The organism is Rhodococcus sp. IEGM 1372 (assembly GCF_030056835.1).
Lineage (GTDB): Bacteria > Actinomycetota > Actinomycetes > Mycobacteriales > Mycobacteriaceae > Rhodococcoides.
On the sequence record NZ_JASHKS010000006.1, the window covers coordinates 57672 to 114464 of the forward strand.

Consider the following 56793-nt stretch of genomic DNA (forward strand, 5'->3'; position numbering starts at 1 on the left):
GTGCCGCAGCAGCGGGAATCAGGCCCACGCAGCCCGACCCGCGCGAACCAACCGATCGACGACGGTTCCCTGCACCTCACCCGAGGTGATCGCGACGAGCTTGTGATCGCGCCATTCGCCGTCGACGTCGAGGTACTTGTAGAGCAGTCCTTCTTCGCGGAAACCGACATTGCGCAGCACCGCCTGGCTGGCAAGGTTCTCCGGTCGCACCGTCGCTTCGACGCGATGGAGTCCGACGGGACCGAAGCAGTGATCGAGCCCGAGCGCCAGAGCCGCGGTCGCCACGCCCTTGCCGTTGACTTCCTTGGACACCCAGTACCCGATCCAGGCCGATCGAAGTGCGCCCCGCACGATGTTGCCGGTGGTGATCTGGCCACAGAATTCGCCGTCGACCTCGATGACCAGCGGCAGCATGTGTCCCTTGCGCGCTTCGGATTTGAGCCCCGAGCACAGGCTCGGCCACGAGGAGATGTGATGCCGTGAGTTCCAGCTGCCTTCCCCGCTGGGCTCCCAGGGTTCGAGGTGGGCGCGATCCGCGGTGCGAATCCGACTCCAGGCGGCCGCGTCGCGCATCCGCACCGGCCGCACCGTGACGGTTCCGCCGGCCACTCTCACTGGACCCAATTTCGCCGGCCAACCTGGGTGGCTCGACCACGTTCGCGGCATCCGTCGATCGTATGCGCTCCGCCCAGTGGTGCGCTTAAGTGCCCAGGCGGCACTCGACCGCACCACTGGCGTCAGCCTCGTTGAGCGAGGAACGAGACCTTCACTTCTTCGCCGGTTCGGATTTCGGTGACCTCGGGATCGATGACGACCAGGCAGTTCGCCTCGGCGAGTGTCGCGAGCAGGTGCGAGGACGATCCGGGTGCACCGCCGAGCGCCTGAACCAGGTATTCACCGGTTCCCTCGTCGCGCATGAGCTGGCCGCGGAGAAATCCCTTACGGTCCTCGATCGAGGTGATCGGCGCGACGGTTCGTGCGGTGACGGTCCGACGCATCGGCTGCCGTCGACCCAGAGCGATGCGAATCAGCGGACGCACCATGACCTCGAACACCACGAGCGCGCTGACGGGGTTGGCCGGCAACAGAAAGGTGGGTACCTCGTCGCGTCCGAGTTGACCGAAGCCCTGGACGGATCCGGGGTGCATGGCAACTCGCTCCACTTCCATGTCGCCGAGTTCGCCGAGCGCCTCACGCACACCGTCCGATGCACCGCCGCCCACCGCTCCGGCGATGACCACGATCTCGGATCGAATCAGCTGACCCTCGACCACCTCGCGCAGTCGCTTGGGATCGGTGCTGACGATCCCGACGCGGTTGACGTCGGCTCCGGCGTCGCGCGCCGCGGCGGCCAGAGCGTAGGAGTTGACGTCGTACACCTGACCGGGCCCCGGGGTCCGATCGGTGTCGACCAATTCGCCGCCCACGGAGATGACCGAGAGCCGCGGCCGCGGATGCACCAGCACCTTGTCGCGCCCGACGGCAGCGAGCAGACCGACCTGAGCTGCGCCGATGATCGTGCCTGCGCGAACCGCCACGTCACCGGGCTGCACGTCGTCGCCGATCTTTCGGACGTAGTCGCCCGAGCGCACCGGACGGAACACCTTGACGCGGGCCCGACCGCTATCGGTTCTGTCCAGGGGCAACACCGCGTCGGCCAGTGTCGGCAGCGGCGCGCCTGTGTCGACTCGCACTGCCTGACGCGGTTGCAACCGGATGGGTTGACGCGAACCGGCGGACACCTCGCCGACGACGGGAAGCGTCAGATCGATGCGTTCGTCGTCCTCGTTGCGCAGGTCGGTGCCCGCGGCGGCCACATCGACGCTCCGTACCGCGTAGCCGTCGATCGCTGCCTGGTCGAAACCGGGAAGGGGACGCTCGGTTACCACTTCTTCTGCACACAGCAGGCCCTGTGCTTCCGAGATGGCGACCCGAACAGGCCGTGGAGCCACCGCCGCGGCGGTCACCCGGGTCTGCTGATCTTCGACCGAGCGCATCTGGCCCTTCCTCTATGGCATCGACCCGCGATGCTATTCGTACGTGGTCAGTTCCGGTGCCCAGCTGTCGCTCAAGCGTTCGTTCAGCCATTCGCGCAGGGCTGGGCCGTAGTCGTCACGTTGTAGAGCAAAGTCAACCGCAGCGCGCAGGTATCCCCCGGGATTTCCGAGGTCGTGTCTCGATCCGCGGTGCACCACCACGTGCACGGGATGGCCTTCTTCGATGAGCAACGCGATGGCGTCGGTGAGCTGCAGCTCGCCGCCGGCACCGGGCTTTATCCGTCGCAGAGCGTCGAAGATCGCACGGTCGAGCAGGTAGCGGCCCGCCGCGGCCAGGTTGGACGGGGCGTCCTCCTGCTTGGGCTTTTCGACCATTCCGGTGACCTTGAGGACGTTCGGGTTGACCGCGTCGGGCACGATCTCGACGGAGAAGACGCCGTAGGAGGAGACCTTGTCGTCGGGAACTTCGATGGCGCACAACACCGAGCCACCGCGCTTGGCGCGCACGCGGGCCATGACGTCGAGCACACCGCGGGGCATCACCAGATCGTCGGGAAGCAGAACGGCGACGGAATCCTCGTCGTCGTCGAGGACTTCCTCGGCACAGGCGACGGCATGCCCGAGTCCGAGCGGCTCGTGCTGAATGACCGACTGGACGTCGAGCAGACCGGGGGCGACCCGCACCTTCTCGAGCATCTCGAGCTTGCCGCTGGCCTCGAGCTTGTTCTCGAGGACGAGATCCTCGACGAAGTGGGCGACGACGCCGTCCTTGCCGGGGGACGTGACGATCACGAGTCGCTGCGCGCCGGAATCTGCGGCCTCGCCTGCGACGAGCTCGATACCGGGAGTGTCGACCACCGGAAGCAGTTCCTTCGGAACGGTTTTCGTGGCCGGCAGGAACCGGGTACCCATGCCCGCTGCGGGAACGATGGCCGTGCGGAAATGCACGGGCGTGGCGGCGGTCGTCGCTGTAACGGCTTCTGTCATGGTGCTCACCCTATCCATGGTTTCTGGTGATCTGCTCGCCGTGTGCTGCGTTTTACCCCCGAGTGCATATCGTTGAACGACTGCACACGAAGGGAGGACGAATCGTTGTGACCGTTCCCGAATTCACGGAGAACACGTCCAAGGATCGATGGCGAAAGTATGTTCTCGCCGAACGCCGACTGCTCGACGGTGCGCAACGCGCAATGGAGTCCTCTGCACTCTGTCACGTCCTCGGCGAATTGGCTGCCGAACACCCCGTCGTCGCCGCGTACGTTCCGGTCGGCCGGGAGCCGGGTTCGATCGAGATGCTCGACGCGATGGCCGCGGCCGGGTCGGTCGTTCTGCTTCCGAGTGCGCACGAGCCGGGTCCCTTGCGCTGGGCTCGATACGCCGGGCGTGAGTCGTTGGTGAAAGCCCCGTTCGGTCTGTTGGAACCGTCGGGACCGACGCTCGATCCCGACGCGGTGTCGGAGTGCACTCTGGTTCTCGTTCCGGCGCTGGCCGTGGACCGGAACGGAAACAGGCTGGGCCGAGGCGCAGGCTTCTACGATCGAACTCTCGACCTGTGCAGACCCGACGCGATGCTGGTCGCGGTGGTGCGCGAGAGCGAAGTGGTCGATCGCCTACCCGCCGAACCGCACGACAGACCGGTGACACACGTGCTCACCGCCGGCGGGCTCGTACGCTTGAGTACGGAATAACGCTAGGATTCGATTCGTTGGCACTCCTGACTGTAGAGTGCTAATGCTCTCCCCAGTTTCGACAGTTTCGACGAACAGACAAGACACCGGCGGTGTTCGGCCTCGGCCAGCAGAGCGGCGAATTTCCTCGGTGACCAGCGCGGAGGAAACACGATGCCCACTTACTCATACGCATGCACCGAGTGCGACAACCGCTTCGACATCGTTCAGTCCTTCACCGACGACACACTGACGGTGTGCCCCGCGTGCTCGGGCAAGCTTCGCAAGCTGTTCAACTCCGTCGGCATCGTCTTCAAGGGCAGCGGCTTCTACCGCACCGACAGCCGCGGCGGCTCCAGCACCTCCAGCGAGGGCGCAGGCGAGAAGAAGTCCGATGCGGCAGCCACGAAATCGGACAGCAAGACCGACTCGAAGCCCGCCGAGAAGAAATCTTCGGATTCGTCGTCGTCGAGCAGTTCCTCTTCGTCTTCGACCACGAAAGCTGCTGCCAGCCAGTAGTTTTCCGCTTCATCCACAGGCCGGGCCGTTATCCACAGCCCGGCCTTTTCGGTGCCTGTTCCGGCTCGGGCAGCGATACCGTTTGCGCCATGGCTGCCGGCAAGAATCGACTCGACTCGACGCTGCTCGATCGCATCACCCTGCGTCCGGCATGGGTCGGATCCACGAAATTCAGGCGGATCGCGGCCGGGGTTCTGGTCGCGGTTGCACTGGTGCTGTTCCTCGACGACGCCGCCGGCGACGACCGAGTGCGGGTGATCACGGCCGGACGCGACCTGACACCCGGCACCGTACTGACGCAGGCCGATATCGCCGTCGCTGAGTGGGACGGGGCGAACGTCCCCGAGGGCGCACTCGTCGAATCCGAAGCCGTGGACGGCCAGACCCTCACCGGGCCGGTCCGAGCGGGCGAACTGCTCACCGACGTGCGACTGCTCGGATCTCGGACCGCCACGACGACGCTGGGGACCGAGGCACGCGTCGTACCGGTGCATCTCGCCGACGCTGCGGTGACCGACCTGCTACGTGAAGGTGATCGCGTCGACGTGTTGACGGTCGAGTCTCAGGACGACCCGAATGCGGTGCCCGCGGCACGGGTGCTGGCGTCGGGAGCGATGGTTGTGCTCGTCTCCGCCGACGCCGGTGGCAATCGGCAGCGAGACCGAGTCGTCTTGCTGGCCCTACCGACGAACGACGCGACGACGGTCGCGGCAGCCTCTTTGGTCAGCGCGCTCACGGTCACCCTGCACTAACGTCTCTCGAGACAGAACAAACCGAACGTTGGGAGAAGGGCTCATGCTGAAGGGCTTCAAGGACTTTCTACTCCGCGGCAACGTGGTGGACCTCGCAGTCGCCGTCGTCGTCGGCGCAGCATTCACCGCAATCGTCACCGCATTCACGACGAACGTCATCAACCCCCTTGTCGCTGCCCTCGGTGGCAGCAACGAATACGGGTTCGGGTTTCAGATCACGTCGTCGCCGGAATCGTTCGTCAACGTCGGTGCCGTCATCACCGCGATCATCAACTTCGTCATCATCGCGGCGGTCGTCTACTTCGTGCTGATCCTCCCGGTGAACACGGCGAAGAAGCGCTTCGTGAGCCAGCCGGAGAAGGAACTGAGCGACGTCGACGTGCTGGTGCAGATTCGCGACATCCTCGCGGGAGGAACCGCAGCGGGACAGAAACTGTCGACCGCGGCCGACACCACCGGCGGTAGCGGCGAGGCCATGGACGCAGCCCCGGACCTCGGCAAACATTCCAAGGACTGACGCCGGTCTGCTTCACGAATGAATGCGCCAGTGACGCAATCTGATTGCGTGAATGGCGCATTCATTCGTTGGTGGGGCGGTGATGGGACAGGCCAAGCGGGCCGGCACGCGATCAGTTGGTGAAGGTGGTAAGTGGCAACGCGTCGAGGGTGATCGTCGTGCCGTCGGCCTCGCACGCCGACTTCACGGCTGCGCCATTGTCGACGAACGCCTTGCCGGATGCGCTGTCGGTCTCCGACAGTTCGAGGGTGTCGTCGGGTAGGGCTTCCACGAACGTGGTGGATGCGGACGCAACATCACCGGAAGCCGTTCCGGGCACCGACTTCAACGCGTCGACGGCAGCCTGCTTGTCAGCCGTCCACTTCTCGATGTTGGCTGCCGATCCCGGTCCCGCGGTCACCAGGCCGACAAACGTATTGTGGTCGGCAGCGAAAGTGTTGCATGCATCGGTGTTCTGACCGGTGGCAGCCTCGTCACTGCTACTGCAGCCGGTGACCAATCCGAGAGCTGCAACGGCTCCTGCTGCGAACACTGTGAGCCGGGCTTTGCGATGCATCACTACTTCTGAGCCTTTCCGTAGCGTCGAAATATGCTTGTCTCGAACATAGTTCAGGCCCGCACGGAGTATCCGTGCGGGCCTGAACCGGAGGAACTAGCGAACCAGAATCAACCGAACGAGATCAGTTGAGGCGAGTTGCCGGGCCGTAGGTGGTGATCGAGTCACCCTTGGCGCTGAGCAGGGTGACGTACGGACGGACCGTGACGTTGCCCAGGATGCCCGTTGCGGTGCCGTGGACGCCAGCGAGCTGGATGGAGCCCTGTGCCCCTGCTGCGTCACCCTCGGTCTTGGAGATGTTCGCCTCTTCGTTGAAGGTGGCGATTGCACTCTCGGACTGAACGACGCCGCCGCCGGGAGCGAGATCGATGGTCGCAGTTGCCTGCGGGATCAGCTGGACGCCGACGTCGAGTCCGCTGCCCGAGGTGGCCTCGCTCGCGGTGGGCAAAGAACCGAAGTCAGGAAGCTCGCCATCGGCACCCGGGAGCAAGTCTCCCAGCTCGCCCTCGAAGCCAACAGTGGACTCGTTGCCGCTGCTGATGCCGAGGTTCGCGGAAGGCGAAGCCCACTCGATGGACACGCCACCGTCGAGGCTCAGCGGGTAGCCGATCTGCAGGCCAGCGGTGAGGGTGCCCTCGAAGTCATCGGCTGTCGGTCCCTGAACATCGAAAGTCGCGCGGCCGTCGTAGAACCATTCGCGAGTCAGCGGGTTTCCATCGAGAGGCGCAACGCCGCTGACGAAGGAGTCGGACAGTGTCAACACCACGGTGTTTCCGTCGGCGTCAACGATCGACTTGGAGCTATCGACAGCGGCGGAAGCGGTTCCGGTACCGAGCACCAGGCCGACTACCGAAGCGCTGGCAGCAACTGCAACGCTCATGGACTTGAGTCCCCGGCTGCGCCGCGACTTCTGGATCTCCGTCATTTATTCCTCATCATGTTCAGTCCCAGCGCGGTGTCGCACGGGGAAGCTTGTGGCTTTCACCCTCGAACTAGATCGGACGCAACGATGCGTACGAGCCCGAGCCGGATGGAGCCGTGAAGGCCACATCCTCGATCCTGCAGTCCCGTGGTTGAGGGCGCGGTACCGGTCGGTCCCACGCCCTCGTTGTCGGAAGCTGAGGGGAACATTAGAGGAGATGCCTGATCGTGACAATCCCTACGGTTGCGAGCGGAATGTTGCTGTCGCGTGATGTGTTTCGGCGGCGTGAACAACTTTCACACCCGAATTGGTGGTAACCCGCGTCACACCATCTCTCGATGACGCCAAACCGTTACACACCGGATCGCTGAGTAAAACTGCCCTGATATGGGCCGACGGTGATCTGAGCCTGACCGATACGGGCAAATCGTCGCACTTGCGAGCAATCGAAACCGGCGAAAATCATCCCCGCGCACGGAGTCGACGCCCCACTCGGCCGCTAACGACAGGTAAACGAGTGACTAACAAGTCTGTGATTTCGGGCCATAAAATGTGTCGTGTATCACATCAGAAGTAATGAGGTGGTCGCTGTTGCTTCAACCATTCGTCCGAGGACGGGCCGCCGGATTCGGTACCCGCACCGTCGCTTCGCTCGTCTCCGGTCGTCTCCGGCAGAACTTCACCGAAGATACGAGCGAGCCGGGCCCGTTCTGCTCGGGCCCGGCTCGCGTCGTCTTCGGCCGATCGATCGTCGTTCGGCTTTTCGCTCATCGGTATCGCTATGCGTCCAATCCGGACAGCTCGGCGATGACCTGACTCGCCAGCGGCGTCAGCGTCGCCATTCCGTCGCGAATAGCAGCCCGCGACGAGGCCAGGTTCACCACCAGCGTGCTTCCGGATACACCGACCAGTCCACGGGACAGACCGGCGTCCAGCGAACCGGCCGCGAGTCCCGACGATCGCAATGCCTCGCTGATACCCGGAATCTCGCGGTCGAGCACCTCCGCAGTGACGTCGGGAGTGACATCGCGCGGCGAGACACCCGTGCCACCTATGGAGACCACCAGGTCGACACCGCCGATCACCGCGGTGTTGAGTGCGTTCCGCACATCCACCTCGTCTGCCGTCACTGCGACGACGCCGTCGACGAGGAAACCTGCCTCGGTCAGCAGTTCCGTGACAAGCGGGCCCTTCGAGTCCTTCTCGGTACTGTGCGCTGTTCGGTCGTCCACGATGACGACCAACGCGCGCCCTGCCAGTGGTGCGTCGAGTTCCATACCGCTCACCGTAGTAGTAAGGCCTCCACCCGGCTCACGCTGTGCGTAAATCGTTGCAACCGTTCCGTGCCTGCCTGGTTCTCGTAACATCAGCGACCGCCCGGGAACGACGGAACCTGGAAGGGCAGTTGCTGTTCTTGCTGTTGCGTCTGAGTCTGGGCCGGGGCGGGCTCCGCGGTACCGAGCGTCACCGTCGCCGTCTTCTCGCTGCCGCCCTCGCTGTAGGTGACGGTGACGGAGTCTCCCGGAGCGTGCGAGCGCACCGCGGCGATCAACGCGTCACCGCTCGAGATGACGCGGTCGTCGAGCTTGGTGATCACGGCACCCGTCGGGATGCCTGCCGATGCGGCGGGGCCACCCTCGGTGACCTCGACGACGGTTGCGCCGTTGGCGTCGTCCTGCGACGGCACCTGCACCCCGATCATCGCCTGAGTGGCCTTACCTGTGGTGGTCAACTCGTCAGCGATGCGCTTGGCCTGATCCACCGGGATCGCGAACCCGAGCCCGATGGATCCGCTCTGGGCTCCGGATCCCTGGCTGCCGCCGATCGTGGCGATCGCAGTGTTGATGCCGATCAGCTGTCCGTCGGTGTTGACGAGCGCGCCGCCGGAGTTACCCGGGTTGATCGCGGCGTCGGTCTGGATGGCGTCGATCACCGAGTTCTGGTTGCCGGACTCCCCCGAGGTGGACACCGGCCGATTCAGCGAGGACACGATGCCCGTGGTGACCGTTCCCGCGAGGCCGAGCGGAGAGCCGATCGCGACGACCTGCTGACCCACTTCGAGGTTCGACGACGAACCCAGCTCGATCGGCGTCAGGTTCGACTTGCCCTCGGCCTTGATGACGGCCATGTCCGAGACTGAGTCGGCACCGACGATCGTCGCGTCGGCCACCGATCCGTCGGAGAACGCGACGGTGAGTTTGCCGTTGGCACCTGCGCCCGTCGCGACGTGGTTGTTGGTGAGGATCAAGCCGTCACTGCTGAGGATGACGCCCGAGCCCTCACCTTCCTCCTGCGAACCCGTCACCTGGATCTGCACCACACTCGGCAGGACCTTGTTCGCGACGGCCTGGACGGAACCGTCGGGGAAATTGGCGGCCGGCTCTGCGGCGGTGACGGTGGAGTTCAACGAGTTGGTCACTCCCCCGCCGCCGTTGGCGTTGTTGGTCGCGATGGCACCGACTGCGCCGCCGATTCCGCCGCCGACCAGCACGAGTGCGATGGCACCGGCCACCAGCGCAGAACGCCCCGAGCGGGTCTTCACCGCGGCAGGCGCAGAGTTGGATTGCGGCGCAACGTGTTGCGGCTGGGCGTGGGTGTGCTGGGCGGTCTGAGGGTCGCCCTGCTGACCGTACGGCCCGTAGCCGGGCTGGTAGGGGTTCTGTCCGTAGCCGGCGTACTGCTGCGGATACCCCTGCTGTGGGGGTTGCGACCCTGCGTTGTGGGGTGGAGTCTGCTGGGACGGGAACTGCTGCGTCGGGTGCTGGTGAGTGGAATCATGCTGAGGCGGGTGCTGCTGGGTCGGGTAGCTCTGCTCGTCGCCGCGCGAAGCCCGGTCCGCCGGATGCTGCTCGCCACCGGCACCCTGTCCGGTCTGTTCGGATTCGTTACGGTCGTCGCTCATCGTTGTTGCTTCCTTCAGTAGAGACCTCGTCGTAGAGGTCCGCCCGCCTTCTTGCTACTCACTGTGCAGGGCGGTACTGAGAGGTCGCTGAGATCCGGCTATCAGTTTGCCGAGAGTGTCGTGGGATCAGGAGCACCCTCACCGGGCAACACGATTCGAATGAGGGCACCACCGCGCTCGGACACCTCGACCCCGATAGTGCCACCGTGCTTGACGACCACCTGTCGCACGATGGCAAGGCCCAGGCCACTTCCGGGCATGGAGCGTGATGCCGTGGAGCGGTAGAAGCGCTCGAACACCAACTCGCGATCTTCCTCGGGAATGCCCGGTCCTGCGTCGTCCACCGTCAACTCGAGCAGACCATCGCCGATCTGCCGCATGGCGATTCGCACCTCACCGCCGCTCGGGCTCCACTTCGCCGCATTGTCGAGCACGTTCAGCACGGCCCGTGACAGGCCTGCTTGATCGCCGTAGACGAACCACGGCATCAGCGTCGCATCGAAGTCGATTTCGTTGCGCCGGCGGCGTGCTCGCTCGAGACTGCGTTCGACGGCATCGGCCAGGTCGACTCGCTCGAACACCGTCTCCGGCGCATCCTCGCGCGCCAGATCGACCAGATCACCCACCAGGGTGGACAATTCCTGGATCTGCGCCACCACGTCGGTTCGCAGCTCGGCCATGTCCTCGTCCGGGATGGACGGGGCTCCGGGGCGTCCGGCCGCGATCAGCAACTCCATGTTGGTCCGCAGCGAGGTCAACGGCGTCCGTAGTTCGTGGCCGGCGTCGGCGACCAATCTGCTCTGCCTGCCCCGAGATTCGGCGAGCGCGCGGAGCATCGTGTTGAAACTCTCTGTCAGACGCGCCAACTCGTCGTCACCGGTCACCGGAATCGGTGTCAGGTCGTCGGTGCGCGCCACTCGTTCGGCGGCAGCCGTCAACCGGGCGATCGGGCGTAAACCGGTGCGTCCCACGGCCATACCAGCTCCAGCGGCCAGCACCACTCCGCACGCACCGACGATCAACAGCACCCATGCCAGACGGTCGAGTACTTGCCCGGTCGGCAGCAGTCTCTGTGCGACGACGAGAGTGCTGCCGTCCTTGGTGCGTAGTGCGAGCACCCGTTGATCGTCGAGTGTGCGCAGAGACGATTCCTGTTGTCCGCTCACGACAGCGAGTTCGGCATCGCCGATCGGCACCTTGGGCCCGGGCGGGTTGTAGCTGGACATGTCCGGGTAGATCAGTGCCACACTCACATCGGTGCTGTACAACGTGGCTCCGGCAACGAAGCGCGGATCGTAGGACACCAGAGTCGACTCCGCCAAAGCCGATGCACGAGAACGTAATTGAGTGTCCACATCGCCGTACAGCGCCCGCGAGACAACCGTGTACGCGGCAATGGCCATGACAGCCACCGCAATTGCGACGACGGAGGCCGCGAGCAACGTCACCCGCCACCGCAGCGACACCGACCGCGTCAGGGGCATCGGTGGTCGCATCCCCGTCGGCGACGAGCCGACACCGTCGGTCGACTTGCGCCCGAACGAAGCGACCATCACGGGGGCGTCTCGCGCAGGACGTAACCCACACCGCGAACGGTGTGGATCAGCCGCGACTCCCCCTCCGCCTCGGTCTTGCGCCGCAGGTAACCGACGTACACCTCGAGCGCGTTGCCCGACGTCGGAAAGTCGTAACCCCACACTTCCTCGAGGATGCGACTCCTGGTGAGCACCCGCCGCGGATTGGTCATCAGCATCTCGAGCAACGAGAACTCGGTCCGGGTGAGGCTGATCGAGCGTTCGGCGCGCGAGACCTCACGGGTGACCGGGTCCAACGACAGGTCCGCGAACGTCATGGTCTCCGAGTCGATGCCCGCTTCCATCGCGGTACGCCGAAGCAGTGCCCGCAGACGAGCCAACAGTTCCTCGAGCGCGAACGGCTTGGGCAGGTAGTCGTCGGCACCGGCATCGAGGCCTGCGACGCGCTCGGACACCGAGTCCCGTGCCGTCAACACGAGAATCGGCAGGTCGTCGCCGACACTGCGCAATCGACGACACACCTCGAGACCATCGAGCCGAGGCATCATCACGTCGAGCACCAAGGCGTCGGGACGCGCCGCCGCAACCTGCTCGAGCGCGTCGAGACCGTCGACCGCCAGGTCCACGGTGTACCCGTTGAACGTCAGCGACCTGCGCAGCGACTCACGCACCGCTCGATCGTCGTCGACCACCAATATCCGCATCCGTACAGTTTGTCCTGGTCGACTGAGATATGTCTGAGAGGGGTGCCCAATCCACCTACGGAGTGGGTAGGTGCTTGGCCAGCGGGAGGTTCCACTTTCGCCACAGCGCGAGCAGACGCAACCCCGTCGCGAGCAGTGTTCCCACGATCAGACCCACGTTCTCCGGCAGACTCACAGCGTCGGCCAACACGACGGCCGACGCACCGAGCAGCGCCGGCAGCGCATAGAGGTCGCGGTGCAGCAGCAGCGGAACTTCGTTGACCAGAACGTCACGGATCACGCCGCCCGCCACGGCAGTCGTCGTGCCGATGAGAGCTCCGGCCAACGCGCTACCGCCCGAAGCCAAGGCAATCGTCGCGCCGGTCGATGCGAACAGGCCCATCCCGAACGCGTCGAGCACCAGAACTCCGCGTCGCACCTTGCCCATCTGCCGATGCGCGACGAACACGACCAGCGAGGCCAGGAAGCCGACGGTGAGATTCGGCCACGTGTCCAGGGACGTCGGCGGGTGGATGCCGAGCAGCAGATCACGAATGATGCCACCGCCGATGCCCGTCGTGATTCCGACGACGCACACCCCGAACAGATCCAACCGGCGATGTACTCCGATCAACGCACCGGAGGCCGCGAAGGCCGCGATACCGATCAATCCGAGCACGTCGAGAAGCATCGGACCAGCATGTCACGGCGCTGACAGGGATCTGACAGCAACATCCGAGGCCCGCCCCAGCATCGGCGAGCAGCTTTGAGACATAACCGATCACGACAACGAGGAGCACATCATGCGCAGTGGATTCAAGAAGTCGATCGCAGCCGTCGCAGCCGCCGCGGCACTCACGCTCGGTGGTGGAGCCGTCGCCAACGCGTCGACGCCCGACAACCGGATCGAGATCCCGGACGTCTACGACATGACCGCGACGGCAGCCGAACAGACCCTGGAGGATCTGGGCTTCACGACCGTCAACATAAAGGGATCCGACATCGACGGAACTGCGATCGGAACCAACTACCAGAAGGGCGTGGAGGTCGACAAGAACGCCGCCATTCTCGTGATCACCGGAAAGACCAGCTGACTCGACCACACGGTCCCGTCGTCGTCGGCGGCGGGACTGTCCGCGTTGCGGTTGCAAGCGATAGTCTCGGTGCGCAGCAGAATTTCGCAGAACCGAGGTGAACGAACAAGTGCCGATCATCGACAACGCCGTCTACGTGAACGGAAAACGCACTGCCAATCCCGAGAGCCTCGATATCACCTTCGAGGTCATGCGTGAGCGGCACGGAATGGCGTGGATCGGGCTGTACCGACCCGAGGTCGCCGAAATCATGGCTGTGGCAGACGAGTTCGGCCTGCACCGGCTCGCCGTCGAGGACGCCATCGCGGCCCACCAGCGACCGAAACTGGAACGGTACGCCGAGCAGCTGTTCGTCGTTCTCCGGCCCGCGCGATACGTCGACGAGACCGAAAAGGTCGAATTCGGCGAATTGCACATCTTTCTCGGTCCGGACTTCGTCATCACCATTCGCCATGCCGAATCCCCTGACTTGGCGATGGTGCGAAAGCGCCTCGAAGGATCTCCCGAACTGATCGAACTCGGACCCGAGGCGATCCTCTACGGCATCCTCGATCAAGTGGTCGACGAGTACGTCCCGGTGGTGACCGGACTGCAGAACGACATCGACGAGATCGAGGATCAGCTGTTCACCGGCGACCCGTCGGTATCGCGTCGTATCTATTCACTGCTCCGCGAAGTGTCCGAATTCGACCGTGCTGCAAAGCCGCTCGTCGAAATGATCGAATCGCTCAAGCGAGGGTCGGACAAGTACAACGTGGACGTGGAACTGCAGCGATACCTGCGCGACGTGCACGATCACGCGATCCGAGTCTCCGACCGCATCGAGTCCTTCCGATCCAACCTGCAGAATGCGTTGACCGTGCACTCGACCATCGTCGCGCAGCAGCAGAACGAAGAGATGCGCAACATGACCGAAGCCAGCCTGGAGCAGAACGAACAGGTCAAGCGCATCTCGTCATGGGGTGCAATTCTTTTCGCGCCCTCCCTGATCGCCGCCATCTACGGCATGAACTTCGACGACATGCCGGAATTGAAATGGCAACTCGGCTATCCGATGGCACTGCTCGCCATGGCGATCTGCTCGACTGCACTGTTCGTGGTGTTCAAACGCCAGAAGTGGCTGTAGTGCGGCTCCGCCGCAGTGGCGTGGTTGAGTGCCCTCCACGGCACTCGACCGCACCACTGCCGCAGGCACTCAGGACGAACCGAACCTCGGGCCGATCGGGATGTCGCGGGTGAAGGTCAACCTGTCGAACTCGTTGCCGTATTCGTCGATGGCACCGATCGTCATTCTGCTGGCCGTGATGCCCGGAATGCCCGGCACCACATCGACTCTGACGAACGAGTAGTTCAGGAATCGCACCCTCGACCAGGTGATGGATTCGGCCGACTTCGTGCCGTCGGGTGCCCACACGTAACTGTTGGGAACTGCGGTGTCCGGCAACTCGTTGCCGCGGTAGCTCACACCCTCGCCGTCCTGGAACGTGTAGCGGGGACGTCCGCCACCGCCGACGGTGTAATACACGGTGCCGTCGGTCTTTCCGTCGACCGTGGCGTTGTCACCGGCCACCCGCGTCGCACGATTGCCGCGAATGGGATCGGTGCGCTCGAAGACGTGGTTGTGGGCCTGGAGCACCACATCCACCTCGTACCTGTCGAACAGCGAAACCCATGCGTCGCGCACGCCGCCGTCGCTCGCATGCGTCGACGTGGTCGAGTACGCGCAGTGGTGGAAGAAGCAGACGATGAAGTCGATGTTCGGATCGGCACGGTACTTCGCCAATGTCCGCTCCACCCAGGTGTTCTGGGCCCCACCGCTGTACCCGGTATTGGCTTTGATCTCGTAGCTGACGTCGTTCGCGTCGAGCGAGAGCACCGCGGTGTTGCCGTAGACGAACGAGTACGCCGACGGGCAGCCCTTCGGGCCGTTGCTCGGCTGATCCAGACGCGCCGCATGGCCGCCGTATCCGTTGGGGCTGTACAGCGCTTCCATGTCGTGGTTGCCAGTGGCGAACAACCACGGCGCGGTCGACGCACTGGCTTCGATCGCCTGGAAATAGCCGTCCCAGACGAAGGGGTTGAACTTGTCGAATCCCTTCGGCGGCGTCTGTCCGTGCTTCGCGAACTGTGGCGGCAGACCGGCACCCGACGGGTCCGCATACGCGATGTCACCTGCGAGGATGTGGAAGTCCGGGTGCGAGGCCTCGATCTGCCGATTGATGTTGCGCGCGTGCTTGACCGACGGTTCGTTGTCGGCCTTGTAGTACTGGTCGTCGTAGTCGCCGGCGACCAGGCCTTCTGGTTGCGAGGGTGTTTCGTCGACGCCCTGATCGCCCATCATCGTGAACCTGAACGGTGCGATTCGGCCCGACGGCAGCGCCGGAGATGCGCTGCGAATATCGCTCACGAAGCCGTCGGCGGTGCGCCAGCGGTAGTAGTGCGGCAACTTCGGCGTCAGATTGTCGACGGGTACGTGCACGTAGTACTGCTCGGCCGAGAGAATCCCGCCGTCGGTCTGCGGAACCTGGCTGATCAGGTTCCGCACCTCGGCCGACGTCGTGGCGCCCAGCGCCGGCGTGGGGCCGCGGTCGAGAAAGACTCCGGTGAGCCCTGGGTTGCGAGAAAGCTGAGCGGAGAACCGCAACTGCGTCGCCGGGTCGTTTCCGAATCCCATGTGCCGACCGGCCACGGCCAGCGGAGCCTCCTGCGCATAGGCGGTGCGCGCGAACACCGAATTCCCGACGCCTATCGCGGCAGCCGTCGCGGCCGCTCCCACCAGGAAGTTTCGGCGACTGACCGGGTGCCGCCGCAGGAACGACCGATGCCAATCGTGCTGCTCGGCCATGGTCATGTTCTCGGCGAGTGTGCCCGGGATGCCGGTTGCGACGGTCTCGCCTGCGGGATTGAGCGTCATTATTCGATCGTGGCGGTCACGCCCGCTCTATCCGTTAACCAACCGAAGCACTTGAGTGAACAGCACGAGAACACCGATGCACAACGGGACGAACGAGGACAATCCCGTCGTGCATGGAAACTCGTGACCTACTACGAAACTCCACGCACGACGGGAGGTGAACTCAGGTCCCCTTGACGTTGAGGATCTGCCGCAACTCATGCTCGATGCTCACCAGGTCCCGGGCATCCTCCATCACGACATCGATCGACTTGTAGGCGTCGGGAATCTCGTCGATGAAGTCGGCACCGGGGCATCCCAAGCACATGCCGTACTTTTCAACCGAGAAGTGCGCCGCGGCCGCAGTCCCCTCAAACATCGGTGCCGTCCGCGTGCCGCAGTCTCCAGCGACGGATGACTACGGCACTCTCCGTTCGGCCGAGCACTCTGGCTGCCTCCTTCACGGTCGAGGACAACGCAATAGCGTCCTCCTCCGCCGACCACGACCTTTTTCCTAGGAGTGGGCGAGCACGCATTCCCGGTGGCCTCATCCAAGCGGCGACTGACTCTGCCGCCAATCGTTTTCGATCCAGCGCGAAACAACCTGGAGGGTAGGCCCACTCAGCCAGACGCGCCGCTGGGTCGTTCGCGACAATCAACGAGAACACGTCGTCGCGAGTGTTGCGTTTTGCGGTGCGAAGAGCCCCGCTAACTGTGCGTACCGTCGAGCAGAAGAAGTCCGCCAAGCTGGACGAGGCCGTAACAAAACCTACGAAAGGCACACCCGTCCGAGTGAATCCGACACTGCCATCGCCATCGAGCAATCCTCGGAAGTATCCCCGCTGATGAAACGGGCCGACAGGCGGAGCCACCTGGTTGGACTTGCGACCGGCCGGAACTCCGCACAATTCCAGTTCGCGTCGGAATGCGAGGTTGCAGACACGCCAGGTGGCACTTGTGTACTCAGAAGAAAAATTCGTCGTACGCGTTCTCGTGGATACGGAAGATCTGACACCATCGAAAAGTTGTGGAAGCCGCGTCAGCAAGTCGATGTCGACAGCCGATAGTTCGATGGTTGCTTTCCCTTTTTGCCCTTTCCCGCTTTCGAGATGACCGTCGGTTTGAAAAAGTCCGATGAAGTAGGCGTGATCCTCGCGAGTCAAATCGATGATGGGCATATCGACTATTGTCGGCCGACCCACCGACAAAGACAGGTTGTCAGGATCCTCTACCTTTAGCCGGCTCCTACACTCCCCCACCGAATGCGAGTCCCAACAGATACGTCGCCCCAGCCGCGCCGTAGCCGATGGCCAACTGTCGCAGTGCACGTTTGACCGGTGGCCCACCGCTGAGCAGTCCCACCACCAGGCCCGTGCAGATCAACGCGATTCCGACAAGAACTGCGGCAACGGCAAGTGCCACATAACCTTCGAGGCCGAACAGATACGGCAGCACCGGGATGACGGCACCGGAGGCGAAGAAGCAGAAGCTGGCCCCGGCGGCACCGAGGCCGGTTCCGATGGACTCGTGTTGATCGACATCGGGGGCCATCTCGTCGGCAGGTAGTAATCGCAGCACTTCGGCGGCTTTGGCGTCGGCCTCCTCGTGCGTCATTCCCCGCGCCCGGTAGACCAGCGCCAGTTCGTTGGCGTCGACGTCGAGGTGTTGGACGGCATCGCGCGCGGCACTGTCGGGGGACGACGCCTCGAGCAGTTCGCGTTGCGAGCGGACCGAGACGTACTCGCCCGCGCCCATCGACAGCGCGCCGGCGAGCAGGCCCGCGAGTCCGGTGACGAGAACGATCTGATTGGACACACCGGATCCGCTGATGCCCAGGACCAGAGCCAGGTTGCTCACCAAGCCGTCGTTGGCACCGAACACTGCGGCCCGGAACGTGCCGGACAGTCGATTGCGACCGCGGGCAGCGAGTGCCCTGATGACCTCGGCATGGATCTGCTCATCGGCCGTCATGGCGTCGGTGGCATCGGAGTCGGTGGCATACGGAGAGCGCGTTTCGGCGCGCTGCGCCAATGCGAGCACGAACACCGACCCGAACCGACGCGCCAGCACACCGAGGATGCGGGTGCGGATGTCGCCCTTGAGCGGCATGCCGACCCGCTCGCCCAGTAGGTTTCGCCAATGCTGCTCGTGGCGGCCCTCCGCGTCGGCGAGTGCGAGCAATATCTCGCGTTCCTCGCCAACGCGTCGACCTGCCAGATCGCGATAGACGGCAGCCTCGGCCCGCTCGTCGGCGAGATACTGCCGCCACCGCTTCACATCTCGCGCACTGGGTCCGTCGTTCATGAAAGTGAAGATAGACCCGTCGAGGGTCAGCTCGGGTCGTACACCCCGGTCTGCACTGCTTTGACCAATCTCCGTGGCACTCGAACCTCTCGACCTTGGAAACGCACGGTCACCAGATCAGGGGCAACGGCTTTCCACTGCGCACGACGGCTCCTGGTGTTCGAGCGCGACATCTTTCTCTTCGGAACAGCCATGGTTCAGGCGTCCTTTCGGCTTCGTCGACCGTAACGCTTCTCGAATTTCTCGACGCGTCCCTGCGTGTCCATCACGCGGGCGGCTCCGGTCCAGAAAGGGTGCGATTCGGACGAGACGTCGACGACAATCAGCGGGTAGGTGTTGCCGTCCTCCCATTCGGTCTCGCGCGCGGACGTGACGGTGGACCGGGTGAGGAACTTGTTGCCGGTGCTCGAATCCTGGAACACGACCGGGTGGTAGTCGGGGTGGATGCCTGGTTTCATTCTGTAGCCTCTCGTGATTGTTCTGCGTACGGGGATTCGCTGCTGTCGCAGGGGTCTTCGTGCCACTGACCGAAGGGATCGATCCAGCCGGACCACGCCGAGGGGTCCGTCATCTCGTCGTCGGATACCAACGCCCACTGCAGGGTTCGGTCGATCTCGGTGGGGTCGGCCTCGTGCACGAGGATCACCAGCGAGGTGTCACGGTCGCCAAAGTTCTCGTCCCATCGCAGCGCCGCCATTGCCCGCCGGGTGGCGTCGACGCGGTCCTGTTGCTCCGGTTCCATTGCGGCAAGCCACTTTCCGGCGCTCGCGACACGAAGACCGCCGCCGGCCGATTCGATCCACAGCGCTTCGTCGGGCTGAGTGGCGACCCATGCCCGCCCCCGAGCGGTGACGACGCCGTCGAGCAGCACGTCGATGGCCTCGTGCAATCGTTCGGGATGAAAAGGCCGTGTTGCGGTGAACTCGACCAGGGTGACGCCGCAGTCGACGGCCAGCGGCGGCTGACCACGCAGCAATGGCGAATGCGCGTCGGTGATCGCACCGCGACGGGCATCGGCGGGCACGGACGCGAGAAGCGCTGGGGCGTCGACCATTGCGTCCTGAGAAACCCAGACGACCGGCGCATTCGGTGCCAGCCGCGCGAGGACGGCAGCAAGCCGGGCCCGCTCCCACGCGTCGACGTCCGGTCCCGCGGTGACGACGAGCGCATCGGCATAGTCAACCTGCCCCACCACCAACTGCGCGACAGTTCGATCGTCGTCACCACTGGCGACGATCCCTCGGTCGGCCATGGCGTCGTCGCCGGTGGCGTCGGCCAGCCAGGTTGCGGCATCGAGGCAGTCGACCACCGCCTCGATGCGGACGTCACGCGAGGCCGGGCCGTCGATCTGCCCGACGACACCCGCAACGACGACGTTGTCCACGGCCCAGCACAGTGCCTCGGGCTCGAGCGCGGGGTCCATGGCGAGCACGATGCGATCGACGTTGCTGCGGGCGGACAGTGCGCGCAGCAGCGGAAGCAGATCCTCCCGAAGTGTGCACGAGACGCAGCCGTGCGCCAGCTCCAGAATGGTCTCGCGCGGGTTCTCCCCCAATACGGAGAGTGTGCGACGCACGACGCCTTCGGCGACGCGGCTCAGATCGTGGCGGACCGCGACTGTCCCCGGCGCGAGCAGCGACGTCACGACCGCGTCCATGGCTCCGGTCCAGCCGGAGACGAGGACCATCGGGGTTCGATCGTCCGGTGAGTTGTTCACGAGCACCCTTCTTCTCGACAACGATTGTCATTCTCTGAGGATGCACGCTACATTCGAGATCACGCTTTGTCGAAAACGATTGTCATAACGGAAAGAAAGGAGTGCTCGTGTCAGCGCACTGCCAAGTCACCGGCCGCACCCCCGGCTTCGGAAAATCCGTCTCGCACTCCCACGTGCGAACCAGCCGTAGGTGGGACCCCAACATCCAACGCAAGACGTACTACACACCCAGCCTCGGCCGACGCGTCACTCTCACGCTCTCGGCCAAGGGCATCAAGACCATCGACCGCGACGGCATCGATGCCGTCGTCGCCAAGATCCGCGCACGTGGGGAGAAGATCTGATGGGCAAGAGCACGGACGTCCGTCCGATCGTCAAGCTGAAGTCGACCGCGGGGACCGGCTACACCTACGTCACTCGCAAGAACCGTCGCAACGATCCCGATCGACTGGTGATGAAGAAGTACGACCCGGTCGTGCGCAAGCACGTCGATTTCCGAGAGGAGCGATAGCCGTGGCGAAGAAGTCGAAGATCGCCAAGAACGAACAGCGCAAGGTCGTCGTCGCCCGGTGGGCAACCCGTCGCGCCGAGCTCAAGGAGACCATCCGCAGGCCCTCGAGCAGCGACTCCGAGCGCGCACAGGCCCAAGCAGCACTGCAGCGTCTGCCGCGCGATTCGAGTCCGGTACGATTACGCAATCGTGACGCTGCGGATGGACGTCCGCGCGGTTATCTACGGAAATTCGGGCTGTCCCGCGTGAAAATGCGCGAGATGGCTCACCGTGGGGAGCTGCCAGGCGTCCACAAGTCGAGCTGGTAAAGGGAAAAGGTTTCAGATGGCAGTCAAGAGAGCACCGTCGAAGAAGGTCCGCGCAGAGGCAGGCCGTCGACCGAAGAAGAACCCGTTGAACGCCGCCAAGGTCACCACGGTGGACTACAAGGACATCAACCTCCTTCGTCAGTTCATCTCGGACCGCGGCAAGATCCGCAGCCGTCGGGTCACCGGGCTCACCCCGCAGCAGCAGCGCCAGGTCGCTGTCGCAGTGAAGAACGCTCGTGAGATGGCATTGCTGCCGTTCACCAGCCGCTGATCCAAACTTTCGTTCAGAGAGGCCACGTAGCCATCGGCTACGTGGCCTCTCTGTCGTTCCCGATCCAGAGATGAGCAGTCCGTAGATGTCCGGCGTCCTCGAGGGCTTCACCGTCATCTTCGTCGTCATCGCACTGGGTTACCTGCTCGCCCACCTGAAAGTGCTCGGCGAACACGGCCAGTTCGTACTGAGCCGACTCGTGTTCTTCGTCGCGACGCCCGCACTGCTGTTCGTCACGCTGGCGAACTCGGATCTGTCGGTCATTCTGTCGCCTGTACTGGCCGTAGCCGGCACCACCGCACTGCTCGTCGGCGCCGTCTATTTCGTCATAGCCAAGCTGGCTCTGAAACGAGCCGTGCCCGACGCGACCGTCGGCGCACTCGCGAGTTCGTACGTCAACGCCGCCAACCTGGGTATCCCGATTGCCGTCTTCGTGCTCGGCGACGCGAACTTCGTCGCTCCCCTGCTGCTGTTCCAGATCATGGTCTACACCCCGATCGCGGTGACCATTCTCGATGTCTCGACGGAGATCGAGAAGGTCTCGGTGCTCAAGACCGTCACCACACCGTTCCGGAACCCGATCGTGCTGGCCGGCGCAGCAGGATTGGTTCTGTCCATCACCGGGTTCGAGCTGCCCGAGGCCTTGATGCAGCCTTTCCAGCTCGTCGGGAACGCGTCCGTCCCCGGCGCGTTGCTCGCCTTCGGCCTGTCTCTCTACGGTGCCCGAGTGCTGCAGAAGGGCATCAGTCCACGACGGGACGTGGCCCTGGCCACGGTGTTCAAGATGGCACTGCAACCCCTGCTCGGCTACCTCATGGCCCGGTTCGTGTTCGGTCTGGACGGGCACGATCTGTTCGCCATCGTCGTCGTCTCGGCGCTGCCGACCGCGCAGAACGTGTTCGTCTTCGCCAGCCGCTACCAGCGCGGGGTTGTGCTCGCCCGAGACACTGCGTTCGTGACCACGCTCGTCTCGATCCCCGTCATCGCACTCGTGACACTCTTCCTCGCATGAGCCGAACACAAAGGTTCTCCTCAGCTCACAGCGCTAGTTTGGTCACATGAGGTTTCTCGCTGCAGGAGTCATGTTGTGCCTGCTGCTGGTCGGCTGCAGCACCGCCTCCGGCAGCGACGACGAGACGACGCCGACGGTCGGATCCACCACACCGGTCGGTCTCGCTCAGCAACCCAGCGCACCTCCGGTTCCGCACGAAGTGCCCGTCGGCGACGTCGGCACGATGTTCGAGCCCACCCCCGATCTGATCCGCGCCACCACCACTCCGTTCGAGTCGTGGAGCCAGGTCTCCCCCAACACCATCGCGGTCCACTTCGTCACCGGCACTCCCGAGTGCTACGGAGCCGACGCGTCGGTGACCGAGACCGACACCACCGTCACCATCGAACTGCGTACCGGGACCAAGCCCGACGCCGCCGACAAGTCCTGCATCATGGTGGCCGTCTACGCCACCATGCAGATGACATTGGCCTCTCCCCTCGGGAGCCGCACCATCCTGAATGCGGCCTGACCCTCACACAGGTAGGGTCCGGGCGGTGAGCGATCATCTGCCAGACCGAGATCGAAGCCGAATTCGTGCGGCCGATGCGGACAGAAATCTGGTCGCGCAGCTGCTGAGCGACGCCTTCGCCAACGGCCAACTCACCGTCACCGAGTACGACGAACGCACGGCAGCGGTGTACCGGGCAAAGACCTACGGCGAACTCGACGAACTCACCGGAGACCTGGTCCTGTCTCCACCTCCCGCACGTGCACCATCCGGTGGCTCCGCGAACGACCGCGTGATCGCCATCATGAGCGGTGCCGTGCGCAAAGGCGAGTGGACCGCGGCGGCGCGCATCGACGCGTTCGCCTTCTGGGGTGGCATCGAACTCGACCTGCGCCGTGCGTCGTTCTCCGCCGAAGAAACCACCATCAACTGCGTGGCCATCATGGGCGGCATCGAAGTCACCGTGCCGCCCGGAGTGAGCGTCGAGGTCCGCGGCATGGGCATCATGGGCGGATTCGAGCACATCAGCGCGGCCCACCCGGGTGCACCGCGCGTGGTCGTCACCGGCTTCGCGTTCTGGGGTGGGGTGTCGGTCGAGATCAAGGACCCCGACAAACCTAGGATCGCCGACGCTTGAGGTAGTCGGTCACCACCGCAGCACCGAGTCCGTCGAGATCCGGCGCGATGACGCGTCCGCCCACACGCTCGGCCATCTTGTCGACCACCCGAGCCAGACCGGGATCGTCGCCGAGCCGGAAGATCGTCACCTGCGCCCCTAGTTTCGCAACGGTATCGAGCTCGCGCACGGTCAATCCCAGGGTCTTCGAAGACGGCGGGTAGTCGAAGAACGCGTGACCGTCCGGCTCGAGATGAGCAGTCGGCTCACCGTCGGTGACGATCAACACCACCGGCTGCGCGTTGGGATGACGCCGCAGATGCCGCACCGCAAGCATCAACGCGTGATGCAGATTGGTGCCCTGATCGTAGGCACCGTCCAACCCGGCCAACTCCGAGGCCGTCAATGTCTGTGCGTGCCTGCCGAATCCGATGAGTTGCAGGTCGTCACCGCGAAATCGGGTGCTGACCAGGTGATTGAGCGCCAGTGCCGTGCGCTTCATCGGCACCCAGCGGCCGTCCATCACCATCGAGAACGACGTGTCGACCAGCAGCGCCACCGCAGCCTGCGTTCGCGTCTCGGTCTCGCTGATCTCCACATCGGTCACCTGCAACTGCACCGGGAAGCCCGATCCTGTTGCCGCCGAGCGCAGTACCGCATTGTTGACCGTCCGCGTGACATCCCACGGCTCGGTGTCACCGAACTCCCACGCTCGCGACGCTCCGGTGGGCTCCCCCATCGCACCCGCCTTGCGGGTGTCTCGCTCGCCGCCGCGCCGGGACAGCTTTCCCGCGACGTCCTTGAGCGCAGACTGCCCCAGCTGACGCATCGCCTTGGGTGACAGACGCCATTGCCCGTCGGCACCCTTGTCCATGAAACCCTGCTGCTGCAGGGCCTTTTCGAGCTCGGCGAGCATTCTGGCATCGGCCGCCGCCTCGGGCCCGAGTTGCTTCAGCAGGGCGTCGGCATCGATGTCGTCCAGTGCGGCACCGTTGTACTGCTGCGAGAGCTGATTTCCCAGGTTCTCGAGATCGGCGATGTCCTGGAGCGCACCGGTACCGTCGCCCAGGCCCATACCGTTCTCGCCGCGGAAGTTCTGCGAGCCGTCCCAATCCTCACCGGGCCGGGCCTGCTGGAGATTCTGATCGAGCTGATCGAGCTGATTCAGCAGATTCGAGTCGCCGAAGGCCTGCTGTGCCAATGCATCGAGCTCGGCCCGCTGCTCGGGCGTCAGAGAGTTGCGCAACCGCTGCGCCGCTGCCGCCCGCTGGGCGAGCGAGTCCAACAACTCGTCGACATTCTCGGGGTTCTCCGGGAAATGCTGACCGTGCTTGTCCATGAACTTCTCGAACTGCTCGTCGGTGTCCTCGCCCTTGTTGTGGGCGTCGAGCATTTCGTTGAGGTCCTTCAGCATGTCGCTGATGGCCTGACGGTCCTCCTCGGTGGCACCTTCGAGAGCTTGCTTCATGCCCGCGAAACGCTGATCGAGCATTTCGCGTCCGAGCAGATCCTTGATCTTCTCGTAGTTCTCGCGACCCTCGGACGAACGCCAGTCGTAGTCCGAAAGTTCCTGCACCGCTTGGGCAGTGGACGGAGACAGATCGCCGATCTGCATCTCTTGGAAGCGAGCATCGTCGTCGAGAGCACGCGCCAACGCCTTGCGCTCCTCGAGTACTGCCTTGTCCAGCAGCTCACGTACTTCCTGCAGCGTGCCGTCGAGGTTGTTCTTCTTCAACAGATCTCGACGACGCTTCGCGGCCTGCGCGGCCAGGTCGTCGAGCCCGCGCATGTTCTTCGTCCCGCGACGCAGCATCTCCTGCAATGCCCGACGCGGTGACGCGCCCTCGAGCACGTCCTCGCCGATCGCGTCGAGCGCCTCGCGCAGATCCACCGGTGGCGCAAGGGGATCCGGACCGTCGTGATACCGCCCGTATCTGGAGCGACGCATCAGCTGTACACCGTCTGACCGTCGTCGTCGGGGTCCTTCGAGATGCGACGCGCGAGGTAGAGGCCCTCGAGGGCAAGTTCGACGGCGGCCGCCTTCTCCCCGTCCGAGGTGGCGTTGAGCCGCTCGTGGATGTCGCCGATGACCTCGACGTCGGGCAGCTCGTCGAGCAGCGCCTTGGCGGTGATGCGGTCGCCGGTGACGATCGGTTCGCCGGTCTCAACTGCCGTCACCAGAGCTGCGAGGTTGATGCCGCCGAGATGTGCTCGGACGGTATCCGCGGTCGCGCGGCGCAGCATGTGCTCGAGCACCTCGATTTCGCGGCCTTCTTCGCCGGATTCGAATTCGACCTTGCCGCGCAGCACCTCGATGATGGTGCCGAGATCCACCGGCCGGGCCACGGGCTCGGCCTCCCCCAGGATTGCGGCTCGGTGAACGGCTGCGGCAGCGATGGTTTCGGCTGCGGCGATCGCGAATCGGGCGGAAACGCCGGAGCGCTGGTCCACCGACGGCGACTCGCGCAGCAGTCGGGTGAATCGGGCCAACACCTCGAGCAGGTAGGTCGGGACTGCGGCCTGCAGCTCCGCTTCCTGATCGATGACGGCTACCTCGGCGTCGAGTTCGAGGGGGTAGTGAGTCCTGATCTCGGCTCCGAAACGGTCCTTGAGCGGGGTGATGATGCGTCCGCGGTTGGTGTAATCCTCCGGGTTCGCGCTCGCGACCAACATGACGTCGAGCGGCAGGCGCAGCGTGTAGCCGCGAACCTGGATGTCGCGCTCCTCCATCACGTTGAGCAACGACACCTGGATGCGCTCGGCAAGGTCGGGGAGCTCGTTGATCGCAACGATGCCGCGGTGGCTACGCGGGACCAGGCCGAAGTGAATGGTTTCCGGGTCGCCGAGGCTGCGGCCCTCGGCGACTTTCACCGGATCGACGTCGCCGACGAGGTCCGCCACCGAGGTATCCGGGGTCGCGAGCTTCTCGGCGTACCGCTCGCTGCGATGCCGCCATTCGACGGGAAGGTCGTCGCCGAGTTCCTTCGCCTTCCTGATGCTGGCAGGGGTGATGGGCTCGTAGGGATGCTCACCGAGTTCGGCTCCGGCGATCACCGGCACCCACTCGTCGAGCAACAAATTCAGGGTGCGCAGCAGTCGCGTCTTGCCCTGCCCGCGCTCGCCGAGCAGAACCACGTCGTGACCGGCCAGAATCGCGCGCTCGAACTGCGGCAACACCGTCGAGCCGAATCCGACGATCCCCGGCCACGGATCTGTGCCGTCACGCAATGCCTTGAGAAGATTTTCCCGCAACTCTTCCTTGATCGACCGCTGCCGATGTCCGGATGCCTTGAGTTCGCCGAGAGTGGAGATGCCAGGTTTGGTAGAGGTCACTTCTCCACGCTACGAGCGTTTGCCGAAAGCTGCCATCTAGTGGTCGGTTGTGGTTCCGTCGAGTTCGCACCTATGCCACCTGAACTGGACAAATCGCCCGCATAAGTGCGAGCTCGCTACACCGGTGCGCCTGCCGCTCGAAGCGCGGCTCTGACGCGTGCCACAACGTCGTGAGGTCGCAGCCGCAGTTGCTCGGAATTGACCCGCACGATCTGCCAATAGCACTGCTGCAACTCCTCGGACCTCTCGATGTCACGGGTCCGCTGACGCTCGTCGAGCCAATGGTGAACGCCGTCGTACTCGACCCCCACCCGCCAACGTCGCCACCCCAGGTCGATCCGCGCCACGAACCTGCCGGAACTGTCACGGATCTCGACCTGGGTCTCGGGCGTCGGCAGGCCTGCCCCGACCAGTAGGAGCCGGGTGCGCGTCTCCTGTGGCGATTCCGCTCCACCGTCGACGACATCGAGTGCACTGAACAGGCACCGAATGCCTCGGGTGCCCGGCCGCTGCTGCGCATACGCACGTACGGCTTCCACGTCGACCCCGGTTGCAGCAACCAGTGAATCGAGGAGGACCACGGATAGTGGCGGCTGGACCCAGCGCCCGATATCGAATGCCGTGCGCACCGGTGTGGTGACAGCAATTTCCCCGACGACGCACACATCATCGCCGTCGAAGGCATCGCGATGGATTCGCAGACCGGGCAACTGATGCGACCTTCCGTTCGCCAGCACACTCGGCGGAGCGCTCGGGTCGATCCACTTCGCGCCGTGGATTGCCGCCGCGGAGACCCCTGCAATCACGGCACCATCGCCGACACAGATCGATGCGGCGACGGCCATCGTTCGCGCATCGAGAACGGTCCCGTCGCAGACATACGTGTCGCGAAAGACCCTCACGTAGTTGCGACTCAGCTCGTGCCTGCTGAGAGCGCCCGAGCGTATTGCCTGCGAACCCCGAAACGGTCCGACCTGAATCCCCATGGCTCAACCCTGGCAGGGTCGACACCTCGAAAAGGGCCCGCTCAGCGATCTGTGGATAACTTTTCATCCATCCACAGATTGTCGAGTTCGCAGTTATGCGGCCGAAAGTGAGGTATGTGGCTGCATAACTGCGAGCTCGGCGTCAGGCACTAGTGCGCGAAGTGTCGCGATCCCGTCAGATACAGCGTCACGCCTGCATCCTGTGCCGCGGCGATCACTTCGTTGTCGCGTACCGAACCACCCGGCTGCACAACGGCTTTGACGCCTGCGGTCATCAGTACCTGCAAACCGTCGGGGAACGGGAAGAAGGCATCGGAGGACGCCACCGAGCCGACGACGCGATCCCCGGCTCGCTGAACAGCGAGATGGGCGGCATCGACGCGGTTGACCTGGCCCATTCCGACGCCGACCGACGCCCCTTCGTGGGCGAGCATGATCGCGTTGGACTTCACGGCCCTACCTGCGCGCCAAGCGAATTCGAGATCCTTCAGGGTCTGCTCGTCGGCAGGCTCGCCGGCAGCGAGGGTCCAGTTGGCAGGATTGTCGCCGTCTGCGTCGAGAACGTCGCGCTGCTGCAGTAGTGCGCCGCCGGAGATCGGCTTGAGTTCGACGCCCGAGGTGGACGGAGCCTCCGCCAGCAGTACACGAATGTTCTTCTTGCGCTGCAACACTCCCAGAGCACCGTCGGCGTAGGACGGCGCGATGATGACCTCGGTGAAGATCTCGGCCACCTGCTCGGCCATCTCGACGGTGACCTCGCGGTTGGCCGCGATGACGCCGCCGTAGGCACTCACCGGATCGCACGCGTGGGCCTTGCGGTGCGCCTCGGCGATGTCGTTGCCTACGGCGATACCGCACGGGTTGGCGTGCTTGATGATCGCGACGGTGGGCTCGGCATGATCGAAAGCCGCCCGCCACGCCGCATCGGAATCGGTGAAGTTGTTGTACGACATCTCTTTACCGTGCAGCTGCTCCGCCTGCGCGATGCCGGAGCTCGCAGGATCGACGTAGAGCGCCGCAGCCTGGTGCGGGTTCTCGCCGTAGCGAAGCACGGCCGAGCGATCCCAGGTTCCGCCGATCCATTCCGGGAACGACGATTCGGTGTCGGGGGTCAGCACATTGCTCATCCACGACGCCACCGCGACGTCGCAGGCGGCCGTGTGCTGAAAAGCTTGTGCCGCAAGGGAAGTCCGCTCGGCGAGGGTGAATCCGCCACCGGCCACGGCCGTGAGCACGTCCTCGTAGCGGGCCGGGTCGACCACCACGGCAACCGAGGGGTGATTCTTGGCTGCGGCGCGCACCATCGACGGTCCGCCGATGTCGATCTGTTCGACGCATTCGTCCGGCGTCGCCCCGCTGGCGACGGTCTCGGTGAACGGGTACAGATTCACCACGACGAGCTCGAACGCCTCGATGCCCAATTCCTCGAGCTGCGAAAGATGTTCGGGCTTACGGGTATCGGCGAGCACTCCGGCATGCACACGAGGATGCAGCGTCTTGACGCGACCTTCGAGGGTCTCGGGGAATCCGGTGAGATCCTCGACCTTGGTGACCGGGATCCCGGCGTCGGCGATCTTGCTCGCCGTCGATCCGGTGGACACGAGAGCGACGCCCGCACCGTGCAAGCCGGTCGCCAGTTCGATCAGTCCGGTCTTGTCGTAGACGCTGACCAGCGCGCGGCGCACTGCTTTACGTTCACTCATCGGATTATCTGAGCCTTTCGTCCATCGGAGGTGACACCTGTGGTGGCCACGGCTGCGATCACGTCGACCAGCAACCGTCGCTCGACAATCTTGATGCGTTCGTGCAGAGCAGCTTCGTCGTCGCCGTCGAGAACCGGCACGGCTTCCTGCGCCAGGATCGGCCCGGTATCGACGCCGGAATCGACCAGATGAACCGTCGAACCGGTCAGTTTGACGCCGTGGTCGAGTGCGTCCCGCACGGCATGTGCGCCGGGAAACGATGGCAGAAGCGCGGGGTGAGTGTTGACGATGCGTCCGGTGAAGGCCCCGAGAAATTGCGGGCCGAGAATCTTCATGAAACCGGCGGTGACGACGAGATCGGGCTCGTGCGCCAGAACGGCGTCGGTGAGCGCGATGTCCCACTGCGCTCGATCGGCGTAGTCCTTCAATCCGACTCGAAAGTTCGGCATTCCGGCCTCGTCGGCACGGCGGGCTGCGTCGCACTCTCGATCGACTCCGACGGCCACGATGCGCGCGGGATAGCTCTCGGCAGCAGTCGCGGAGATGAGCGACTGCAGAAGCGAGCCGGTCCCCGATGCGAGGACGACGACCCGCGCGGGTGTCTCACGCAAGGCAGTCAGCGCACTACTCCTGAATTGTCGAGGCGGATCGTTCGAGCCAGCGGAAAGCCTAGTCGCTGCGCCGTCGAGCCCTACCGGGCAGGTCCGTCCCGGTCTCCTGGAGGTGCAACGACCTCGGCATCCAGCGGTTCAGCGGTAGCAGCCTCGACGATCGCGTCCGGTTCTTCGGCCGCTGGCATCTCGGCCGGGACGTCGTCGACGACCTCCGCCTCGACGACATCCTCGACCACCTCGGTCTGTTCGTCGTCCTCCGATTCCGACGGGGCGGCCTCGGATGGGGCGGTCTCGGACGGGGCGGGCTCGATAGCCAATTCGGCCGCAGGTACCGGCATCGGAACGGGCTCGTCGCGAGTCGGCTCGGGTTCTGCTCGACGCCACACGACGAAAGCTGCGGAGGCGGAACCGACGACGGCCAGCCACGCGAACGTCAACAGCCCGAAGCTCCAGACGGTGACTTCGACTGTTCCGAATGTGCCGAGGTTTCCGCCCGCGGCGTAGCCGAGCAGTGCTGCGAGCGCTCCGGCCGCGGCCGCAACGACCCATACCGAGGACACTGCAACCTGGATGTCGGCGCTGCGGATGGCGCAGTCGCGGCCGAGCATCAGACCGGCACCGATCGGGACGACGAGCATGACGACCCAGATCGTCTGGGCCGATCCTTCGGGGAGGACGGCCAGGATCGGCAGCGGTGGCAGCGGTCCTCCGGTGGTGGAGAACAGGCTGACCGACGCCTCGCCGAACCCGGCTGTGGAACCGGTGGCCACCGCGAGTGCACCGATGACGATGTTGGGGAGATAGAGCACGGACAGCACGGTCAGCCCGAGCATGCCGACCACATCGCCTCCGCTGTCGAGCAGTGCGCCAGCGGTCTCCCAGGAGACGAGCAGGGCGAGCAGTACGACGGCCGCCCCGCCTGCAGTGAGGATCGACAGCACGCGCACGAAGGGCGCAACGAGCGCGCGGACCCAGTCCGGAAGTCCGCGCCGGATCACCACCGAGTCCCAGCACGCGAAGAGCAGACCGGTTCCGGATGCGGCCGCGTGCACGCCTGCGGCCCAGGAGAAGGCAACGAGAGCATTGGGACTGGACAGTCCGATGACGGTGGACGCGTCCTTGGCGACGGCCAGAGCGATGGCGGTGACGGCGAGCGGGCCGGCCATCGACGCCGCGAATACCCACCGAAGCACGCGACGGTCGGTGTCGGAGTCCACCGCGTGGTGGACGGTACGAGCGACGGACCAGCCGATGATCAGGGTCGGCAGCAGCGGTGCGACACCCAGGGAGGTGCCGCCGATGCTCAGGGGCACCAGGTGCACGGCGAACCACGAACCGGCGATCGCTCCGAGCGTTCCGGTGAGGTCGCTGTTGGCCGAGACGAGGGTGACCAGAGCAAGGGTCGTCGCGATCACCACGACGAGTCCGGAGGTCTTGAAGGCCAGTGCGGCGAGCATGCGCGACTGATCGGGCGTCGGTCCGGTGCTCGCGCGGGGAGCCCGGGCGGCCGCGCGTCGCGTCTCTCGGTTCAATAGATCGCTCATCGCAACGAGAGTCGCATCATCTTCGCGGCGCGCCGGTCAGGCGCGCCGCGAAGTGGGTTGTGATGCCTGAATCAGTCGTTCTTCTTCTCGTCGTCCACAGCAGGAGTGGCACCGAACGACTGCGTGGGCGCGCCGTACGGCGTCGACTGCTCGCCCGATTCGGGCTCGTCCGACTTCGCCGGAGGCTGGCCGTATCCCGAAGGCTGGCCGTATCCCGAAGGCTGGCCGTACTGGTACTGGTTCGGCGAATAGGCCTGCCCGCTCGGACCGGTGTACGGCGGCGGTGCATAGCCGCCCTGAGGCGACGAGGGGTTGGGGGCGGACTGTCCGTACGGCGGCTGCCCACCCGGGTTGTAGGAATGCTGACCCGACGCCTGTCCGCTCGGTGCTTGACCGCTGAGACCTTGACCGCTGGGACCTTGACCGAAGTTCGACGAGGTTCCCTGAGGCTGACCGTACGACGGCGGGTTGCCGTAGGCCTGCGGTTGCGAGGGTCCACCGAACGACGTCGTCGGCGCGTTGTACGGGTTCTGCTGGCCGTATCCGGGCTGCTGATTCTGGTTGCCGTAGCCCGCAGGCTTGGGAGCCGGAGCCTTGACGATGCCCGCGTCGAGCAGCAGTGCCAGCACCGCGGCGGCTGCTTGGACGAAGCCGAGGACGAGCACCAGGATCGCACCGATACCGAGCGAGCTGGTGGTGCTGGCGAACTCGTTGCCCTCTGCGCTGGGCAGGCTGAACGACTGGAAGACCAGCACCAGCCAGCCGGCGATCGCCAGGGCGGCAACCACGGCCTGATTCCTGGCATCCTTCTGTATCAGCGAGGCACCGGCGATCAAGCCCGCTGCCAGCAGCAGAGCAACCGACACCGCGCTTCCGCCGGAGGCGAAGAAGGTGGTGCTGAACGACGTCTGGATGCTGCTCGGCAGTTCCTGAGACGAGGTGACCTCCGCGGTGACGAGGTCCAGCAGGCCGAGCAGGAAAGTGACGACGCCGAGCCCGAGGATCACGAAGGTAAGAATCCTCGGCAGATTCGCCAGACCTGATCCGGGCGACTTACGTCCGGACGCGGCCGGCCCCGGTCCGGCCGGTGCCGAGGTGCCCGGCACCGGAGGGCCGAAGGGATTGGACACCGACGGCTGGTGAAAGGGCTGGTTCTGTCCCGGATGACCCTGCGGGTTGGACGACGGCTGATTCGGCGAGGACGACGGGCCGTAGGACGGGCCACCTCCGCCGTAGCCACCAGAGTTGGAGCCCCCTGTTTCAGGGCCGCCGGGCGAGTAGGTCATCGCGTCTCCTCATCTGAGATTGTCCGTACCCCAGGTCGGTCGGGTCCGAGAACTCACGCTACTGCACGGACCCGACCGATCACGGAACCGAAAGGTCAGCGGGCTGCCACCAACTCCTGGTCGTTCGCCTCGGCGGCCTCGAGTTCGCGAACCAGCGGCAGGACTTTCGCCCCGAAGTACTCGATCTCCTCCTGGAAGTGCAGGAAGCCGCCGAGAATCAGGTCGACGCCGCGGCGACGGTAGGCCACGATGCGCTCGGCCACCTGCTCCGGGGTGCCGATCAACTGCGTCTTGAACCCGTCGTTGTACTGAACGAGGTCCTCGAACGTCGAGTCGGCCCACATTCCCTTCTTGTCGCCCGTCGAATTGCCGGCCTGTTGCACCGCTCCCTTGAAACCTTCGACGGCAGGCTTGTTGGCCTTCTCGATGATCTCGCGCAATGTGTCTCGCGCTTCCTTCTCGCTGTCTCGCGCGATGATGAAGCCGTTGAGCCCGAACTTGACCTCACGCTGGTGATCACGCGCGACGCGTCGGAGATTGTCGAGTTGCTCGGTGACGCCGTCGAAATCTTTGCCGTTGCTGAAGTACCAGTCCGAGTACCGTCCGGCATTCTCCTGCGCTGCAGACGAATTGCCGCCCTGGAACAGTTCCGGGTTGGGACGACCGGGAGTGTTCAGCGGTTTGGGCTTGAGGGTGAAGTCGTGGATCCGATAGAAGTCGCCGCGGAAGTCGACGTCGTCCTCGGTCCAGATCTTGCGCAACACCTGCAGGAATTCTGCACTGCGACGGTATCTTTCGTCATGTTCGAGCCATGGCTCGCCGAGGTGGGTGAACTCGTCCTTGAACCAGCCACTGACGACGTTGACGGCGAAGCGGCCGTTGGACAAGTGATCCGCGGTTGCGCCGAGCTTGGCCAGTACCGCCGGCTGCCACAGCCCGGGATGCACTGCGGCAATGACTTTGAGCCGCTCGGTGGCCAGCAGCAGCGCGAGCGAGAAGCTGGTCGACTCGTGCTGGAACTCGGCCCCGTAGCTGGCTTCGTAGCGAACCTGACTCAGGGCGTACTCGAAACCGTTGTTCTCGGCCGTCTGCGCCAGCTTCTTGTTGTACTCGTAATCCCAGCTGGTGCGCTGTTCGATGGTGCTGGTGACCAGCCCTCCCGAGACATTGGGTACCCAGTATGCGAATTTGATCGCGTCGGTGATCTTTTCGGTGCTCATGTGTGCGTCATCCTTCGGCGGATCAATGTGCCATCCACGCACTCACATGGCGTGAATGGCACATTCATCCGGAAATCGGGGGTCGGATCGGGGCCAGAAAGGTGGGGACTACGAGTACCAGGTGGGCTCGGGCAGTTCGCCCGTGAGAACCCAGCGCCCGACCTCGCGTCGCTTGTATGCGACCGGATCGTGCAGGGTGTGCGTACGTACGTTGCGCCAGAAGCGGTCGAAGCCGTACTTGCTGGCCGTGGCTCGGGCGCCGAGCGCCTCGAACACCGTCGACGTGATCTCGAGCGAGACCTCGGTGGCGCGAGACTTGACGGCGGCGACGCGCACCTCGTGATCACCGCGCTCCTCGGCGGTGACGTTCCAGGCGTTGTCGTGAATTTTCTGTCCTTTCAACGCCACTGCGTCGGCGAGAGCTTCGACGGCCCAGAGCTTGGAGGTCAGATCGCCGTAGATGTCGATGATGTACGGCTCGTCGATGGCCTTGTAGACGGTGCTGTGCAGCCACGCACGGGTCTTGTCCTTGGTGTACGACGCAGCCTCCTCCAGTGCGCCCCTCGCGATACCGAGGTAGAAGTTGACGAACACCAGCTGGATGGTCGGCACGTTGAGAGTGTTGTAGACGCGGGGCTGAGAAGCCTTGTCCACGAATCCTGCCGCGCTGGCCCAGTCGACGCGAACCTTGTCGATGGTCACGCTGCCGCTCTCGGTCTGACGCTGGCCGATGTTGTCCCAGTCGTCGTGGAAGGACAGACCCTCGATGTTCGACGGTACGATCGCGAACACATGATCGGTACTGCCTTCGAGAGCACCTTCGAGCACGGTGACGTCGGAGACCCGACTGCCGGTGGAGAAGGTCTTGGAGCCGTCGAACACGATGGTGTCGCCCTCGTCGGTGACGGCGACATCGTTGTCACGAGGGTTGACGGCACCGCCGAAGAACCATTTGTTCTTCGTGGCGTCTGCTTCGACGGCCTCGATCTGTTCGGGGGTGCCGACGAGTCGTGCGGCCCAGAACCACAGCAGGTGGTATCCGAGCAGCTGACCGATGGAACCGTCGGCCTTCGAGACGGTGCGAATCACTTGATACGCCGTCGGCCAGTCCTGACCTGCGCCGCCGTGTTCGACGGGGCCGAGCAGGGTGACGAGGCCCGCGTCCTTGAGCAACTGCACCTCGGCGGTGGGAATCTCGCGGCCCTTGTCGCGAGCGACGGCATCGACAGCGAGCAGTTGAGCTACCTCACCCGCGCGGGAAATCCATCCGGCAGCAGTGGTGGGAGCGTCGGGCCAGTTCTTGGTGAGGGCACGGTTCTCGGTGGTTGTCATAACGATCAGTGAAGTCCGGCTCCGAGCCCGGGACCACACTTCGAATCAGCGTGATTTCAACAGCGCCCTCAGCTCCGCAGAATTTTCTCCATCTTCTTGCCCTTGGCAAGCTCGTCGATCAGCTTGTCCAGGTATCGGATTTTCTGCATCAGGGGGTCCTCGACATTCTCGACTCGGATGCCGCAGACGACTCCGGTGATCAGGGTCGCGTTCGAGTTGAGGTCCGCGGCCGCGAAGAACTCGTCGAACGTCGTGTCGTCCTTCAGATGGCGCTCGAGAGTTGGCTGATCGAAGCCGGTGAGCCAGCGGATGATCTCGTCGACCTCGGCTTTCGTCCGACCTTTGCGCTCGGCTTTGTTCACGTAGTGCGGATAGACCGAGCTGAAGGCGGTGGTGAAGATCCTGTGCACGCGCATCAATCTAGACCCCGTCGCGTGAATGTGACTTTGCCGCGCCCAGACGTGTGCAGTGGTCCATTGACGCGAACAGGGCGCGCGCACGAAAAAGCCCGCCACCGGATTCGGTGGCGGGCTTTTCACAGAAGCGAGTCCTACTTGACGGACAGCGATTCCAGGATTTCGCGCGCGAGGGCAGCGGTCTCGGACGGCGTCTTGCCGACCTTGACGCCTGCGGCCTCCAGTGCGTCCTTCTTCGCCTGCGCGGTTCCCAGCGAGCCGGAGACGATGGCGCCTGCGTGGCCCATGGTCTTGCCCTCGGGAGCGGTGAAGCCTGCGACGTAGCCGACGACCGGCTTGGTCACGTTGGCCTTGATGTAATCGGCTGCGCGCTCTTCTGCGTCGCCGCCGATCTCACCGATCATGACGATGATCTTGGTGTCGGGGTCCGCTTCGAATGCCTCGATGGCGTCGATGTGGGTGGTTCCGATGACGGGGTCGCCGCCGATGCCGATGGCGGTCGAGAAGCCGAAGTCACGCAGCTCGAACATCATCTGGTAGGTCAGCGTGCCGCTCTTGGAGACCAGGCCGATGGGGCCGGTTCCCGAGATGTTGGCGGGCGTGATGCCGACGAGAGCCTCACCGGGGGTGATGATTCCGGGGCAGTTGGGCCCGATGATGCGGGTCTTCTTGCCCTTCTCCACGTTGTAGGCCCACGCGTACGCGGAGTCCTGCACGGGGATGCCCTCGGTGATGACGACGAGCAGCGGGATCTCGGCATCGATGGCCTCGACGATGGCGTCCTTGGAGAATGCCGGCGGGACGAACGCGATGGAGACGTCCGCTCCGGTCTTCTCCATGGCCTCGGCAACGGAGCCGAAGACCGGGAGTTCGATGTCGTTGCCGTCGGCGTCGACGTGCTTGACCGTGGTTCCGGCCTTACGTGCGTTGACGCCACCGACGACCTGGGCTCCGGCCTTGAGCATCAGGGCGGTGTGCTTGGTGCCTTCGCCGCCGGTGATGCCCTGGACGATGACCTTGTTGTCCTTGTTCAGAAAGATAGACATTGTTTCCTCTACTTCGCTGCCAGCTCGGCGGCCTTGTCGGCGCCCTCGTCCATGGTTCCGGCGAGCGTCACCAGCGGGTGCGCGGCGTCGGCGAGAATCTTGCGGCCCTCTTCGACCTTGTTGCCGTCGAGACGGACGACCAGCGGCTTGTTGGCGTCGTCGCCCAGCTTCTTCAGTGCGCCGACGATGCCGTTGGCTACTGCGTCGCATGCGGTGATGCCGCCGAAGACGTTGACGAACACGCTCTTGACCTGCTCGTCACCGAGGATGACGTCGAGGCCTGCGGCCATGACCTCGGCAGAAGCGCCGCCGCCGATGTCGAGGAAGTTGGCGGGCTTGACGCCGCCGTGTGCCTCGCCCGCGTATGCGACGACGTCGAGGGTCGACATGACCAGCCCGGCACCGTTTCCGATGATGCCGACCTGTCCGTCGAGCTTGACGTAGTTGAGGTCGTTCTCCTTGGCCTTGGCCTCGAGGGGATCGGCTGCGTCCTTGTCCTCGAACTCGGCGTGGCCGGCCTGACGGAAGTCTGCGTTGGCGTCGAGCGTCACCTTGCCGTCGAGGGCCAGGATCTGATCGTCCGGGGTGCGAACCAGCGGGTTGACCTCGACCAGGAGAGCGTCTTCGTTGATGAAGACCTCCCACAGCTTCTGGATGGTCACCGCAGCGGCGTCGAGCACCTCGGCGGGAAGCTTGCCCTTTTCAGCGATTTCACGAGCAAAAGCAAGGTCGACACCCTTGACGGCGTCGACCGGGATACGTGCGAGTGCGTCGGGGTTCTCCTCCGCCGTCACCTCGATTTCGACGCCACCCTCGACCGAACACATCGCGAGGTAGGTGCGGTTGGTGCGATCGAGCAGGAAGGAGATGTAGTACTCCTCGGCGATGTCGGAGGCTTCTGCAACGAGAAGCTTCTTCACGACATGGCCCTTGATGTCGAGTCCGAGAATCGCTTCTGCGTTCTCGGTGGCTGCTGCGACGTCCTTGGAGTACTTGACGCCACCGGCCTTGCCGCGGCCGCCGACCTTGACCTGTGCCTTGACCATTACTGGCTTGCCGATTTCTTCGGCAATCTGTGTTGCTCCGGCGACCGTGTCGGTGACACGACCGGCGGAGGTGGGTACGCCATGCTTGGCGAACAATTCCTTCGCCTGGTATTCGAAGAGATCCATCAGCTCACCGTCTCGTCTACGTTGACGCCCGCTCCAGGGGTGTGAGCGGGTCTGAGCATGGACTTTATCCAGGTGTCCCGACAGCGCATCGGGCGCATGCATGCTATGTGGCCTATCTCACCGCCACCGGCTCGATGAAGCGGCCGTCACCGATCGGCGCGGCGGGCCGAAAGTGCCGCGGCGACACCGAGAACGACGATTCCCGCCACCACCGGGAGCACCGCAGGGCCCATTTCCGGATCGGTGGCGCGTGCAGATGTCAGCGGCCACGACGCCAGATGGACTATCCCGGCGACGGCTGCTCCGCCGAGCAGGACGCTGCCGCGTGCGGCCCGAGCTCGCGCCGCTACGACGGCGGCCACGACCACTCCGACGGCGAGCAGCATCTGTCCCCAGGTGTCCCAGCCCCACGGAAATTCGGTGACGGTGGCGGCAGTGAAATCGCTGCCCCGGTACAGCGGCAGAGCGAGGCCGACAGCGAGAAGTACTGCACCGAACAAGCCGGTGCCGAGCACCACGCCGTCGGTTGATGCGTCCGCGGACGTGTCGACGTCGTCGCGTTCGGCCGAGCCGGCGAACAGGGCCAGTAGTCCGGTGGCTGCCGCTGCGACGACGCCCGCGATGATCGCCAGAGCGCCGATCCCGGCACCGACGCCGTCCACGTCCTCGGCGAGCACCACCGACTGCAGCACCCCAGCCGCAGCGGCCACCGCGCCGAGCCAGAACATCGAGACGAACGGCCGAGCAGCCGAGGCGAATTCGGAGAACAGCAGCGGCACCGAACCCAGAATCATCACGAACCCCGCGACCATCACCACGCGAGTGGCCAATATCTGCGGCACGGCGATCCCCGAGTCGGTCTCCAGAATCGGCAACAACGATCCGACGACGAACAGCACGCCTGCAAGAACGCCGATGCTGCCGGCCGCGGCATGCCACCTCGTCGCCCCGAGGCCGGCGACACCGCGGACACCCCGCGCACCCGACTCACGCTGCTGCGCTCTCTCCAGCGCCCGACGGTCACGCGCTGCAGCGACGGGTGCAAGCACCGCGCCGCAGATCAGCAGTCCGAGCCCCGCCAGCGTTCCCAGATAGGCACCGAGCCCGGCGTCGACCCGAGCTCCGGTGCTCAGCCCAGCGAGCAGCCCGACCCCGGCGAAACCGAGTACGCCGAGCCCGGCACCGACGGACGCACCCGACGCCACCTGCGGCGACAGGGAGGCCAGGGCCGACGCAGCCACCACGAGGGCCGCGATACCGACGACTCCGGAGCCCACCGCGACGAACACCGGCGACTCCACCACCGCCGTCACGATCACCACCGGATCGGACGAGCGGTACAGCGAGGCGAACGCCGCAACGGCCGCCAACACACCGAACGCGCCGAGCAGCGCCGCGAGCAACGGCCCGACACGACCCGCCGCCGCGCGCCCCACGTGTTCCGAATACACCGAGTGGCCGTACCCGTCACCGAGCCCGGCGCGGTGCACCGCAGACCACCCCGCAACACCCGCCAGCACCGACACAGCGTGACCGACGAGCAGAACATAGGCACCGGCGGTCGCGTCGAGCATCGCGGCGCTCAGCGGGCGGAAGAGCTCGAGCCGATTCGCGTCGATGGGATCGGACAGCAAGGCAACGTCGAGCAACGTGAGGCCGAGTGCCACTGCGCCGTATCCGGCGAGCAGGGCTGCGGCGAATTCGACGCGTTTGCCGACCACACCCACCACAGCTCCGAGGACAACGACGACGGGGACGGCACCGGCCAGGATCGCGGCCACCACTGCCCCGGTTCCCACCGGGGAACCGTCGGCGCTGCGGACGACGCCGATCAGCTGGGCCGCCACCGCGGCAACCGCAGCGATCAGAGCGAGTGCGACGGCAAGCGCGATGCGCGGAGTGGGCGACGGATCGTCGGCTCGGCCGAACTCTCCGTCCTGGGGTCGGATCCGCCGTGGTTCCGCTCGCTCGGAGCCGGGGGCGGACGAGTCGTCGAAGGAGGGAGTCGGCACTCGGATCACGGTATCGGCTCGATCGGTGCCGGAACCGTTACTGTCACCGTGTGCCGTCCACGTGTTCTCGTGTCCGATTACGAATGTGGCCCGTCACGACATAACCGCTGGTCGTCTTGTGAGCCATCTCACATATGCCGCCGGTTTGGGCTGTTAACTTGCGCGCCCCGCAATCATTTCGTTACCGTCTGCCGAGTCTTTCAGTAACGGCCAGGTCACGGATAACGGAGGTTGTAGGTCTTGCAGCAACACCGTGCGTCCTTCACATCGAGCAGATTCTCTCGACCCTCGGCCGAAGACGCGACCACGGTCTACAGCTACGAGCCCGCCGCCGCGCCTGCCGACAACGGTGCGTACGACGCCTACGCCCACCCCGCGTACCAGTACGCCGAGGCCGAGTACGTCGATACCGCCTACGTCGCAGCCGACGAGTCGCCGACCGTCGTCACTACATTCGCCACCACCGCAGACGCCACCCCCGTGGCCCGTCGCGGCGGCGCACACCGCATCCCTCTTCCCCCCACCGCACTCAAGGGCCGAGCTGCAGTTCTCGCAGTGGCCGCAGGTGCGGTTGTCGCGGCCGGCCAGGCCGTCGTCAACGACGACGCTCCCACCGCGGTCGCCACCTCCGAGTACGCACTCGCCGCAGGCGAAGCACCCGCTGCGGCAGCAGTCGCGGCCACCACCGCTCCGCAGACCACCGAGGTCGAAGCCGACTCGTCCAGCGCGACGCCGTCGGAGGCTCCGCAGATCCTCAGCATCGCTGCGCCGGTGGATCTGAGCCAGTTCAACGACCTGCTCGCCAAGGGCCAGCGCTTCAGCGAAGAGCGTGCCGCCCGCGAAGCCGCTGCGCGCAGGCCGCTGTTCGCATTGCCGGCGCAGGGCACTTACACCTCCAACTTCGGCACCCGCTGGGGCGTTCTCCACGCCGGCGTCGATGTTGCCAACGCCATCGGAACCCCGATCTACGCCGTCGCCGACGGCAAGGTGATCGACTCCGGTCCGGCCGCAGGCTTCGGCATGTGGGTTCGCGTGCAGCACGCCGACGGCACGATCACCGTCTACGGCCACATCGACACCTCGACCGTCACCGTCGGTCAGGACGTCATGGCAGGCGATCAGATCGCGACGATGGGCAACCGCGGCTTCTCCACCGGCCCGCACCTGCACTTCGAGGTCCACCTTCCGGGCGAGGTCAAGATCGACCCGCTTCCGTGGCTCGCTTCCCGAGGAATCTCCCTCGGCCCAGAGATGGACTGAGTTCACCAGCTTTCGACTCGAAGCCGGACCCCGCTGTCGCAGGGTCCGGCTTTCGCGTTCCCGGCTCTGTTACAGCTTGGTCATCGGGACGCCGCCGATGAGCATCATCTTCACGCGACCAGCCGAACCGAAGTCGACCAATACCATCGCCTTGACTCCGGCACCGGTCGATTCCAGCACCGTACCCAGGCCGTACTTGTCGTGGCTGACTCGATCACCCACGGCGAGAACGAGATTGGAGTTACGCCCCTTGGCGGCACCGAAACTCGGCGTCGAACTCTGGCCGCGATTCGAGGAGCCGCCGTAGCTGCCGGAGCCGTAATTGCTCGAACCGTAATTGTTCGAGCCGTATCCGCCACCCGATCCGTAGCTGCCGGATCTGCCCCCGCCGATGGCTCGGCCTCCCCCGGTGCCCGGGTCCTCGCGTCGCCAGTCGATCAGGTGCTGCGGAACTTCTTGCAGGAAGCGCGATTCCGGGTTCGCGATGGGCTGCCCCCATGCGGAGCGCATGATCGCGCGCGTGAGGTAGAGCCGCTGCCGCGCACGTGTGATCCCGACGTACGCCAGGCGTCGCTCCTCGGACAGTTCGTTGGGGTCGCCGAGCGCCCGCATGTGCGGGAATTGGCCGTCCTCCCAACCCGTCACGAAGACGACCGGGAATTCCAGACCCTTGGCGGTGTGCAGCGTCATCAAGGTGACGACGCCGGTACCCGAATCGGGGATCTGATCGGTGTCGGCCACCAGAGAGACCCGTTCGAGGAACGCCGCGAGCGACCCCGGCTCGGCCAACCCGTCGACGCCACCGTCCGCGTCGCCGTTCTCGTCGTCCCCGGTTTCGAGAGCCTCTGCCGCCACTGCGGCCTGATTACGCGCTTCCGAGGTGAATTCCCCTGCGACGCTGACGAGTTCGTTGAGGTTGTCGAGGCGCGCGCCGTCCTGCGGATCACTGCTGGCTTCGAGTTCTGCGCGGTAGCCGGTGCGGTCGAGAACGGCTTCGACGACATCACCGATGTCTGCGATGTCGTTGCCGTCTCCGTCGGTCGCGGTGAGCACTGCACGTAGTTCGTCGAGCAACTCCATGAACTGCGCAATCAACTTCTGCTGCCGCGAGTTGAGCAACGCCACCTTGCCCGCGGCCGCGTCGTGCAATGCGCGCGAGAAGCTGATGTCCCGTTGCTCGGCGTGCACGGCGACACAGGCCTCGGCACGATCGCCGATCCCCCGGCGCGGAGTGTTGAGGATCCGTCGCATGCTGACGGTGTCGTCCTCGTTGGACAGCACCCGCAGATACGCGACGAGGTCTCGTACCTCCTTGCGCTCGTAGAAGCGGACGCCGCCGACGACCTTATAGGGCAGTCCGAGTCGGATGAAGATCTCTTCGAGCGCACGCGAGGAGTTGTTGGTTCGATAGAAGACGGCCACCTCGTCGAAGCGCACGTCTCCACCGTCGACGAGCCGATCGATCTCGGAGGCCACGAACGACGCCTCGTCGTGCTCGTTGTCGGCGACGTAGCCGACGATCAACTCGCCCTCGCCGGTGTCGGTCCACAGTTTCTTCTCACGCCGGCCGATGTTGCGCGAGATCACCGCGTTGGCGGCCGAGAGGATGTTCTGCGTCGATCGGTAGTTCTGCTCGAGCAGGATGGTGCGAGCGTCGGGATAGTCGCGCTCGAATTCCTCGATGTTGCGAATCGTGGCACCACGGAATGCGTAGATGGACTGATCCGCGTCGCCCACCACACACAGCTCGCCCGGAGCGACAGTGCCCTCGAGTGCGCCGTCGGCGTCGGGGGTGCCGACCAATTCACGGACCAACATGTACTGGGCATGGTTGGTGTCTTGGTACTCGTCGACCAGAACGTGCCGAAACCGGCGTCGGTAGTACTGAGCCACCTGGGGGAACGCCTGCAGAATGCCCACCGTTTCGCCGATGAGGTCGTCGAAATCCATCGCGTTGGCGGCGCGCAGCCGCTGCTGATAGATGCCGTAGACCTTGGCCACCAGCCGCGGGAGCTCGGCGGGATCGCCGTCGGCGTCCTCCGCTGCCTTGTCGGGGCCGATCAGCTCGTTCTTCAGGTTCGAGATGGCCGTCGACAGCAGCCGCGCCGAGAACTTCTTGGTGTCGATCTGCAGATCCTTGGAGATCATCGTCAGCAGTCGCCGAGAGTCGTCCGCGTCGTAGATGGAGAAGTTCGAGTTCAGACCGGGCAGCAGCGCAGCCTGCGCGCGCAGGATCCGCACGCAACTCGAGTGGAACGTCGACACCCACATGGCGTTCGCCCGCGGTCCCACGAGTCCGGCGACTCGCTCGCGCATCTCGGCAGCGGCCTTGTTGGTGAACGTGATGGCCAGAACCTGGCCGGGTGACACTCCTCGCTCGGCCAGTAGATACGCGATACGACGCGTCAGCACCGCAGTCTTGCCCGACCCGGCTCCGGCCACGATGAGCAGCGGAGATCCGGTGTGCACGACGGCCTCACGCTGCTGGGGATTGAGACCTTCCAGCAGTGTGTCGGACGAGGTGTTCTGTCGGGATTGGAGGCCCTGGAGGAATGTGTTCATCGTGTGGTCAGGTTACCGGCGCGTACCGACAAACCCACATCGCGTGGTCGTCGGCCGAACCGACGACTTTTCAGGAGGGTTGACCCGTGGCACACTGGATCGGTGATCGAAAAAACCGTACGTCATCGCCTGCATCGGGTCGGCCACTGTTCGGCCACGCGTGCAGGAGCCTGTCGATAGACGCAACGCCCAGGTTCCGGACGGGACCGAACCGACCGGCGATGCAGTTCCGAATACGAAAGGCGTAACGGTGACGGACGACGCAGCGATCCAAGATGTGACCCGAGGAGAGACGATGGCCATGACGACGAAGATCGACTCAGAGACCGCAGTGCCCACGAGCGAAGCCGAGATCAACGACCTGCGCCAGGAAATCGATCGCCTCGATGCCGAGATCCTGACGGCCATCAAGCGTCGCTCCGAGGTGTCGCAGATCATCGGACGCACCCGTATGGCCTCCGGCGGACCGCGCCTGGTGCACAGCCGCGAGATGAAGGTTCTCGAGCGTTTCAGCAGCCTGGGCCAGGAAGGTCACACGCTGGCCATGCTCCTGCTCCGCCTCGGTCGCGGTCGCCTCGGCCACTGATCCACCCCCGGTTGGGCGCGCGGTGCGCACGCCCAACCGTCAGTAGCTCACTTCAGAGCGATGTACTTGGTCTCGAGGTACTCCTCGATTCCCTCGGATCCGCCTTCGCGGCCGAATCCGGATTCTTTCACTCCACCGAACGGCGCTGCCGCGTCCGAGATCACTCCGCGGTTGACGCCCACCATGCCACTGTCGATGGCGTCGGCCACCCGTAGCGCACGATCGAGACTCTCCGTGTAGATGTACGACGCCAAGCCGTACTCGGTGGCGTTGGCCGCGTCGATACCTTCCTGCTCGGTGTCGAAGCCGACGATCGGAGCCACCGGCCCGAACACCTCTTCCTTCAGAATGCGTGCATCGGCAGGCACCTCGGTGAGCACGGTCGCCGGGTAGAAGTAGCCGTCCCCGCCCGGCGCGGTGCCCCCAAGAGCCACCGTCGCGCCCTTGGCCACCGCGTCGTCGACGAGTTCCTGCACGGTCTCGAGCTGATCGGCATTGATCAGCGGTCCGAGCTTGGTATCGGGGTCGACGCCGGGTCCGAGTTTCATTTCGGCCATCTTTTCCACGAGCTTGGTGGTGAACTCCTCGCGCACGCTGTTGTGCACGTGCAATCGGTTCGCGGCGGTGCAGGCCTCGCCGCCGTTGCGCATCTTGGCGAGCATCGCGCCGTCCACCGCGTCGTCGACGTTCGCGTCGTCGAACACCACGAACGGTGCGTTGCCGCCCAGTTCCATCGACGTGCGCAGCAATCGAGTCGCGGACTTCTGGACGAGAGATTTGCCGACACCCGTCGAGCCGGTGAAGGTGAGCTTGCGCATCCTCGGATCCTCGATGAGGGGTCCGGTGACGTCACCGGACTTGGACGTCGTCAGCACCGACAGCACACCTTCGGGCAAGCCGACCTCGTCGAAGATCTGCGCGAGCAGCAACATCGTCAGCGGGGTCTCACGAGCGGGCTTGACGACGATGGTGCAGCCGGCGGCCAGGGCAGGCCCGATCTTTCTGGTGCCCATCGCCAACGGGAAGTTCCACGGGGTGATCGCCAGCACGGGCCCGACCGGGGCCTTGGTGACGAGAATTCGTCCGTTGCCCGCCGGGGCCGGGGTGTAGCGACCGCCGATGCGTACCGCTTCCTCGGCGAACCAGCGGAAGAACTCGGCACCGTATTTCACCTCGGCCTTGGACTCGGCGAGGGCCTTACCCATCTCCAGGGTCATCAGCAGCGCGATGTCGTCGGCGCGTTCGGTGACCTTCTCGAATGCCGCTCGAAGAATCTCACTGCGCTCGCGGGCGGGTGTTGCCGCCCAACCCTTCTGCGCCGCCGCGGCGGCGTCGAGCGCCTTCATCGCATCGGCGGGCGATGCGTCGGCCACCTCCGTCAGGGGCTGGCCGGTCGCCGGGTCGTTCACCGGGAACGTCTTGCCTCCCTCGGCGTCGACGGCCTTGCCGCCGATCCACAGTTTTGCCGGAATCGAATCGATCAATGCGCGTTGGTCCATACCGTCCATGATGCCTCCGCAGCGCCCGATGCAAACGACAAACGACGCGCGCATGACTCGGCACCGGATTACTGTTGGTTCGTATGAGCGTCGATATCACCGGCACGGATGCCTGGCAGAAGCTGACCGATCACTACTCCACGATCGCCGATACTCATCTTCGGAACCTGTTCTCCGAGGACGCCGACCGAGCGCACACGTTCACGCTCGATGCTGCCGATCTCCATATCGACTACAGCAAGCACCGGATCACCCGCGAGACCCTCGAACTGCTCGTCGAACTCGCGCGCACCGCCGACGTCGAGGGCAAGCGCGACGCCATGTTCGCGGGCGAGCACATCAACACCTCCGAGGATCGCGCCGTACTGCACACCGCACTGCGCCTACCGGCGGACGCGTCCCTGACCGTCGACGGCCAGGACGTCGTCGCCGATGTGCACGAAGTCCTCACTGCGATGGGCGAATTCACCGACCGAGTGCGTTCGGGCGAATGGGTCGGTGCCACCGGCGAGAAGATCGCCACCGTCGTCAACATAGGAATCGGCGGTAGCGACCTGGGACCGGTCATGGTCTACAACGCGCTCCGTCATTACGCCGACGCGGGGATTTCCGCGAAGTTCGTTTCCAACGTCGACCCCGCCGATCTGGTCGGTGCGCTCGACGGACTCGACCCAGCGTCGACGCTGTTCATCATTGCGTCCAAGACGTTCTCCACCCTCGAGACACTGACGAACGCCACCGCGGCCCGACGCTGGCTCGTCGACGCGCTCGGTGACGACGCCGTCGCCAAGCACTTCGTCGCCGTCTCCACCAACGCCGAACGCGTCGCAGACTTCGGGATCGACACCGCCAACATGTTCGGCTTCTGGGACTGGGTGGGCGGACGCTACTCCGTCGATTCGGCAATCGGGTTGTCGGTCATGGCCGTTGTGGGCAAGGAAGCGTTCGGCGAGTTCCTCGACGGCTTTCATCGCATCGACGAGCATTTCCGGTTGACGCCGCTGGCCGAGAACGCGCCGGTACTGCTCGGCCTCGTCGGCCTGTGGTACAGCTCCTTCTTCGGCGCAGAAACCCGTGCGGTGCTGCCGTATTCGAATGACCTCTCCCGTTTCGCCGCGTACCTGCAGCAGTTGACGATGGAGTCCAACGGCAAGTCCGTCAAGGCCGACGGCTCGCCCGTCACGACGCCGACCGGCGAAATCTTCTGGGGCGAGCCGGGCACCAACGGCCAGCACGCTTTCTACCAATTACTGCACCAGGGAACACGTTTGGTGCCGGCGGACTTCATCGGATTCGCCGAGCCCACCGACGATCTGCCGACCCGCGACGGCAGCGGATCGATGCACGATCTACTGATGAGCAACTTCTTCGCCCAGACCAAGGTGCTCGCCTTCGGCAAGACCGCCGAAGAGATCGCCGCGGAGGACACTCCGGCAGATGTGGTGCCGCACAAGGTGATGCCCGGCAATCGGCCCACCACCTCCATCCTCGCCCCCAAACTCACGCCGTCGGTCGTCGGTCAGTTGATCGCCCTGTACGAGCACCAGGTCTTCGTCGAAGGCGTCATCTGGGGCGTGGATTCATACGACCAGTGGGGCGTCGAACTCGGTAAGACCCAGGCCCTCGAACTGACGCCTGTACTGACCGACGCCGAAGCGCCTGCTGCACAATCGGATTCATCGACCGATGCCCTGGTGCGCTGGTACCGGGCGCAGCGGGGTCGTTCGGCCTGAGTTGCGGCGCATCTACGGCCCTAGTAAGAATTTACGGACCCTGCAGGCGGTGCGGATTCCTGGACGGGCCGTAGATTGCGCTCAGCGGATCCAAACGCGTCAACCGTGCGTCCAAATGAGCATGGACTTCTACCAACGTGGGCTCTTCACCCGTGCCGATGCACTCGCGTCGGGCTTCACCGACGACGACCTTCGACGCGCACGCGCACACAAGTCCATCGTTGCAATCCGCAGAGGCTGGTTCGTTCGAGGGGATGTTTTCGCCACACTGGACCCTGCGCAGCAGCATGCCCTCCTGGCTCAAGCGACCTATGCCGATTCCGGCGACGACGTCGTGCTCAGCCATGTGTCCGCAGCGGTGGTTCTCGGACTCGACCTGTGGAACTTGCCACTCGACTCGGTGACGATGACCACTCTTCGCGGCCACTCGGGCAAGCGCAGTCGACGGCGATTCCTTCACGGCACCGATCTACTGGACGACGAGTGGCTGCATCTCGACGGTATGCGGGTCACACGCCCAGCGCGTACAGTCGTCGACGTCGCCAGAACTCATCCACTCGAGGTTGCAGTGTGTCTCGGTGATCGGGCATTGCGGCATGGCCTCACCACAATCGACGAACTCGAGAAATGCTGCGATGCGGCGCACCACCGAAGCGGTGCCGGACGTGCTCGACGTGCGATCGGCGCGATGAGTGCACGCAGCGACAGTGTCGGCGAAAGTCGATCGCGACTGATCCTGCAGACAGTGTCGACTCCGCTGTCCAATCAGACGGTCTTCGACGAAGACGGTCGACGCATCGCCCGTACCGACTTCCTGTTTCCCGACCTGGCCGAGGTGATCGCCGAGTTCGACGGGGAAGACAAGTACGGTCCGCAGCCACGGCAAGCAATCATCGCAGAGAAGAATCGCCACAACCGACTCGCCGAGCAGGGCAGGACCGTCTTCAGATTCGACTGGCGGGACTTGTCGACTCCGCAGGTCATCATCGACCGGCTTCATGCTGCCTATCGGCGTGCATTGCTCCTCGGCCCGCCGAGTGGACGGTACGCCGAGCTACCCCTCCCCGCAGCTACGGCGCTCGTAGGAATATGCGCACCCTACAGGCGGTGCGAATTCCCGCGAGGGGCGTAGATCCGATCCCCCTACACCCGCGCCAACACCGCCTCCGTATCGACGCCGACGGGCAGGGTGCCGAAGGCGATGCCCCAGTCACGGTCGAGTCGAGTGGCGCAGAAGGCATCGGCCACAGCGGAATTGCCGTGCATCACCAGCTGCGCGCCTTGGAAGGTCAGGGCCATCAGTTCGACTACTCGCCTGGCCCGGTATTCCATGTCGGAGGTATCGGAGAGTTCCTTGCCGACGCGGGCGATGGCGTCGTCCAGGCGAGAATCCACGCCCGACGCCTGGCCGATCTCACCGAAGAAGGCCTCGACACTGTCGGGTTGACGGGCCAGTGCGCGTAGGGAATCGAGTGCGGCGACGTTGCCGGAGCCTTCCCAGATCGACATCAGCGGCGATTCGCGGAACAACCGAGGCATACCCGATTCCTCGACATAGCCGTTACCACCGAGACATTCGAGCGCTTCGGCGGCGTGGGCCGGTGCCCTCTTGCATACCCAGTACTTGGTGACGGCCAACGCGATTCGGCGCAGCGCACTCTCCTGCTCGTCGCCGCGGGCGGAGCCGTCGGTGGCCTGCGCCAGGCGAATCATGGCAGCGGTGGCGGCCTCGGATTCGACGGTCAAGTCTGCCAGTACGTTTCGCATCAGAGGCTGGTCCACAAGGGCAGCCCCGAACGCAGCTCGATGACGCGCGTGATGGACTGCGCGCACTGTGGCGTTGCGGATTCCGGCCGCGGACCCGATGACGCAGTCCAACCGAGTCATATTGACCATCTCGATGATGGTGCGCACGCCGCGCCCCTCTTCTCCGACGAGCCAGCCGGTGGCCCCGTGGTATTCGAGCTCACCGGATGCGTTCGACTTGTTACCGAGCTTGTCCTTCAAGCGCTGCAGCATCATTCGATTGCGAGTGCCGTCGGGCAGCACGCGCGGCAGCATGAAGCACGACAGCCCGCCGGGTGCTTGCGCCAGAGTGAGGAACATGTCCGACATCGGCGCGGACGTGAACCACTTGTGGCCGGTGATCGAGTACGTTCCGTCCGACGACGGAGTGGCCGTGGTGGTGTTGGCGCGGACATCGGATCCGCCCTGCTTCTCGGTCATCGACATTCCGGCGATCAGTCCGCGCTTCTCGGACGGAACACGCAGCCCGAAGTCGTATTCTCGCGAGGCCAGCAGCGGCTCGTACTGCGCGGCCAGAGAAGGATTGTGCCGCAACGCCGGAACGACGGCGTAGGTCATCGAGATGGGGCACATGTGCCCGGCCTCGGCCTGCCCCCAGACGTAGAATTTCGCGGCGCGGGCAACGTGAGCACCGACGCGATCGTCGGCCCACGGACTGGCGTGCAGCCCGTGCTCGACGGCAACGGTCATCAGATCGTGCCAGTGCGGGTGGAATTCGACTTCGTCGATCCGATTGCCGTATCGATCGTGAGTCTTCAGCACCGGCGGGTTCTCGTTGGCGATCCGGCCCCAGTCCTGTGCCGCCACTCCACCGGCGAGGACTCCCAGCTGCCGAACCTCGTCGAGCGCCCAGCCGCCACCGGTACGCGCCACGCCGTCGAGCAACGACGGGTCCGGGACGTGTCGAACGGACTCAGGTCGACTGCCTGGTTGAATACCTCATGCGTGTCCATCTCGAACTCCTAACGTGCGCAACGACAATGCGACCAGACCCGGTATCACGTCCACCGAGTTCTGCGATGACAACGGACCTACCAGCACTTCGCCGACGGCACCGACCAGCCCTGCTGCCGAGATGCGCACGTCCTGCTCGGGGATCTCTCCCGCTGCTATGCCGGCCACGATGGCGTCGGCGAAGGCATCGGTGAATTTCTGCCGGAACACCAACCGCTCGGCGTCGACGGCCGGGTCCACCGGTTCGGCCAACAACGCGTACGCCATCGTTCGGTTCTTCAAGGCCCGTCCGGCGAAGGTCTGCACCACTGCCGTGACCCGCTCGGCGGTGCTGCCGTGCCCGGAAACGGCCACCACTGCAGCGACCTCGCGGCTGCAGACCTCGCGAAAGATGGCGACGACCAGATCCGACTTGCCCTCGAAGTGCGTGTAGACGCTGCCGGCGGACACCCCTGCTGCCGCGGCGACCGAGGCGATCGACAGACCTGCGTAGCCCTGCGTCGAGAGCACCTCGATGGCAGCGTCGAACAGTTTTTCACGACCGGCGTCGAGCCTGGCCTGCACCGCGGGCGTCCGTCGATAGGGCATACAAGGATTGAAGCACTGATTCACTGCTTCACGCAAGAGAACTCGAGTAGGGTTCACAGACATGTCGGTACGGATCGAACGATCAGGCCCCGTCACCACAATCGTCCTGTCGCGCCCTGAGGTGCGGAACGCTGTCGACGGCCCGACCGCCCAGGAGCTGACCCAGGCGTTCGAGGAGTTCGACGCCGACGAGTCCGCGTCGGTGGCCGTGCTGTGGGGCGAAGGCGGCACGTTCTGCTCGGGAGCCGATCTCGAGGCACTCGGGACATCGCGCTCCAACCACGCCACCGAACACGGCGACGGCCCGATGGGTCCGACGCGAATGCGGTTGTCCAAGCCCGTCATCGCGGCTGTCTCCGGGTACGCCGTGGCGGGCGGACTGGAACTCGCACTGTGGTGCGACCTCCGTATCGCCGAGGACGACGCGACGTTCGGCGTGTTCTGCCGACGTTGGGGTGTTCCCTTGATCGACGGCGGCACAGTGCGATTGCCGCGTATCGTCGGAACCGGCCGGGCGATGGACATGGTCCTCACCGGTCGCGCAGTCGATGCGCAGGAAGCTCTGAACATCGGACTGATCACCCGAGTCGTTCCGGTGGGGCGAGCTCGCTCCGAGGCGGAGGCCCTGGCTGCCGAACTCGCCCTGCTACCTCAGACCTGCATGCGCGAGGATCGCCTGTCCGTCCTCGAACAGGACGGCCTCGACGAGGAGGCAGCGCTGAAGAACGAGTTTCGGCACGGAGCCATCTCGATCACCGCCGACGCACTCACCGGCGCGAGCAAGTTCGTCTCGGGCGCGGGACGTCACGGCACCCCGAGTCCGTGAAGTCCACGCGCCTGTCGGTGATCGACGAGATATTTCTCCGGACCCACCGCGGCTACGGAATTCCCATTGCACTGCAAGGTATCTGGCGCACGACCGAGACGGTGAGCAGGGAAGAACTCGACAGGATCCACGACGAACTGGCTGTAGGGCAGCTCGGTCGTCGAGTCGGCAAGCCCCGCATCCCCGGGGCACGACTTCGATGGGACATCTCATCCGAGTCGCTTCCCCTCGAGTACGGCACCGACGCGGTCGACGACATCATCGGCTGGGCCGACGCGCAGGCAGACGTTCGACTCGATCCGCAGTACGGGCCCGGCTGGCGGTTGACGGCCGCGCCCGTTGCACACGGGGGAACCGTGCTGTCCCTGGTGTGTTCGCACGCGCTGGCCGATGCTCGTGAGCTCATCGACGCTGCGGCACAAGCATTCTCAGGATCGGTACCGGTGCATGTGCTGCACCCGGGCTCGGATGTGAAGGATGCGCTCGCGATGATCGTCACCGTCCTCCTACGCTCCATCGCGGCGACGGCAAGATTGTGGGTCAGCAAGAAAGCCCGGGCCGAATTGCGAGCGTTCACCACCGCCGACAGCGGCGGTATCGCACCGCACCACGCGAAAAGAATGACGTCGGTGATCGTGGATGTCGATGCTGCAGAGTGGGATTCGGCTGCCCGACGCGTCGGCGGATCGGCCAATTCGCTGTTCGTCTCCGTCGTCGCCGCCACGATGAGCGAACTCGGTTCTCCCGCAGTGACCGTCGACATTCCTTTCCGCACCGGGTCCGGTGATGCCAATGCGATCGGCATGGCCACCGTCGCCGTCCGCGGAGACGACTCGCCCGCGGCCATCCGAGCAGCCTGCAAGGAGGCGTTCGGCAAGCCGGTCGGAGCTCCGGCAGGCTATCCACCCGAGATCGTCCAGCTGCTCCCCCACCGCGTCGCCGCGAAGCTGACGTCGACGCCTGGACGCGGAGAAGTGTTGTGCTCCAACATCGGCGACATTCCCGACGGCATCACTGCCCTCGGCTCGCACCGATCGTGCGGACTGGCCACGCGGGCGATCCATCCGAACCCGTCGGGCGCACTGTCGACGATCCGCATGTCCACCTATCTCTCCCGACTGGACGGCAACTACACGCTCTCGCTGGTGTGCACAGATGACGCCCTGGCCGGATCGCCGGCCGAGCTCACCGCGGCCGTGCAACGAGCCCTGGCGACGCGGAACCTGGCCGCCAAACCCTGGTAGGTCTAGCGTTGTCGCCATGAACGAGCACGATATCCACACCAAGATCCAGCAGCTCATCGCCACCGAGCACAAGCTCCGCACCGAAGCCCAATCCGGGGATGTCGACCCGGACACCGAGAAGGCCCAACTGGCCTCCCTCGAGCACGCCCTCGATCAGTGCTGGGACCTGCTCCGTCAGCGTAGGGCGCGTATCGATGCAGGCAAGAACCCAGACGCGGCAACCGCCAACAGTGTCGACCGGGTCGAGGGATACCTGCAGTAGCCCGGCCCGGAACCTAGACCATTCGATCCGTCAGCACATTCGGTAGGAACCGCAGCGCCGCGTCGATGCCCCGCCACTTGAGTCCCGGTAGCGCGGCGCGGCGGATTTCGCTCTCGATCGCGTCGACCATCGCCGACACTCCCTCGTCCAGAGTGGCTGTGAGAGCGGCACTGTCGCCCGCGTTGGCCGACATGTCGGTGGCGATGAAGCCGGGCAGCAGGGTGGTGACGGCGATGTCGGTTCGCGACAGTTCCGTGGCCAACGATTCACCCAGCGAGGCCACTGCGGCTTTGCTCGCCGAGTAGGTCGCCTTGGCCCCCGGCAGTCCCCGGTCGGCGCTGACGGACGAGACGAACACCAGGTGCCCGTGTTTCTGCGCTCGGAAGATCGACAGGGCCGCCTCGGCCTGCGACAGCGCCCCGATGAAGTTCGTGTGGGCGGTCTGCAGGTTGGCCTCGGCTCGCCCGGTACCGATCTTCGCGCCCTTGCCGAGCCCGGCATTGACGATCACTCGATCGAGTCCACCCAATTCGTCTCGTAATTTTCCGAACACCTCACCGACCGCATCGTGATCGGTGACGTCGAGGGCCCGGACCGCCACGGTGATGTTCGGGTTGTGGTGCATCAACTCGGCGCGAAGGTCGTCCAACCGCTCGACCCGACGCGCACAGAGCGCCAGATCCCGGCCCATGCCTGCGAACCGTCGCGCCATTTCCTCACCCAGCCCCGAGCTCGCTCCGGTGATCAGAATCTTGTTCCGAGTGGTCGCCATAAGCGGCGAGCCTATGTCACTGTGGAGCAATGGCCTCAGAAAGCTCGGAATTCGATGTCATCGTCATCGGCGGTGGACCGGTCGGCGAGAATGCCGCCCAGTACGCCATCGCAGGCAGCGACCGCACCGCCGTGATCGTCGAGCACGAACTTCTCGGTGGTGAATGCTCCTATTGGGCTTGCATGCCGAGCAAGGCACTCTTGCGCCCCAGCGAGGTTCTCGACACCGCACGAAACATGCCGGGCGTCAAGGAACTGGTGGGCGATCAACCTCTCGACGCCGACGCCGTTCTGGCCCGACGCGAATCCTTCACCCACGGTCTCGACGACTCCTCGCAGGTGGCGTGGGCCGAGTCGGCCGGCATCTCGGTGATCCGTGGCCACGGTCGCCTCACCGGGGAGAGAACCGTCGAGGTCGACGGCCGCACCCTCACTGCCCGGCACGCTGTTGTTCTCGCCACCGGAACCACCGCATCCGTACCGAACACACCCGGCCTGCGCGATGCCCTGCCGTGGATCTCCCGTGATGCCACCAACATTCACGAGACCCCCGGTCACATCGCGGTCATCGGCGGTGGCGTCGTCGCGACGGAGGCGGCCACGTGGTTGCTCTCGCTCGGAGCGAAGGTCACGATGATCGTGCGCGGATCGTCGCTGCTGGCCGGTTCCGAACCGTTCGCCGGTGAACTCGTCGCCGAGGCTCTGAAGAGGCGAGGCGCGAAAATCATGCTCGACGCCTCCCTCGAGTCGGTGTCACGAGAGAACCCGGCCGACACCGGCATCGGCCGAATCCACGGGGGCACTGTCCGTCTCGTGGTCGACGGTACCGAGATCGTCGCCGATGAAGTGCTCGTTGCTGCGGGACGTACTCCGGCGAGTTCCGACCTCGGACTGTCGAGCCTCGGACTCGAGGACGGGCGCTACATCGACGTCGACGATCATCTGACCGTTCCCGGCCACGACTGGCTCTACGCGGTGGGCGATGTCAACGGCCGAGCGCCGCTGACACACATGGGCAAGTATCAGGGCCGAGTGGCCGGTGACGTCATTGCCGCCAGGGCCGACGGCAAGCCGCTGGACAGCAAGCGATTCCGCGCATCAGCGGATCACGGCCAGATCCCCCAGGTGGTGTTCACGCCGGTCGAGGTGGCATCCGTCGGACTGACCGAGGCCAAGGCCCGAGAAGAAGGCATCGACGTCGAGATCGTGGCCCAGGACATCGCAGTCGCGGGTTCGTCTCTGCAACAGGACGATTACTCGGGGCGAGCGCAGCTGGTGATCGACCGCGCCACCGACACGATCGTGGGCGCGACCTTCGTCGGGCCGGGTGTCGCGGAGCTGGTCCACGCGGCCACGGTGGCTGTGGTCGGCAAGGTTTCGCTCGACGACCTGTGGCATGCGGTGCCGTCGTACCCGACGGTCAGCGAGATCTGGCTGCGGCTGCTCGAATCTCGTCGCTGAGTACGCGCTCGGGCACAATCGCCTCGCGGATCGCGTGGCCGAGTAGATTGGACGGGTGAACACCGAGAGTGCGTCGAAGCAGCAACCGCTTCTGGTGCTGGGCAAGATCACCGAGATTCTCGACGCCTTCTCGTTCGACCGTCCGTCCATGACTCTCGGTGAGATCCAACAGACCACCGGACTGCCGACCTCGACGGTGCAGCGCCTCGTGACCAACCTTGTGCAGCAGGGATTTCTGGATCGGAGCGGCGACCGCATTCGCATCGGGGTCCGCATGGCCTATTGGGCCGCAACGGCCACCAAGGACCTCGACGTGCTGTCGGTCGTCAACCCCGTGCTCAAGGACATGCGAGACCTGACGACCGAGACCGCATGCTTCTTTCGGCCCGAACAGAACTACCGCGTGTGCGTCGCCATCGCCGAGACGCGGCATGCCCTACGCCGAGACATGTACGTCGGCAAGGTCATCCCGCTCAGCGCAGGATCGGCCAGCCGCGTCCTGCTGGCCTGGGACGACGAGCTCGCCGAGCGCGTCCTGTCTCGCGAACTCGAATCGTTGACCGAGCAGACGGTGACCGAGGCAGAGACGATGCGAACGCTGTTGGCGCAGACCAGAGCCGACGGGTACGCGATCACCACCGGCGAGCGCGAAACCGGTGCCTCGGGACTGTCTGCGCCGGTGTTCGATTCGGCCGCGGACATCGTCGGTGCCGTCACCATCAGCGGTCCGACGCTGCGGATGCCGCAGTCGCAGTGCGAGGACTGGGTGGATCTGCTGATCTCCCATGCCGAACAGATCACGAGAACCCTGGGCGGCCGCTACCCCGCGTGAGACCAGGCGTCGGGGTTCACCGGATGCGGCGGCATCGAACCGCCGAACATCGCCGCTGCATTGGTTGCGCACAGCCGCGCCATCTCCGAACGCACCGACACCGTCGCGCTCCCCACATGCGGAAGCAACACCGTGTTGGGCAGCTCCGCGAGGCCCGGTTCGAGGGCCGGCTCACGCTCGTAGACGTCCAATCCCGCTGCGGCAACGGTGCCCTCGCGAAGTGCGGTCACCAGAGCTGCCTCGTCGACCACCGGTCCGCGCGCGGTGTTGATCACGATCGCCGACGGCTTCATCGCCCCGAGTACGGCGGCGTCCACCAGATGGTGCGTGGAATCCGACAGCGGAACATGGAGGGACAGAAAGTCGCTGGTCGTGACGATCTCGTCCCACGACGCATGTTCGACGCGGCCGGCGAACTCGCCGAGCTCGTTCTCGGAGACCTCGCGATCGCCGGGCGGGCGGGGGCAGAACTTGACCGT

57 protein-coding genes and 2 pseudogenes (1 of these 59 cut by a window edge) are annotated in these 56793 nt (G+C 64.9%); 22 read left to right on the top strand and 37 right to left on the bottom strand.

Annotated elements, in window-relative coordinates; translation table 11 throughout:
• Positions 1–18: 18 nt before the first annotated feature.
• The 3 genes from QM590_RS08965 to QM590_RS08975 all read right to left on the bottom strand — a co-directional run bounded on the left by QM590_RS08965 (position 19) and on the right by QM590_RS08975 (position 2984).
• Positions 19–666, bottom strand: coding sequence for a GNAT family N-acetyltransferase (locus QM590_RS08965; protein WP_037191969.1), 648 nt, complete (start codon positions 664–666; stop codon positions 19–21).
• Between the two features lie 71 nt (positions 667–737).
• Positions 738–1997 carry a molybdotransferase-like divisome protein Glp gene (gene glp / locus QM590_RS08970; protein WP_032395737.1) on the bottom strand — a complete coding sequence of 420 codons (1260 nt, stop codon included), beginning with the start codon at positions 1995–1997 and terminating at the stop codon, positions 738–740.
• A gap of 33 nt (positions 1998–2030) precedes the next feature.
• Entirely contained in the window at positions 2031–2984 is a 954-nt protein-coding gene (locus QM590_RS08975) for a UTP--glucose-1-phosphate uridylyltransferase (RefSeq protein WP_037192236.1), read from the bottom strand.
• Between the two features lie 107 nt (positions 2985–3091).
• On the opposite strand from QM590_RS08975, the gene QM590_RS08980 reads away from it, so the two are divergent.
• The 4 genes from QM590_RS08980 (at position 3092) to mscL (ending at position 5452) form a co-directional block, all read left to right on the top strand.
• On the top strand, positions 3092–3685 hold the full coding sequence (locus QM590_RS08980) for a 5-formyltetrahydrofolate cyclo-ligase (RefSeq protein ID WP_269594636.1): 594 nt from the start codon (positions 3092–3094) through the stop codon (positions 3683–3685).
• A gap of 153 nt (positions 3686–3838) precedes the next feature.
• Positions 3839–4183, top strand: coding sequence for an FmdB family zinc ribbon protein (locus QM590_RS08985; RefSeq protein ID WP_094639550.1), 345 nt, complete (start codon positions 3839–3841; stop codon positions 4181–4183).
• A gap of 89 nt (positions 4184–4272) precedes the next feature.
• Positions 4273–4935 carry an SAF domain-containing protein gene (locus QM590_RS08990; RefSeq protein WP_269594635.1) on the top strand — a complete coding sequence of 221 codons (663 nt, stop codon included), beginning with the start codon at positions 4273–4275 and terminating at the stop codon, positions 4933–4935.
• A 43-nt stretch (positions 4936–4978) separates the two neighbouring features.
• A complete protein-coding gene (mscL, locus tag QM590_RS08995; RefSeq protein WP_037191966.1) occupies positions 4979–5452 on the top strand; it encodes a large conductance mechanosensitive channel protein MscL in 474 nt (157 codons plus the stop codon).
• Positions 5453–5564: 112 nt separating this feature from the next.
• Here the strand turns inward: mscL and QM590_RS09000 are convergent, their stop codons facing one another.
• The 8 genes from QM590_RS09000 to QM590_RS09035 all read right to left on the bottom strand — a co-directional run bounded on the left by QM590_RS09000 (position 5565) and on the right by QM590_RS09035 (position 12741).
• Positions 5565–6008, bottom strand: coding sequence for a hypothetical protein (locus QM590_RS09000; protein WP_269594634.1), 444 nt, complete (start codon positions 6006–6008; stop codon positions 5565–5567).
• Between the two features lie 124 nt (positions 6009–6132).
• Positions 6133–6933 carry an MspA family porin gene (locus QM590_RS09005; RefSeq protein ID WP_269594633.1) on the bottom strand — a complete coding sequence of 267 codons (801 nt, stop codon included), beginning with the start codon at positions 6931–6933 and terminating at the stop codon, positions 6133–6135.
• A 564-nt stretch (positions 6934–7497) separates the two neighbouring features.
• Positions 7498–7701, bottom strand: coding sequence for a hypothetical protein (locus QM590_RS09010; protein ID WP_269594632.1), 204 nt, complete (start codon positions 7699–7701; stop codon positions 7498–7500).
• 8 nt (positions 7702–7709) lie between these two features.
• Positions 7710–8207, bottom strand: a complete 498-nt coding sequence (locus QM590_RS09015; protein ID WP_037191958.1) for a MogA/MoaB family molybdenum cofactor biosynthesis protein — start codon at positions 8205–8207, stop codon at positions 7710–7712.
• A gap of 89 nt (positions 8208–8296) precedes the next feature.
• On the bottom strand, positions 8297–9832 hold the full coding sequence (locus QM590_RS09020) for a trypsin-like peptidase domain-containing protein (RefSeq protein ID WP_269594631.1): 1536 nt from the start codon (positions 9830–9832) through the stop codon (positions 8297–8299).
• A gap of 101 nt (positions 9833–9933) precedes the next feature.
• Positions 9934–11385: a HAMP domain-containing sensor histidine kinase gene (locus QM590_RS09025; RefSeq protein ID WP_149405599.1), complete on the bottom strand. Its 1452-nt coding sequence runs from the start codon at positions 11383–11385 to the stop codon at positions 9934–9936.
• Positions 11385–12071, bottom strand: coding sequence for a response regulator transcription factor (locus QM590_RS09030; protein ID WP_032395747.1), 687 nt, complete (start codon positions 12069–12071; stop codon positions 11385–11387). The genes QM590_RS09025 and QM590_RS09030 overlap by 1 nt, the downstream gene beginning before the upstream one ends.
• A 55-nt stretch (positions 12072–12126) precedes the next feature.
• Positions 12127–12741: a trimeric intracellular cation channel family protein gene (locus QM590_RS09035; RefSeq protein WP_094669617.1), complete on the bottom strand. Its 615-nt coding sequence runs from the start codon at positions 12739–12741 to the stop codon at positions 12127–12129.
• Positions 12742–12853: 112 nt separating this feature from the next.
• On the opposite strand from QM590_RS09035, the gene QM590_RS09040 reads away from it, so the two are divergent.
• Together QM590_RS09040 and QM590_RS09045 are read left to right on the top strand one after the other, a co-directional pair.
• A complete protein-coding gene (locus tag QM590_RS09040) occupies positions 12854–13144 on the top strand; it encodes a PASTA domain-containing protein (RefSeq protein WP_269594630.1) in 291 nt (96 codons plus the stop codon).
• Positions 13145–13253: 109 nt separating this feature from the next.
• Positions 13254–14270: a magnesium and cobalt transport protein CorA gene (locus tag QM590_RS09045; protein WP_269594629.1), complete on the top strand. Its 1017-nt coding sequence runs from the start codon at positions 13254–13256 to the stop codon at positions 14268–14270.
• Between the two features lie 69 nt (positions 14271–14339).
• Here the strand turns inward: QM590_RS09045 and QM590_RS09050 are convergent, their stop codons facing one another.
• The 7 genes and pseudogenes from QM590_RS09050 to mrf all read right to left on the bottom strand — a co-directional run bounded on the left by QM590_RS09050 (position 14340) and on the right by mrf (position 20028).
• A complete protein-coding gene (locus QM590_RS09050; protein ID WP_269594628.1) occupies positions 14340–16058 on the bottom strand; it encodes a metallophosphoesterase in 1719 nt (572 codons plus the stop codon).
• 163 nt (positions 16059–16221) lie between these two features.
• Positions 16222–16347: pseudogene (locus QM590_RS09055) on the bottom strand (RtcB family protein); the annotation flags it as partial.
• A 61-nt stretch (positions 16348–16408) separates the two neighbouring features.
• Complete coding sequence (locus QM590_RS09060) at positions 16409–17215, bottom strand: hypothetical protein (protein ID WP_269594627.1); 807 nt, start codon at positions 17213–17215, stop codon at positions 16409–16411.
• A gap of 67 nt (positions 17216–17282) precedes the next feature.
• Complete coding sequence (locus QM590_RS09065; protein WP_269594626.1) at positions 17283–18341, bottom strand: VIT1/CCC1 transporter family protein; 1059 nt, start codon at positions 18339–18341, stop codon at positions 17283–17285.
• A 26-nt stretch (positions 18342–18367) separates the two neighbouring features.
• Positions 18368–18535, bottom strand: a complete 168-nt coding sequence (rpmF, locus tag QM590_RS09070; RefSeq protein WP_269594625.1) for a 50S ribosomal protein L32 — start codon at positions 18533–18535, stop codon at positions 18368–18370.
• 3 nt (positions 18536–18538) lie between these two features.
• Entirely contained in the window at positions 18539–18799 is a 261-nt protein-coding gene (locus QM590_RS09075; protein ID WP_121870664.1) for a type B 50S ribosomal protein L31, read from the bottom strand.
• A complete protein-coding gene (mrf, locus tag QM590_RS09080; protein ID WP_269594682.1) occupies positions 18796–20028 on the bottom strand; it encodes a ribosome hibernation factor-recruiting GTPase MRF in 1233 nt (410 codons plus the stop codon). Before mrf ends, QM590_RS09075 begins: the two co-directional genes overlap by 4 nt.
• A gap of 137 nt (positions 20029–20165) precedes the next feature.
• Between mrf and rpmB the strand changes: the two genes are divergently transcribed.
• The 7 genes from rpmB to QM590_RS09115 all read left to right on the top strand — a co-directional run bounded on the left by rpmB (position 20166) and on the right by QM590_RS09115 (position 23287).
• Complete coding sequence (gene rpmB, locus QM590_RS09085) at positions 20166–20402, top strand: 50S ribosomal protein L28 (RefSeq protein WP_269594624.1); 237 nt, start codon at positions 20166–20168, stop codon at positions 20400–20402.
• The gene (gene rpmG, locus QM590_RS09090; RefSeq protein ID WP_170944568.1) at positions 20399–20569 is read left to right on the top strand and encodes a 50S ribosomal protein L33; all 171 of its coding nucleotides are present in this window, start codon (positions 20399–20401) and stop codon (positions 20567–20569) included. The genes rpmB and rpmG overlap by 4 nt, the downstream gene beginning before the upstream one ends.
• A gap of 2 nt (positions 20570–20571) precedes the next feature.
• On the top strand, positions 20572–20877 hold the full coding sequence (gene rpsN, locus QM590_RS09095; RefSeq protein ID WP_068050178.1) for a 30S ribosomal protein S14: 306 nt from the start codon (positions 20572–20574) through the stop codon (positions 20875–20877).
• Between the two features lie 16 nt (positions 20878–20893).
• Positions 20894–21148 (top strand): 30S ribosomal protein S18, encoded by a 255-nt coding sequence (rpsR, locus tag QM590_RS09100; protein WP_008719028.1) that lies wholly within the window; start codon positions 20894–20896, stop codon positions 21146–21148.
• An 85-nt stretch (positions 21149–21233) separates the two neighbouring features.
• On the top strand, positions 21234–22160 hold the full coding sequence (locus QM590_RS09105) for an AEC family transporter (RefSeq protein ID WP_269594623.1): 927 nt from the start codon (positions 21234–21236) through the stop codon (positions 22158–22160).
• 46 nt (positions 22161–22206) lie between these two features.
• Positions 22207–22671 carry a hypothetical protein gene (locus QM590_RS09110; protein WP_068050174.1) on the top strand — a complete coding sequence of 155 codons (465 nt, stop codon included), beginning with the start codon at positions 22207–22209 and terminating at the stop codon, positions 22669–22671.
• Positions 22672–22696: 25 nt separating this feature from the next.
• Complete coding sequence (locus QM590_RS09115) at positions 22697–23287, top strand: DUF1707 SHOCT-like domain-containing protein (RefSeq protein WP_269594622.1); 591 nt, start codon at positions 22697–22699, stop codon at positions 23285–23287.
• Here QM590_RS09115 and QM590_RS09120 read toward each other — a convergent pair.
• The 13 genes from QM590_RS09120 to QM590_RS09180 form a co-directional block, all read right to left on the bottom strand.
• Complete coding sequence (locus QM590_RS09120; RefSeq protein WP_269594620.1) at positions 23268–25214, bottom strand: VWA domain-containing protein; 1947 nt, start codon at positions 25212–25214, stop codon at positions 23268–23270. The genes QM590_RS09115 and QM590_RS09120 overlap by 20 nt on opposite strands.
• On the bottom strand, positions 25214–26599 hold the full coding sequence (locus tag QM590_RS09125) for a sigma 54-interacting transcriptional regulator (protein ID WP_149405130.1): 1386 nt from the start codon (positions 26597–26599) through the stop codon (positions 25214–25216). Before QM590_RS09125 ends, QM590_RS09120 begins: the two co-directional genes overlap by 1 nt.
• 116 nt (positions 26600–26715) lie before the next feature.
• The gene (locus QM590_RS09130; protein WP_269594619.1) at positions 26716–27585 is read right to left on the bottom strand and encodes a DUF559 domain-containing protein; all 870 of its coding nucleotides are present in this window, start codon (positions 27583–27585) and stop codon (positions 26716–26718) included.
• Positions 27586–27734: 149 nt separating this feature from the next.
• A complete protein-coding gene (gene purH / locus QM590_RS09135; protein WP_269594618.1) occupies positions 27735–29288 on the bottom strand; it encodes a bifunctional phosphoribosylaminoimidazolecarboxamide formyltransferase/IMP cyclohydrolase in 1554 nt (517 codons plus the stop codon).
• Entirely contained in the window at positions 29285–29908 is a 624-nt protein-coding gene (purN, locus tag QM590_RS09140; protein WP_068050161.1) for a phosphoribosylglycinamide formyltransferase, read from the bottom strand. The genes purH and purN overlap by 4 nt, the downstream gene beginning before the upstream one ends.
• A 71-nt stretch (positions 29909–29979) precedes the next feature.
• Positions 29980–31446 (bottom strand): cell division protein PerM, encoded by a 1467-nt coding sequence (locus QM590_RS09145; RefSeq protein WP_269594617.1) that lies wholly within the window; start codon positions 31444–31446, stop codon positions 29980–29982.
• Positions 31447–31517: 71 nt separating this feature from the next.
• A complete protein-coding gene (locus tag QM590_RS09150) occupies positions 31518–32732 on the bottom strand; it encodes a DUF5336 domain-containing protein (RefSeq protein WP_269594616.1) in 1215 nt (404 codons plus the stop codon).
• 95 nt (positions 32733–32827) lie between these two features.
• Positions 32828–33952, bottom strand: a complete 1125-nt coding sequence (sfnG, locus tag QM590_RS09155; protein ID WP_068050155.1) for a dimethylsulfone monooxygenase SfnG — start codon at positions 33950–33952, stop codon at positions 32828–32830.
• Positions 33953–34060: 108 nt separating this feature from the next.
• Positions 34061–35284 (bottom strand): acyl-CoA dehydrogenase family protein, encoded by a 1224-nt coding sequence (locus tag QM590_RS09160; protein WP_269594615.1) that lies wholly within the window; start codon positions 35282–35284, stop codon positions 34061–34063.
• A gap of 68 nt (positions 35285–35352) precedes the next feature.
• Positions 35353–35700 (bottom strand): DUF2200 domain-containing protein, encoded by a 348-nt coding sequence (locus QM590_RS09165; protein ID WP_094686700.1) that lies wholly within the window; start codon positions 35698–35700, stop codon positions 35353–35355.
• A gap of 134 nt (positions 35701–35834) precedes the next feature.
• On the bottom strand, positions 35835–36746 hold the full coding sequence (gene sucD, locus QM590_RS09170) for a succinate--CoA ligase subunit alpha (protein WP_269594614.1): 912 nt from the start codon (positions 36744–36746) through the stop codon (positions 35835–35837).
• A gap of 8 nt (positions 36747–36754) precedes the next feature.
• Positions 36755–37918, bottom strand: a complete 1164-nt coding sequence (gene sucC / locus QM590_RS09175) for an ADP-forming succinate--CoA ligase subunit beta (RefSeq protein WP_032377331.1) — start codon at positions 37916–37918, stop codon at positions 36755–36757.
• Positions 37919–38064: 146 nt separating this feature from the next.
• Positions 38065–39930 (bottom strand): hypothetical protein, encoded by a 1866-nt coding sequence (locus QM590_RS09180; protein ID WP_269594613.1) that lies wholly within the window; start codon positions 39928–39930, stop codon positions 38065–38067.
• Positions 39931–40170: 240 nt separating this feature from the next.
• On the opposite strand from QM590_RS09180, the gene QM590_RS09185 reads away from it, so the two are divergent.
• Entirely contained in the window at positions 40171–41190 is a 1020-nt protein-coding gene (locus tag QM590_RS09185) for a M23 family metallopeptidase (RefSeq protein WP_269594612.1), read from the top strand.
• A gap of 69 nt (positions 41191–41259) precedes the next feature.
• On the opposite strand, the gene QM590_RS09190 is transcribed toward QM590_RS09185, so the two are convergent.
• Entirely contained in the window at positions 41260–43752 is a 2493-nt protein-coding gene (locus QM590_RS09190) for a UvrD-helicase domain-containing protein (RefSeq protein ID WP_269594611.1), read from the bottom strand.
• A gap of 295 nt (positions 43753–44047) precedes the next feature.
• Here QM590_RS09190 and QM590_RS09195 point away from each other — a divergent pair, with 295 nt between their 5' ends.
• Positions 44048–44338, top strand: a complete 291-nt coding sequence (locus tag QM590_RS09195) for a chorismate mutase (RefSeq protein WP_068050144.1) — start codon at positions 44048–44050, stop codon at positions 44336–44338.
• A gap of 47 nt (positions 44339–44385) precedes the next feature.
• On the opposite strand, the gene QM590_RS09200 is transcribed toward QM590_RS09195, so the two are convergent.
• Positions 44386–45837, bottom strand: coding sequence for an NAD-dependent succinate-semialdehyde dehydrogenase (locus tag QM590_RS09200; protein ID WP_269594681.1), 1452 nt, complete (start codon positions 45835–45837; stop codon positions 44386–44388).
• A gap of 83 nt (positions 45838–45920) precedes the next feature.
• Between QM590_RS09200 and pgi the strand changes: the two genes are divergently transcribed.
• Both pgi and QM590_RS09210 read left to right on the top strand, forming a co-directional pair.
• The gene (gene pgi / locus QM590_RS09205) at positions 45921–47570 is read left to right on the top strand and encodes a glucose-6-phosphate isomerase (protein ID WP_269594610.1); all 1650 of its coding nucleotides are present in this window, start codon (positions 45921–45923) and stop codon (positions 47568–47570) included.
• 115 nt (positions 47571–47685) lie between these two features.
• On the top strand, positions 47686–48702 hold the full coding sequence (locus QM590_RS09210) for a hypothetical protein (protein ID WP_269594609.1): 1017 nt from the start codon (positions 47686–47688) through the stop codon (positions 48700–48702).
• A gap of 11 nt (positions 48703–48713) precedes the next feature.
• Here the strand turns inward: QM590_RS09210 and QM590_RS09215 are convergent.
• Positions 48714–50329: pseudogene (locus QM590_RS09215) on the bottom strand (acyl-CoA dehydrogenase family protein).
• A complete protein-coding gene (locus QM590_RS09220) occupies positions 50316–50918 on the bottom strand; it encodes a TetR/AcrR family transcriptional regulator (protein ID WP_094639804.1) in 603 nt (200 codons plus the stop codon). Before QM590_RS09220 ends, QM590_RS09215 begins: the two are co-directional and overlap by 14 nt.
• A 61-nt stretch (positions 50919–50979) precedes the next feature.
• On the opposite strand from QM590_RS09220, the gene QM590_RS09225 reads away from it, so the two are divergent.
• The 3 genes from QM590_RS09225 to QM590_RS09235 are packed head-to-tail and all read left to right on the top strand — an operon-like array spanning position 50980 to position 53250.
• Positions 50980–51744 (top strand): crotonase/enoyl-CoA hydratase family protein, encoded by a 765-nt coding sequence (locus QM590_RS09225; protein WP_149405111.1) that lies wholly within the window; start codon positions 50980–50982, stop codon positions 51742–51744.
• On the top strand, positions 51741–52988 hold the full coding sequence (locus tag QM590_RS09230) for a hypothetical protein (protein ID WP_269594608.1): 1248 nt from the start codon (positions 51741–51743) through the stop codon (positions 52986–52988). The genes QM590_RS09225 and QM590_RS09230 overlap by 4 nt, the downstream gene beginning before the upstream one ends.
• A 16-nt stretch (positions 52989–53004) precedes the next feature.
• Positions 53005–53250, top strand: coding sequence for a DUF2630 family protein (locus tag QM590_RS09235; RefSeq protein ID WP_068050123.1), 246 nt, complete (start codon positions 53005–53007; stop codon positions 53248–53250).
• 13 nt (positions 53251–53263) lie between these two features.
• On the opposite strand, the gene QM590_RS09240 is transcribed toward QM590_RS09235, so the two are convergent.
• Entirely contained in the window at positions 53264–54022 is a 759-nt protein-coding gene (locus tag QM590_RS09240) for an SDR family oxidoreductase (RefSeq protein ID WP_269594607.1), read from the bottom strand.
• A gap of 29 nt (positions 54023–54051) precedes the next feature.
• On the opposite strand from QM590_RS09240, the gene QM590_RS09245 reads away from it, so the two are divergent.
• Positions 54052–55482 carry a dihydrolipoyl dehydrogenase family protein gene (locus QM590_RS09245; protein ID WP_269594606.1) on the top strand — a complete coding sequence of 477 codons (1431 nt, stop codon included), beginning with the start codon at positions 54052–54054 and terminating at the stop codon, positions 55480–55482.
• A 55-nt stretch (positions 55483–55537) separates the two neighbouring features.
• Complete coding sequence (locus QM590_RS09250) at positions 55538–56314, top strand: IclR family transcriptional regulator (protein WP_262498255.1); 777 nt, start codon at positions 55538–55540, stop codon at positions 56312–56314.
• Here QM590_RS09250 and QM590_RS09255 read toward each other — a convergent pair.
• Positions 56302–56793, bottom strand: partial view of a 2-hydroxyacid dehydrogenase gene (locus tag QM590_RS09255; protein WP_269594605.1) — the end only. 498 nt of this gene lie beyond the right edge of the window; 492 of the gene's 990 nt are visible here — the last part of the coding sequence; its start codon lies beyond the right edge, outside the window; its stop codon occupies positions 56302–56304. The two genes, QM590_RS09250 and QM590_RS09255, sit on opposite strands and share 13 nt — an antisense overlap.

Coding starts and splice junctions, on each gene's coding strand:
- QM590_RS09220 (WP_094639804.1), bottom strand. CDS start 50,918: ATGCCCTATCGACGGACGCCCGCGGTGCAGGCCAGGCTCGACGCCGGT.
- QM590_RS09010 (WP_269594632.1), bottom strand. CDS start 7,701: ATGAGCGAAAAGCCGAACGACGATCGATCGGCCGAAGACGACGCGAGC.
- QM590_RS09060 (WP_269594627.1), bottom strand. CDS start 17,215: ATGCCCATCATCGATTTGACTCGCGAGGATCACGCCTACTTCATCGGA.
- QM590_RS09040 (WP_269594630.1), top strand. CDS start 12,854: ATGCGCAGTGGATTCAAGAAGTCGATCGCAGCCGTCGCAGCCGCCGCG.
- QM590_RS09030 (WP_032395747.1), bottom strand. CDS start 12,071: ATGCGGATATTGGTGGTCGACGACGATCGAGCGGTGCGTGAGTCGCTG.
- QM590_RS09050 (WP_269594628.1), bottom strand. CDS start 16,058: ATGACGCTCAATCCCGCAGGCGAGACCGTCGCAACCGGCATCCCGGGC.
- sucC (WP_032377331.1), bottom strand. CDS start 37,918: ATGGATCTCTTCGAATACCAGGCGAAGGAATTGTTCGCCAAGCATGGC.
- glp (WP_032395737.1), bottom strand. CDS start 1,997: ATGCGCTCGGTCGAAGATCAGCAGACCCGGGTGACCGCCGCGGCGGTG.
- QM590_RS08985 (WP_094639550.1), top strand. CDS start 3,839: ATGCCCACTTACTCATACGCATGCACCGAGTGCGACAACCGCTTCGAC.
- pgi (WP_269594610.1), top strand. CDS start 45,921: ATGAGCGTCGATATCACCGGCACGGATGCCTGGCAGAAGCTGACCGAT.
- QM590_RS09165 (WP_094686700.1), bottom strand. CDS start 35,700: ATGCGCGTGCACAGGATCTTCACCACCGCCTTCAGCTCGGTCTATCCG.
- QM590_RS08975 (WP_037192236.1), bottom strand. CDS start 2,984: ATGACAGAAGCCGTTACAGCGACGACCGCCGCCACGCCCGTGCATTTC.
- QM590_RS08990 (WP_269594635.1), top strand. CDS start 4,273: ATGGCTGCCGGCAAGAATCGACTCGACTCGACGCTGCTCGATCGCATC.
- rpmF (WP_269594625.1), bottom strand. CDS start 18,535: ATGGCTGTTCCGAAGAGAAAGATGTCGCGCTCGAACACCAGGAGCCGT.
- QM590_RS09245 (WP_269594606.1), top strand. CDS start 54,052: ATGGCCTCAGAAAGCTCGGAATTCGATGTCATCGTCATCGGCGGTGGA.
- QM590_RS09160 (WP_269594615.1), bottom strand. CDS start 35,284: ATGACAACCACCGAGAACCGTGCCCTCACCAAGAACTGGCCCGACGCT.
- QM590_RS09200 (WP_269594681.1), bottom strand. CDS start 45,837: ATGGACCAACGCGCATTGATCGATTCGATTCCGGCAAAACTGTGGATC.
- QM590_RS09020 (WP_269594631.1), bottom strand. CDS start 9,832: ATGAGCGACGACCGTAACGAATCCGAACAGACCGGACAGGGTGCCGGT.
- QM590_RS09015 (WP_037191958.1), bottom strand. CDS start 8,207: ATGGAACTCGACGCACCACTGGCAGGGCGCGCGTTGGTCGTCATCGTG.
- QM590_RS08965 (WP_037191969.1), bottom strand. CDS start 666: ATGCCGCGAACGTGGTCGAGCCACCCAGGTTGGCCGGCGAAATTGGGT.
- QM590_RS09065 (WP_269594626.1), bottom strand. CDS start 18,341: ATGAACGACGGACCCAGTGCGCGAGATGTGAAGCGGTGGCGGCAGTAT.
- QM590_RS09000 (WP_269594634.1), bottom strand. CDS start 6,008: ATGCATCGCAAAGCCCGGCTCACAGTGTTCGCAGCAGGAGCCGTTGCA.
- QM590_RS09145 (WP_269594617.1), bottom strand. CDS start 31,446: ATGAGCGATCTATTGAACCGAGAGACGCGACGCGCGGCCGCCCGGGCT.
- QM590_RS09110 (WP_068050174.1), top strand. CDS start 22,207: ATGAGGTTTCTCGCTGCAGGAGTCATGTTGTGCCTGCTGCTGGTCGGC.
- QM590_RS09150 (WP_269594616.1), bottom strand. CDS start 32,732: ATGACCTACTCGCCCGGCGGCCCTGAAACAGGGGGCTCCAACTCTGGT.
- QM590_RS09130 (WP_269594619.1), bottom strand. CDS start 27,585: ATGGGGATTCAGGTCGGACCGTTTCGGGGTTCGCAGGCAATACGCTCG.
- QM590_RS09105 (WP_269594623.1), top strand. CDS start 21,234: ATGTCCGGCGTCCTCGAGGGCTTCACCGTCATCTTCGTCGTCATCGCA.
- QM590_RS09190 (WP_269594611.1), bottom strand. CDS start 43,752: ATGAACACATTCCTCCAGGGCCTCCAATCCCGACAGAACACCTCGTCC.
- mrf (WP_269594682.1), bottom strand. CDS start 20,028: ATGGTCCTCGTCTCCGGCTGGACCGGAGCCATGGACGCGGTCGTGACG.
- QM590_RS09235 (WP_068050123.1), top strand. CDS start 53,005: ATGAACGAGCACGATATCCACACCAAGATCCAGCAGCTCATCGCCACC.
- QM590_RS09225 (WP_149405111.1), top strand. CDS start 50,980: ATGTCGGTACGGATCGAACGATCAGGCCCCGTCACCACAATCGTCCTG.
- mscL (WP_037191966.1), top strand. CDS start 4,979: ATGCTGAAGGGCTTCAAGGACTTTCTACTCCGCGGCAACGTGGTGGAC.
- rpsR (WP_008719028.1), top strand. CDS start 20,894: ATGGCAGTCAAGAGAGCACCGTCGAAGAAGGTCCGCGCAGAGGCAGGC.
- QM590_RS09240 (WP_269594607.1), bottom strand. CDS start 54,022: ATGGCGACCACTCGGAACAAGATTCTGATCACCGGAGCGAGCTCGGGG.
- sucD (WP_269594614.1), bottom strand. CDS start 36,746: ATGTCTATCTTTCTGAACAAGGACAACAAGGTCATCGTCCAGGGCATC.
- QM590_RS09035 (WP_094669617.1), bottom strand. CDS start 12,741: ATGCTTCTCGACGTGCTCGGATTGATCGGTATCGCGGCCTTCGCGGCC.
- QM590_RS09120 (WP_269594620.1), bottom strand. CDS start 25,214: ATGCGTCGCTCCAGATACGGGCGGTATCACGACGGTCCGGATCCCCTT.
- QM590_RS09005 (WP_269594633.1), bottom strand. CDS start 6,933: ATGACGGAGATCCAGAAGTCGCGGCGCAGCCGGGGACTCAAGTCCATG.
- sfnG (WP_068050155.1), bottom strand. CDS start 33,952: ATGAGCACCGAAAAGATCACCGACGCGATCAAATTCGCATACTGGGTA.
- QM590_RS09195 (WP_068050144.1), top strand. CDS start 44,048: ATGGCCATGACGACGAAGATCGACTCAGAGACCGCAGTGCCCACGAGC.
- QM590_RS09075 (WP_121870664.1), bottom strand. CDS start 18,799: ATGAAACCAGGCATCCACCCCGACTACCACCCGGTCGTGTTCCAGGAT.
- purH (WP_269594618.1), bottom strand. CDS start 29,288: ATGAGTGAACGTAAAGCAGTGCGCCGCGCGCTGGTCAGCGTCTACGAC.
- QM590_RS09210 (WP_269594609.1), top strand. CDS start 47,686: ATGAGCATGGACTTCTACCAACGTGGGCTCTTCACCCGTGCCGATGCA.
- QM590_RS09025 (WP_149405599.1), bottom strand. CDS start 11,385: ATGGTCGCTTCGTTCGGGCGCAAGTCGACCGACGGTGTCGGCTCGTCG.